At 72.7% G+C, this 43,955-nt stretch carries 33 protein-coding genes and 2 pseudogenes; 23 read left to right on the plus strand and 12 right to left on the minus strand.

Going from position 1 to position 43,955, the window contains the following annotated elements; translation table 11 throughout:
* Window positions 1-360: 360 nt before the first annotated feature.
* Window positions 361-630 (plus strand): annotated as a pseudogene (locus tag AC3ET4_RS21460) (ATP-binding protein); the annotation flags it as partial.
* 14 nt (window positions 631-644) lie between these two features.
* Here the strand turns inward: AC3ET4_RS21460 and AC3ET4_RS21465 are convergent.
* The 6 genes from AC3ET4_RS21465 to AC3ET4_RS21490 form a co-directional block, all read right to left on the minus strand.
* Window positions 645-1,430, minus strand: a complete 786-nt coding sequence (locus AC3ET4_RS21465) for a GNAT family N-acetyltransferase (protein WP_431951804.1) — start codon at window positions 1,428-1,430, stop codon at window positions 645-647.
* A gap of 306 nt (window positions 1,431-1,736) precedes the next feature.
* Window positions 1,737-2,846 (minus strand): LOG family protein, encoded by a 1,110-nt coding sequence (locus AC3ET4_RS21470; protein WP_431951806.1) that lies wholly within the window; start codon window positions 2,844-2,846, stop codon window positions 1,737-1,739.
* 120 nt (window positions 2,847-2,966) lie between these two features.
* Entirely contained in the window at window positions 2,967-4,112 is a 1,146-nt protein-coding gene (locus AC3ET4_RS21475; protein ID WP_431951808.1) for a hypothetical protein, read from the minus strand.
* Entirely contained in the window at window positions 4,094-4,819 is a 726-nt protein-coding gene (locus AC3ET4_RS21480; protein WP_431951810.1) for an ABC transporter ATP-binding protein, read from the minus strand. Before AC3ET4_RS21480 ends, AC3ET4_RS21475 begins: the two co-directional genes overlap by 19 nt.
* A 284-nt stretch (window positions 4,820-5,103) precedes the next feature.
* Window positions 5,104-6,465: an aspartate aminotransferase family protein gene (locus AC3ET4_RS21485; RefSeq protein ID WP_431951812.1), complete on the minus strand. Its 1,362-nt coding sequence runs from the start codon at window positions 6,463-6,465 to the stop codon at window positions 5,104-5,106.
* A gap of 2 nt (window positions 6,466-6,467) precedes the next feature.
* Window positions 6,468-6,956, minus strand: coding sequence for an Lrp/AsnC family transcriptional regulator (locus AC3ET4_RS21490; RefSeq protein ID WP_431951814.1), 489 nt, complete (start codon window positions 6,954-6,956; stop codon window positions 6,468-6,470).
* Window positions 6,957-7,135: 179 nt separating this feature from the next.
* Here AC3ET4_RS21490 and AC3ET4_RS21495 point away from each other — a divergent pair, with 179 nt between their 5' ends.
* Both AC3ET4_RS21495 and AC3ET4_RS21500 read left to right on the plus strand, forming a co-directional pair.
* The gene (locus AC3ET4_RS21495; RefSeq protein WP_431951816.1) at window positions 7,136-8,572 is read left to right on the plus strand and encodes a gamma-aminobutyraldehyde dehydrogenase; all 1,437 of its coding nucleotides are present in this window, start codon (window positions 7,136-7,138) and stop codon (window positions 8,570-8,572) included.
* 104 nt (window positions 8,573-8,676) lie between these two features.
* Window positions 8,677-9,177 (plus strand): hypothetical protein, encoded by a 501-nt coding sequence (locus tag AC3ET4_RS21500; RefSeq protein WP_431951818.1) that lies wholly within the window; start codon window positions 8,677-8,679, stop codon window positions 9,175-9,177.
* Between the two features lie 38 nt (window positions 9,178-9,215).
* Here the strand turns inward: AC3ET4_RS21500 and AC3ET4_RS21505 are convergent, their stop codons facing one another.
* Both AC3ET4_RS21505 and AC3ET4_RS21510 read right to left on the minus strand, forming a co-directional pair.
* Window positions 9,216-9,878 carry a glycerophosphodiester phosphodiesterase gene (locus AC3ET4_RS21505; protein ID WP_431951820.1) on the minus strand — a complete coding sequence of 221 codons (663 nt, stop codon included), beginning with the start codon at window positions 9,876-9,878 and terminating at the stop codon, window positions 9,216-9,218.
* Entirely contained in the window at window positions 9,866-10,900 is a 1,035-nt protein-coding gene (locus AC3ET4_RS21510) for an adenosine deaminase (RefSeq protein ID WP_431951822.1), read from the minus strand. The genes AC3ET4_RS21505 and AC3ET4_RS21510 overlap by 13 nt, the downstream gene beginning before the upstream one ends.
* Before the next feature lie 639 nt (window positions 10,901-11,539).
* On the opposite strand from AC3ET4_RS21510, the gene AC3ET4_RS21515 reads away from it, so the two are divergent.
* Window positions 11,540-12,517 carry a DUF4190 domain-containing protein gene (locus AC3ET4_RS21515; protein WP_431951824.1) on the plus strand — a complete coding sequence of 326 codons (978 nt, stop codon included), beginning with the start codon at window positions 11,540-11,542 and terminating at the stop codon, window positions 12,515-12,517.
* 15 nt (window positions 12,518-12,532) lie between these two features.
* On the opposite strand, the gene AC3ET4_RS21520 is transcribed toward AC3ET4_RS21515, so the two are convergent.
* Window positions 12,533-14,260 carry a PucR family transcriptional regulator gene (locus AC3ET4_RS21520; RefSeq protein WP_431951826.1) on the minus strand — a complete coding sequence of 576 codons (1,728 nt, stop codon included), beginning with the start codon at window positions 14,258-14,260 and terminating at the stop codon, window positions 12,533-12,535.
* A 288-nt stretch (window positions 14,261-14,548) separates the two neighbouring features.
* On the opposite strand from AC3ET4_RS21520, the gene AC3ET4_RS21525 reads away from it, so the two are divergent.
* From AC3ET4_RS21525 to AC3ET4_RS21565, 9 genes are all read left to right on the plus strand, one after another.
* Window positions 14,549-16,066, plus strand: coding sequence for a gamma-aminobutyraldehyde dehydrogenase (locus tag AC3ET4_RS21525; protein WP_431951828.1), 1,518 nt, complete (start codon window positions 14,549-14,551; stop codon window positions 16,064-16,066).
* Window positions 16,067-16,154: 88 nt separating this feature from the next.
* Window positions 16,155-17,384, plus strand: coding sequence for a polyamine ABC transporter substrate-binding protein (locus AC3ET4_RS21530; RefSeq protein ID WP_431951830.1), 1,230 nt, complete (start codon window positions 16,155-16,157; stop codon window positions 17,382-17,384).
* Between the two features lie 29 nt (window positions 17,385-17,413).
* Entirely contained in the window at window positions 17,414-18,598 is a 1,185-nt protein-coding gene (locus AC3ET4_RS21535; protein ID WP_431951832.1) for an ABC transporter ATP-binding protein, read from the plus strand.
* A complete protein-coding gene (locus tag AC3ET4_RS21540; protein WP_431951834.1) occupies window positions 18,598-19,533 on the plus strand; it encodes an ABC transporter permease in 936 nt (311 codons plus the stop codon). Before AC3ET4_RS21535 ends, AC3ET4_RS21540 begins: the two co-directional genes overlap by 1 nt.
* Window positions 19,533-20,333, plus strand: a complete 801-nt coding sequence (locus AC3ET4_RS21545; protein WP_431951836.1) for an ABC transporter permease — start codon at window positions 19,533-19,535, stop codon at window positions 20,331-20,333. The genes AC3ET4_RS21540 and AC3ET4_RS21545 overlap by 1 nt, the downstream gene beginning before the upstream one ends.
* 34 nt (window positions 20,334-20,367) lie before the next feature.
* On the plus strand, window positions 20,368-21,762 hold the full coding sequence (locus tag AC3ET4_RS21550; protein WP_431951838.1) for an NAD(P)/FAD-dependent oxidoreductase: 1,395 nt from the start codon (window positions 20,368-20,370) through the stop codon (window positions 21,760-21,762).
* 136 nt (window positions 21,763-21,898) lie between these two features.
* Window positions 21,899-22,366, plus strand: a complete 468-nt coding sequence (locus AC3ET4_RS21555) for a hypothetical protein (protein ID WP_431951840.1) — start codon at window positions 21,899-21,901, stop codon at window positions 22,364-22,366.
* Between the two features lie 104 nt (window positions 22,367-22,470).
* Window positions 22,471-23,262 (plus strand): nucleotidyl transferase AbiEii/AbiGii toxin family protein, encoded by a 792-nt coding sequence (locus AC3ET4_RS21560; protein WP_431951842.1) that lies wholly within the window; start codon window positions 22,471-22,473, stop codon window positions 23,260-23,262.
* A 91-nt stretch (window positions 23,263-23,353) separates the two neighbouring features.
* On the plus strand, window positions 23,354-24,859 hold the full coding sequence (locus AC3ET4_RS21565; protein ID WP_431951844.1) for a CoA-acylating methylmalonate-semialdehyde dehydrogenase: 1,506 nt from the start codon (window positions 23,354-23,356) through the stop codon (window positions 24,857-24,859).
* Here the strand turns inward: AC3ET4_RS21565 and AC3ET4_RS21570 are convergent.
* Both AC3ET4_RS21570 and gabT read right to left on the minus strand, forming a co-directional pair.
* Window positions 24,831-25,454 carry a phosphatase PAP2 family protein gene (locus tag AC3ET4_RS21570; protein ID WP_431951846.1) on the minus strand — a complete coding sequence of 208 codons (624 nt, stop codon included), beginning with the start codon at window positions 25,452-25,454 and terminating at the stop codon, window positions 24,831-24,833. The genes AC3ET4_RS21565 and AC3ET4_RS21570 overlap by 29 nt on opposite strands.
* A 351-nt stretch (window positions 25,455-25,805) precedes the next feature.
* Window positions 25,806-27,137, minus strand: coding sequence for a 4-aminobutyrate--2-oxoglutarate transaminase (gene gabT, locus AC3ET4_RS21575; protein WP_431951848.1), 1,332 nt, complete (start codon window positions 27,135-27,137; stop codon window positions 25,806-25,808).
* 425 nt (window positions 27,138-27,562) lie between these two features.
* Between gabT and AC3ET4_RS21580 the strand changes: the two genes are divergently transcribed.
* On the plus strand, window positions 27,563-29,764 hold the full coding sequence (locus AC3ET4_RS21580; RefSeq protein ID WP_431951850.1) for an ATP-binding protein: 2,202 nt from the start codon (window positions 27,563-27,565) through the stop codon (window positions 29,762-29,764).
* 73 nt (window positions 29,765-29,837) lie between these two features.
* Here AC3ET4_RS21580 and AC3ET4_RS21585 read toward each other — a convergent pair whose 3' ends face one another.
* On the minus strand, window positions 29,838-30,398 hold the full coding sequence (locus AC3ET4_RS21585) for an aldo/keto reductase (protein ID WP_431951852.1): 561 nt from the start codon (window positions 30,396-30,398) through the stop codon (window positions 29,838-29,840).
* Between the two features lie 161 nt (window positions 30,399-30,559).
* Here AC3ET4_RS21585 and AC3ET4_RS21590 point away from each other — a divergent pair, with 161 nt between their 5' ends.
* The 9 genes and pseudogenes from AC3ET4_RS21590 (at window position 30,560) to AC3ET4_RS21630 (ending at window position 43,784) form a co-directional block, all read left to right on the plus strand.
* Window positions 30,560-30,931, plus strand: coding sequence for a hypothetical protein (locus AC3ET4_RS21590; RefSeq protein WP_431951854.1), 372 nt, complete (start codon window positions 30,560-30,562; stop codon window positions 30,929-30,931).
* Window positions 30,932-31,306: 375 nt separating this feature from the next.
* Window positions 31,307-31,898: pseudogene (locus AC3ET4_RS21595) on the plus strand (HARBI1 family protein); the annotation flags it as partial.
* Between the two features lie 410 nt (window positions 31,899-32,308).
* A complete protein-coding gene (locus tag AC3ET4_RS21600; protein ID WP_431951856.1) occupies window positions 32,309-32,965 on the plus strand; it encodes a hypothetical protein in 657 nt (218 codons plus the stop codon).
* Between the two features lie 650 nt (window positions 32,966-33,615).
* Complete coding sequence (locus AC3ET4_RS21605) at window positions 33,616-35,145, plus strand: PucR family transcriptional regulator (protein ID WP_431951868.1); 1,530 nt, start codon at window positions 33,616-33,618, stop codon at window positions 35,143-35,145.
* 113 nt (window positions 35,146-35,258) lie between these two features.
* On the plus strand, window positions 35,259-36,704 hold the full coding sequence (locus tag AC3ET4_RS21610; protein WP_431951858.1) for an aldehyde dehydrogenase family protein: 1,446 nt from the start codon (window positions 35,259-35,261) through the stop codon (window positions 36,702-36,704).
* A 144-nt stretch (window positions 36,705-36,848) separates the two neighbouring features.
* The gene (locus tag AC3ET4_RS21615) at window positions 36,849-39,041 is read left to right on the plus strand and encodes a M48 family metalloprotease (protein WP_431951860.1); all 2,193 of its coding nucleotides are present in this window, start codon (window positions 36,849-36,851) and stop codon (window positions 39,039-39,041) included.
* A gap of 122 nt (window positions 39,042-39,163) precedes the next feature.
* Entirely contained in the window at window positions 39,164-41,101 is a 1,938-nt protein-coding gene (locus AC3ET4_RS21620; RefSeq protein WP_431951862.1) for an acyl-CoA dehydrogenase family protein, read from the plus strand.
* Between the two features lie 92 nt (window positions 41,102-41,193).
* The gene (dxr, locus tag AC3ET4_RS21625; protein ID WP_431951864.1) at window positions 41,194-42,462 is read left to right on the plus strand and encodes a 1-deoxy-D-xylulose-5-phosphate reductoisomerase; all 1,269 of its coding nucleotides are present in this window, start codon (window positions 41,194-41,196) and stop codon (window positions 42,460-42,462) included.
* The gene (locus AC3ET4_RS21630; protein ID WP_431951866.1) at window positions 42,459-43,784 is read left to right on the plus strand and encodes a M50 family metallopeptidase; all 1,326 of its coding nucleotides are present in this window, start codon (window positions 42,459-42,461) and stop codon (window positions 43,782-43,784) included. The genes dxr and AC3ET4_RS21630 overlap by 4 nt, the downstream gene beginning before the upstream one ends.
* Window positions 43,785-43,955: the final 171 nt, after the last annotated feature.

Consider the following 43,955-nt stretch of genomic DNA (forward strand, 5'->3'; position numbering starts at 1 on the left):
CCCGGGGGGGGTGTGGGGGGGGCGGGCGCGCCCCCCACCACGTGGCTTTGTCGAGCAGTAGCGATGTCGCTTCTCGACGAGTTCGGGAGGCGCCCCGTTCCACGGACGGGTGGTGTCGGGTTTTTGCCAGGGCAGCATCGGGATGCTCCTGGCGAAAGGTGCTGGTCATGCCGCAGATGTCGACGGTCGAGCGGTACGTGGTCATCCGGCGTGACCACCGCGACGGCATGTCGATGCGAGAGCTCGAGCGCGAACACGGCGTGACGTGACGGACCGGGGAAGGCACTGGACTCGGCCCGCCCGGAGCCACGCGAGAAGCTGCCGCCCCGGGCCCCCGCTCCGGATCGGTACGAGCCGGTGATCGACGAGATCCTCCGGACGGACCTGGATGCACCACGCAAGCAGCGGCACACCGTCACCCGGATCTTCCACCGGCTGGTCGAGGAACCGTTGCCGACGTCTCCTACGGCCTCGAACGAGTCGTTCGGAGGCTGGACCAAGACGTGTTCACCGATCCCAGGCTCTGCGCGGCGATCGTCGACCGGCTCCCGTTCCAACGGCACCGTCTTCGAGACCGGAACCGACTCCCGCCGCCTCGCCGGGACCCGAGCCCGAGCTGAGGCGCCGTCGAAGGCCGGCTGCGCTCAGGGCGACCAGACATACGGTGTCGTCGTGGTGACCGCGTGCAGGCCGAGGCGGGTGAGGATCGGGGCGCTGTCGGCTGAGGCGTCGACGTAGACGTAGGGGACACCGCGGGCAGCGGCGAGTTGGGCCCGGTGGGCGACCATGGCCCGGTAGATGCCCTGTCCGCGCCATTCCTTGAGCGTCGAGCCGCCCCAGAGGCCACTGAAGTCGACGCCGTCCTTGAACACCAGCCAGGCCGCACAGACGACTTCGGCGTGTGCCTCGGCGACGAGGACGATGGTGTTCTCCGGGGCGTTCTCGATCCGGGCGGCCAGGTCGTCGGCGAGCCAACTCCAATCCTCGCCCCAGACGATGCTCTCCATGGCGGCGATGCGCTGGAGGTCTGACCTGGAGGTGACACGGCGGAGGGTGACGCCGTCGGGCAGGACGGGATCGGCGGCAAGGTCCGCGGACTGCCCGATGAGCACGGTCTCGCTGTCCTCGGCGACGAAGCCGGCCGCCGTGAGCCGGTCAGTGAGGTCGGCGGGGAGATCATGGGCGCGAGTCTTCCATTCGACCGCCTCACCACGGGCAGCGAAGAAGTCACGCTGTCGCGCTATGAGCGCGTCGAGTTCTGCCCCACGCACACCAAGGTCGCGTGGGCCCGTGACAAAGCCGCGGTGCCAGCCGACGACGCGGGTCAAGGGGCCGTCCTTCTCGATGCGGGCGCTGCCGCCTGGAGGGGTGACACCGCGGAGTTGGGCGTCATACGCGGTGCGGAGCTCGTCGATCAGCTTGTTTTTCACTCGAACACCGTACGGACCGGGTCAAGTGCTTAAACGCGGGTCGACATCGCGTGACCAGCAAGGGCTGCGCTCTCTCACCCGGCCACCGGAGAGATCAGAACCAGGTACTGGCCCTCTGCCCCTACCTGCCTCGACGGCCAGCCGCCCTTCGAGCGGCCGACCGTCGACACCTCCGCCGCGCGGACGGCGACGAGACCCCCGGCACCCCGAACCGGACCGGCTTTGGAGTCTGGACCCCCAGCCGGGCTCGGCGGCGCGGACCGTGACCGTCCTGCGGAGCCACCACCGCACCCCGGGGCGGGGTGGTCAACGCCGCGTCAGTTGCGCCAGGGCCTGCGGGACGTCCTCGACGGAGTCGACGAGCGCGATGCGCGGCTCCATGGAGCGGCCTTCGGCGAGCGCCCGCAGAAGTGGCCAGACGGGCAGGCGCCGCGTCCAGTGCTCGCGGCCGACCAGCACCATGGGACGCGGAGCGCCGTTGGACTCGTAGTAGTTCGGCGTGGCGGTGTCGAAGACCTCCTGGACGGTGCCCGCCGCGCCCGGCAGGAAGACCACCCCGGCGGTGCAGCGGGCCAGCAGGCCGTCCTCGCGGATGGCGTTGGCGAAGTACTTGGCTATGTGTGCGGCGAAGGCGTTCGGCGGCTCGTGTCCGTAGAACCACGTCGGCACGCCGATGGAGGCGCCGCCGTCGGGCCAGCGGTCGCGCACGTCGAAGGCGACGCGCGCCCAGTCCGTGACGGAAGGGCGGAAGGAGGGGACCTTGGCCACCGTCTCCAGGGCATCGAGGAGCATCGCGTCGTCGAAGGGCGCGGCGTAGGCGCCGAGGTTGGCCGCCTCCATGGCGCCGGGCCCGCCGCCCGTGGCCACGGTCAGGCCCGCGCGGGCCAGCGACCGGCCGAGCCGGGCCGCGTCCGCGTACGCGTCGCTGCCGCGCTCCATGGCGTGACCGCCCATGACCCCCACGACGCGGGCGCCCGCGACGAGTTCGTCGAAGGCGTCGGAGACCGCGTCGTCGTGGATCCCGCGCAGCATCGAGGCGTAGATGTCCCCGCTGCCCCGGGTACGCAGGAACCACTGGTAGGCGCGGGCGTCCGGGGTCGCCTCGTACCCCTCGGAGAGGCCCTCGAACAGCGCGTCCGGTCCGTAGAGCGAGCCGCGGTAGGGGTCGAAGGGGAGGTCCGGCACCGGGGGGAAGAACATGGCGCCGCCCGCGCGGACGTGGGCGGCCGCCTCCGGCTCCATGGCGCAGCCCAGAAAGACGGCCTCGGAGGTGTCCGTGGACATCAGGGCGGGCGTACGGGCCGTCAGGTCGACCGACTGCACGCGCTGACCGCGCAGCGATCCCGACGCGGCGACGCGGTCGAACTCCTCGAGGGTCTCTATCTCGTGATCACTCGTCGGCTGCACGCCCGCCACCCTAGCCCTCGGGACGGCGGAGCCCGCCGCGGGGGTCTCGGCGGGGTTCCGGTCCCCGCACGGCGGGCTCCTGGTACGGCCGTCGGAGCGGGCGCGCCGCCCCTCGGGACGGCGGGGACGTCACGGCAGCGGGACGGTGCCCAGATGGGCGATGAGCAAGGTCAGCGGCAGCACGGCGCCGAGGACCGAAAGGGCCCGTACGGCGGCCGCGTTGCGCAGCAGCGCGGCGGGCGCTCCGAGCCGGGTGAGAGCGGCGGTGGCCGGACGGCGGGCGCGCCTGGCGTCCACGGTCGCGGTCAGGGCGGTCGCGACCGCCGACAGGACGACCAGGAGGCCACCCAGCACCGTGAGCGGTCCGACGGGGTGCGTCGCGGCGCCGACCCGGTCGCTGCCGGCGAGGGCGGTGGCGGCCACCGCGCAGAGCGCGCCCAGCGGACGGCCCACGAGCGCCGCCTCCTCCTGGAGGGCCCGGCCCGCCAGGAGCCGCAGGGAGCCGGGCCGGTGCGCCGCCAGCAGCCGCCCGCACAGGTGGATCAGGCCGGGCATGGCCAGCACCATGCCGGCGGCCGTCAGCAGCCAGCCGCCGGCGACGGCCGCCGCGATGTGGCCGAGGCCGCCGGGCAGCGGGAGCCTGCCGCCGGGGGCGGCGGCCTTCCCGGCCGAGGCGACCTGCACGGTCAGGCCGATCGCCACAAGGGCGACGCCCCACGGCAGGCCCACGGGCGTGCGGCCCTCCCGCGTGGAGGGCACCTCATGACGGGCGCGTTTCGGCCGCAGCGCGGCGGCGGTCGAGAGCGCCGCGACCGGCGGGAGCGTGGCCAGCAGCGTCAGCGCGCCCGCGAGCGGGAGTTCCCGGTCCGCGCCCAAGGCCGCGGCGGCGCCGGTGACATGCGGGCCGGGCAGCTCGCCGCGCAGGAAGAGGAAGGCCAGGAGCGCGAGCAGGGCGCCCAGACCGCAGTTGAGCGCCGAGCCGGCCGCGGCCAGCAGCGGCAGTCCGCGCCGGCTGAGCCCGGCGGCGGACAGTCCCGGCCGCAGCACGCTCGGCTCCGTACGGGCCACCAGCACCGACAGATGGACGGTGGCGGCGAACGGCACGGCGCACCACAGCAGCCGGAGGAGGCCGTCCGGGGCCTGCTCCGGGTGCGCGAGGGCGTGCCCGAGCACGGCGAGCAGCAGAAACCCCGTGCCCGCGGCCGCGGCGACGACGAGCAGCCGGCGCAGCAGTACGTCCGGCCGGGAACCGAGGGCTACACGGAGGCTGAGCACGAGTCGGCTTCCTCCCGCTCCTGGTGCGGCATGCCGGCGGCGAGCCGGCCGTCGACGAGGGTGACCACCCGGTCGGCGAGGGAGACGACCTCGGGGTCGTCGGACGCCAGCAGCAAGGCGATGCCGTGCGAACGTGCGGCGCTGGTCAGCATGCGCAGCACCTGGGCGCTGTCCGCGCGGTGCAGCGGAGCGGTCGGTTCGTCGGCGAGGACCACGGAAGGCCGGTTGACCAGGGCGCGGGCGATCGCCACGCGCTGGCGCTCGGCCTGGAGCAGCCGGTCCGGGCGCCTGCGGGCCACACCGCCGAGGTCCAGCCGGTCCAGCCACTCCTGAGCGGCGGTGCGGGCCGTGCGGTAGGGGACGCCGCACAGAAGCAGCGGCAGCGCGGTGTTCTCCCGGACGGTCAGTTCGGGCAGCAGCTGGGGGCTGCTGCCGACCCAGCCGAAGCGCTCGCGGCGCAGCCGCTCGCGGGCGGCCGTGCCGAGGCTGTGCACGGGGGAGCCGTTGAACCACACCTCGCCCTGCTCGGGGAGGAGTTCGCCGGACAGGCAGCGCAGCAAGGTGGTCTTTCCGGCGCCGTGCGCGCCGAGGACGCCGAGGATCTCGCCCTCCCGCACGCCGAGGGACACGCCGAGCAGGGCGGGTGAGCGGTCGTGCGTGTGGTGCAGGCCGCGGGCCCACAGCACGTCGTTGTCGGGTGGGTTCACATGGGCCTCCGACGAACGCGGGGAGTCCGGGTCACTGCGCACCGTATGCGCCCCACCGCCCTGTCCCGCCGTCACCGGCCGCCTTTCGCCGGGCGTGGCCACCCGTGCGGACTACGCCTCGGCGCGGTCTCCCCCGTTTCCCCGGCTTCCCGCCCCGGTCCCGTGGCCGCTGTCGCCGAGTGCGCCGAAGGGGCGCGCGGGCGGTGCCGGCCGCCGGGGGCGCTCCCAGCGTCCGGGGCGCGCCGGTGGCGCCCCGGACGCGACCGGTCCTCGGCAAGGAGCGGTCAGAGCTTGGTCCACGCCTCGGTGAGGACGGTGCGCAGGACGCCCTCGATCTCGTCGAACGTCGACTGGTCGGCGATCAGCGGCGGCGCGAGCTGGACGACCGGGTCCCCGCGGTCGTCCGCGCGGCAGTAGAGGCCGTTCTCGAAGAGCGCCTTGCTGAGGAAGCCGTACAGGACGCGCTCGGTCTCCTCGTCGGTGAAGGTCTCCTTGGTGGCCTTGTCCTTCACCAGTTCGATGCCGTAGAAGTAGCCGTTGCCGCGGACGTCGCCGACGATCGGCAAATCCTTCAGCTTCTCCAGGGTGGCGCGGAAGGCGCCCTCGTTGTCGAGGACGTGCTGGTTGAGCTGCTCGCGCTCGAAGATGTCGAGGTTCGCCAGGGCGACCGCCGCCGACACCGGGTGGCCGCCGAAGGTGTAGCCGTGCAGGAAGGTGTTGTCGCCCCGGTAGAAGGGCTCGGCGACGCGGTCGGAGATGATGCACGCGCCGATGGGGGAGTAGCCCGAGGTCATGCCCTTGGCACAGGTGATCATGTCCGGGACGTAGCCGAACTTGTCGCAGCCGAACATCGTGCCGAGCCGTCCGAAGGCGCAGATGACCTCGTCGGAGACGAGCAGCACGTCGTACCGGTCGCAGATCTCGCGGACCCGCTGGAAGTAGCCGGGCGGCGGCGGGAAGCAGCCGCCGGCGTTCTGCACCGGCTCCAGGAAGACGGCCGCGACGGTTTCCGGGCCCTCGAAGAGGATCTCCTGCTCGATCTGGTCGGCGGCCCAGCGGCCGAAGGCCTCGGGGTCGTCGCCGAAGAGCGGCGCGCGGTAGATGTTGGTGTTGGGCACCTTGCGGGCGCCGGGGACCAGCGGCTCGAAGGGTGCCTTGAGGCCCGGCAGACCGGTGATGGACAGGGCGCCCTGCGGAGTGCCGTGGTAGGCGACGGCACGCGAGACGACCTTGTACTTGGTCGGCCGGCCGGTGAGCTTGAAGTACTGCTTGGCGAGCTTCCAGGCGGTCTCGACGGCCTCACCGCCGCCGGTGGTGAAGAAGACCTTGTCGAGGTCGCCGGGGGCGTGGCCGGCGAGGCGCTCGGCGAGCTCGACCGCCTTGGGGTGGGCGTAGCTCCACACCGGGAAGAAGGCGAGCTCCTGGGCCTGCTTGTAGGCGGTCTCCGCGAGTTCCACGCGGCCGTGGCCGGCGTTGACCACGAACAGCCCCGCCAGACCGTCGATGTAGCGCTTGCCCTTGTCGTCGTAGATGTACGTGCCCTCGCCGCGCACGATGGTCGGCACAGGGGCGTTCTCGTACGACGACATGCGGGTGAAGTGCATCCACAGGTGGTCGTACGCGGTCTTGGAAAGGTCCGCGCTCATGGCTATCTGGTTCCCCAGGTGTAGGTCTGCTTCCGCAGCTTGAGGTAGACGAAGCTCTCGGTGGACCGCACGCCGGGCAGCGTGCGGATCCGCTTGTTGATCGTCTCCAGGAGATGGTCGTCGTCCTCGCAGACGATCTCGATCAGCAGGTCGAAGGAGCCCGCGGTCACGACGACGTACTCGACCTCCCCCATCGCCGCGAGCGCGTCGGCGACGTGCTCGACGTCGCCCTCGACGTTGATGCCGACCATCGCCTGCCGCCGGAAGCCCACGGTGAGCGGGTCGGTGACGGCGACGATCTGCATGACGCCCTGGTCGAGCAGTTTCTGGACGCGCTGGCGCACGGCCGCCTCCGACAGGCCCACGGCCTTGCCGATGGCGGCGTAGGGACGCCTGCCGTCCTCCTGGAGCTGCTCGATGATCGCTTTGGAGACGGAATCGATCACGAGGCCGGCGTTGCCGCCCCTGTGATCCGGAGTACGAGTGGCCACGCCCCCCACTCTGCACGAGAGGTCAGCCGTCATGCAACCCCTGATCGATGAAATCCGTGGTTTACAGGTTCTGTTCGCGCGGAATCTGTTGTTTCGGAGTTTCGGCTATGTCGAATACGGCAGTGCTGCCGGTAGGCTGGAGTCCGTCTCACACATCGGACAGGACAGGGAGAGGTGCAGTGGGCGAGCTCCGTATCTTGCGCAACCACATCAACGGAGAATTCCGCGATGCCGCCGACGGGCGCACCACCGACGTGGTGAACCCCGCCACCGGTGAGGTCTACGCGACCGCGCCGCTCTCCGCCGCCGCCGATGTCGACGCGGCCATGGCCGCCGCCGCGGCCGCCTTCCCGGCCTGGCGCGACACGACGCCCTCGGAGCGCCAGAGGGCCCTGCTGAAGATCGCGGACGCCTTCGAGGCGCGCGCGGACGAGCTGGTCGCCGTCGAGAGCGAGAACACCGGCAAGCCGATCGGGCTGACGGCCAGCGAGGAGATCCCTCCGATGGTCGACCAGATCCGCTTCTTCGCGGGCGCCGCCCGCATGCTCGAGGGCCGCTCGGCCGGCGAGTACATGGAGGGCATGACCTCGATCGTCCGCCGGGAGCCGGTCGGCGTCTGCGCCCAGGTCGCCCCGTGGAACTACCCGATGATGATGGCCGTGTGGAAGTTCGCGCCGGCGATCGCCGCGGGCAACACGGTGGTGCTCAAGCCCTCGGACACCACCCCGGCCTCCACCGTGCTGATCGCCGAGATCATCGCAGGGATCCTGCCCGAGGGTGTCTTCAACGTCGTGTGCGGCGACCGTGAGACGGGCCGGCTGATGGTCGAGCACCCGACCCCGGCGATGGCCTCCATCACCGGCTCGGTCCGCGCCGGCATCCAGGTGGCCGGCAGCGCCGCCAAGGACGTCAAGCGGGTCCACCTCGAACTCGGCGGCAAGGCCCCGGTCGTGGTCTTCCAGGACACCGACATCGCGAAGGCGGTCGAGGACATCGCCGTCGCGGGCTACTTCAACGCCGGCCAGGACTGCACCGCCGCCACCCGCGTCCTGGTCCACGAGTCGATCCACGACGAGTTCGTGGCGCAGCTGGCCAAGACCGCCGCCGACACCAAGACCGGCGCCCCGGACGACGAGGACGTGCTCTACGGCCCGCTGAACAACGCCAACCAGCTCGCCCAGGTCGCCGGCTACATCGAGCGCCTGCCGGCGCACGCGAAGGTCGTGGCCGGCGGCCACCGGGTCGGCGAGAAGGGCTACTTCTACGCCCCCACCGTCGTCTCCGGACTCAGGCAGGACGACGAGATCATCCAGAACGAGGTCTTCGGCCCGGTCATCACCGTCCAGTCCTTCTCCGACGAGGACCAGGCCGTCGAGTGGGCCAACGGCGTGGAGTACGCGCTGGCCTCCTCGGTGTGGACCAAGGACCACGCCCGTGCGATGCGCATGTCCAAGCGCCTCGACTTCGGCTGCGTGTGGATCAACACCCACATCCCGCTGGTCGCCGAGATGCCGCACGGCGGTTTCAAGAAGTCCGGCTACGGCAAGGACCTGTCCGCCTACGGCTTCGAGGACTACACGCGCGTCAAGCACGTCATGACGTCCCTGGACGGCTGACGCACGAGGGGGCGAGCCCCCGCCGCAGCCCTGCAACAGCCCCGCCACGGCCCCGGCGCGACCCCCGCGTCCGGGGCCGCGGCGTGCGCGCGTACGCTGCCGGTATGGAGGATCGAAGATCTCTCGAACAGCGCATACGGGCCTGGCTCGTTGTCTTCGTGGTGGGCCTGGTGCTGAGCGGCGTGACCGCGTTCCCGCTGGCGCAGGAGGTGCGCTGGGTGGACGGTTGGGGCCTTCCCGGGGCGGTCGGTGACTGGATGTCACGTGTGAGGGAGGCGCTGGACACCACCGACGCGACCTACCCCTTCCTTTTCTACGGCACGGACTGGCTGGCCTTCGCCCACCTGGTGATCGCCGTGGCCTTCTACGGCGTCTGGCGCGACCCGGTGCGCAACGTCTGGGTCGTCGAGTGGGCCATGATCGCCTGCGTCGGGATCGTCCCGCTGGCCGCGATCTGCATCCCGCTGCGCGGCCTGCCGCTGTGGTGGATGCCGGTCGACATGGCCTTCGGCGTCTTCGGCATGGTGCCGCTGCTGGCCCTGCGGCGGTTGATCAAGCGGTTGGAGAGCGCCACCGCGGCGCCCGCCCAGCCGGCCGGCGTCTGACGGACCGCGGCGTGCGCGGACCGCGGTCCGCGCACGCTTCAAGGGCCGTCGAGCTCCGCGCGCAGCACGCCGATGCGGTTGCTGGTCACGGCGTCCACGCCGAGGCGTAGCAGCCGCCGCATCGTCCGGCGCAGGTCCACCGTCCACGCGCCGACCCACAGGCCCTCGCCGTGCGCCCACGCCACCACGGGCGCGTCCACCAGCCCGAAGCGCAGGTTGATCCAGCGCGGCCGCAGCCGCGTCAGCAGCAGTGGCGGCACGGGCGCGGAGGTCTTCCAGGTCAGCGCGATCTCGGCGGCCGGGTCACCGTCGCGCAGCGCCAGCACGGCGGCCGTCTCGCCGCAGTAGTACGTACGGTCCGCGGCGCCCGCGTCCCGGACCGCGGCCAGCACCGGGCCCGCGGACTCCGGCAGGGCGAGGTCGATCAGCGCCCGGCAGCCGCGGACCGCGGTCAGCGCCTCGTACAGCGTCGGGACGCCCGGCGGCAGCCGGTCCGCCGTGAGGTCGGCCACCGCCGACCCCACGCCCCACAGCCGCTTGAGGCTGGGGTCGTGGAGCAGCACCGGCACCTGGTCGCGGGTCAGCCGTACGTCCATCTCCACCGTGTCCGCCCCCGCGCGCAGCGCGCTGCGCAGCGAGGGCAGGGTGTTCTCGCGGTGGCGGTAGGGGTCGCCGCGGTGGGCGATCGCTAGTGCTGCCATCCGGCCAGGTAGGAGTCGATCTCGGCGGTGAGCTTCGCCTTGCCGGGGGCGTCGAGGAAGGAGGCCTCGACGGCGTTCCTGGCGAGCTGGGCCAGGCCGCCCTCGTCGAGCCGCAGCAGCCGTGCCACCACCGCGTACTCGGTGTTGAGGTCGGTGCCGAACATGGGCGGGTCGTCGCTGCCCACGGTGACGAGCACGCCCGCGGCCGCCATCTCCTTGACGGGGTGCTCGTCGAGCGTGGCGACGGCGCGGGTGGCGATGTTGGAGGTCGGGCAGACCTCCAGCGGGATGCGGTGCTCGGCCAGGTGCTCCAGCAGACGAGGGTCCTGGGTGGCGCTGGTGCCGTGGCCGATGCGCTCGGCGCCCAGTTCGCGCAGCGCGTCCCAGATCGTCTGCGGACCGGTGGTCTCGCCCGCGTGCGGCACGCTGTGCAGGCCGACCGCGCGGGCACGGTCGAAGTACGGCTTGAACTGGGGGCGCGGCACCCCGATCTCGGGCCCGCCCAGCCCGAAGCTGACCAGCCCCTCCGGCTGCAGCTCGGTGGCGATGCGCGCGGTCTCCTCGGCGGAGGCCAGCCCCGCCTCGCCCGGGATGTCGAAGCACCAGCGCAGCACGACGCCGAGCTCCGACTCGGCCGCCTTGCGGGCGTCCTCGATCGCCTCGACGAAGGCCCCATCCGGGATGCCCCGGCGGACCGAGCTGTACGGGGTCACGGTCAGCTCCGCGTAACGGATGTTCTGCCGCGCCATGTCGCGGGCGACCTCGTACGTCAGCAGGCGCACGTCCTCCGCGTCGCGGACCAGGTCGACGACGGACAGGTAGACCTCGATGAAGTGGGCGAAGTCCCGGAAGCTGAAGTACTCGGCGAGAGCGGCGGGGTCGGCGGGCACCCGGGAATCCGGGTGCCGCGCGGCGAGCTCCGCCACGATGCGCGGAGAGGCCGAGCCGACGTGGTGCACGTGCAGTTCGGCCTTGGGGAGCCCCGCGATGAAGGCGTCGAGGGATGACGCGGTGTCGGGCATGCGGTGAACCTCCTGCGGGGTCGTCGGCAACCGCCATCGTAAACGTGAAAATGCCCCTGTTCGGTGTTGTCGCAGGCCATAGCATTGCCCGACGTAGTCATCAGGAAGGCAGCGATGTCCCACGAAGCCGAGAACCCGACGCCGCTCGACGCCGCGAGCGAAACCCCCGCAGCGGCGCTCCCGTCGCCGCCCTCGGCGGCCCCGGCGGCCCCGGCGGACGCCGACTCCGGCACCGCCCCGGCCGGGGACAGGGAGGCGCCCGGAAGCGCGGCGCCCGTGGATGGCGCGGGCACGGAAGGCGGGTCGCCCGCCGTGCCTGCGGCGCCCGCTGCTCCTGCGGCGCCCGCTGCTCCTGCGGCGCCCGCCGTGCCTGCGGCGCCTGGCGTGCCTGCGGCGCCCGCCGTGCCTGCGGCGCCCGCTGCTCCTGCGGCGCCTGGCGTGCCTGCGGCGCCTGGCGTGCCTGCGGCGCCCGCCGTGCCTGCCGCGCCTGCCGCGCCCGCCGTGCCGCCCTTCGGGGTGCCAGGGCCGCGCGATCCGTGGGCGCCGCCGGTGCCCACGGCTCCCGGATACGGGCAACCCGGCGCGCCGGCCGGATACCACCCCTGGGCGCCGCCCGTCCCGCAGCCGCCGCAGGAGCACGTGGAGTTGACCAAGCGCCCGGTGCCCGAGGGCGCGCCCGCGCCCGGGCCGGACGCGCAGCCGCGCGATCCGTGGGCGCCGCCCGCGCCGGACGCGGCGGCCGTGCCCCCGCAGCCGCCCCACCCCGGCGGGCCCGGCTTCCCCGCCTTCCCCGCCTTCCCCGCCTACCCCGGGCACTCCGGGCCGCCCGGTTACCCCGCGTACCCGGCCCACCCCGGCTACCCCACCCACCCCGGCTACGGGATGGACCCGTACGGCGGGTGGGCGCCGCCGCCCCCCGCCCGCAACGGCGTCGGCGTGACGGCGATGGTCCTGGCCATCGTGGGCGCCGTCCTGGCGGTGTCCTGCTTCGGGGCCTTCCTCGGCCTCCCGCTCGGCATCGCGGCCGTCGTCTGCGGCATCGTCGGACTGCGGTTCACCCGGCGCGGCGAGGCGACCAACCGGGCACAGGCGATGACCGGCCTGATCCTCGGGGCGGTCTCCATCGTCCTGTCGGCCGCGATGATCGCCCTGGCCGTCAACGGAATCAACAATGGCTGGTTCGACGGGCCGGGCGGCGATCTCATCACGTCCCGGAACGGCGACTGGGCGGAGCCGCTGGGCGAGGGCGGCACCGCCGTCTACGAGGACGGGGTCCGCGTCACGCTGACCGACGCCCGCCCTGCCGAGGGCCTGCCCACCGGCCTGGCCGGGGAGGGCACCGCCGTCACCTTCACCGTCGAGGTGGTGAACACCGGCGACGACACCGCGGACCTCAGCGAGAGCGAGATCTCCGCCTATCCGGCCGACGAGGAGGAGGAGAGCCTGCCGAACCTGTCGGCAGGCCGCGGCCTGTCCGGCGAGCTGGAGGCCGGCGAGCGCACGACCGCGGAGGTCACCGTGGTCGTACCGATGGACGACGAGGACGGCCTCTTCCAGGTCGAGGTCGCACCCGGCTACGCGTACGACTACACCTACTGGCACCTGGACGTGCCGTAGGGCCGGCGCCGCGGTTCAGCGCCGCACCGCGTCCAGCGCCAGCAGGGCCACGTGCAGCGAGAGACAGGACTCGACCTGGTCCAGGTCGACGCCGAGGACGCGTTCGACGCGGTGCAGCCGGTCGTAGAATGAGGGCCGCGACAGATGCGCGGCCTCGGCCGCGGCCGACTTGTTGCGGCCGGCGTCCAGGTAGGCGGTGAGGATCCGGACCAGATCCTTCCCGTGCTCGGCGTCGTGGGCGAGCAGCGGGCCGAGCTCGCGCTCGACGTACGTCTGCAGCCGCGCGTCGTCGCGCAGGAGGTGGAGCAGCCCGCGCAGCCGGACGTCCGGCAGTCGGTAGTACGCCCGCCCGCCGCCCCTCACGCCTCCCGCTCCGCGCCCGCCGCCCGCCACCACCCCCGGGGTGAGGGGCTGTGCCCCGCCCCCTTCGCCGCGCCCGCCGTGCATCGCGGCGTCCGCGACCTGTGCCGCCTCCAGCAGGGTGCGGCGGGCGTCGCGCAGGGAGCCGACCGAGGAACCGGCCGCCATGAGGAAGGCGGGTCCGCCGTCCCGGGCGGGGTCGGTCAGCCGGGTCAGCGCGGCGGCGAAGTCCTCCAGCGCGGTGTGCTCGTGGTCGGAGGCGCCGAGCGAGACCAGCACGCCGACCGCGCCGTCGTCGAGGGGCGCGGTGAGCGCCGTCAGCCCCCGCTCGCGTACGGCCTGGGCCGCCGTCTCGGTGAAGTCCCGCAGCCTGGCCTGCGCCTCCAGCGCGGCTGAGGCGGGTCCGCCGCGCAGCCGCAGCATGACGCCGACCAGCCGCCGGCCCTCCAGCGGCACCCCGAGCGCCCGGGCGCGCAGCGCCACGTCGGAGACGGTCAGGGCATGGGTGAGGATGCCGGAGAGCAGGGTGCGGTGGGTCTGCCGCTCCAGGGACTCCCGGTCGCGCTGCAGCAGCCGGTTGAGCGCGAGGGCGGCGGCCCCCCGCTCCAGCAGCACCCCGTGGCGGTGCGGGCGTTCGATCGGGTCCGGCGCCGTGGCGGGCGCCGGTTCGCCGACGATCACCAGTCTGCCCCAGTCCCGGCCGCGCGCCCCCACCGCGGTGACCAGCCAGCCGGTGCGCCGGTCGTGGCCGGTGCGGCCGGCCGGGTGCACGCCGCGGCTGCGCCGTTCCCAGCCGTCGAGCAGGGCTTCGGGGTCCTGGCCCGCGGAGTCGAAGGCGAGCACCTGGTGCGAGAGGTTCTCCAGGACGACGGGCGCGCCCGCCATCCGGGCCACCTCCCGGACGACCTCGTCGGGCTCGGCGCCCTCGACGGACAGCTCGTTGAAGGTCTGGTGCACCGCCTCCGAGGCCCGCAGCTCGGTCAACTGGGCGTCGACGACGAGGGCGTGGACGGCCTCGGTCACCGCGACGAAGCGCACCTCGGCGCGCAGGACCACGAGCGGCAGCCCGCGCCGCCCTGCGGCCCGCACGAGGGGGAGGGGCAGGGCGTCCGCGTAGCGCCGGCCCAGCTCGACGACGAGGCCCGCCGCGCCGACGTCGGCGAGGCCGTCGATGTAGCGTGCCAGCGCCTCCTTGTCGTCGGGCAGCATCACGCCGGTGGTGAGCACCAGCTCGCCCCCGCGCAGCATGCCGGCGATGTCGGCCAGTTCGCTGACGTGCACCCAGCGCACCGGGCGCCGGAGCCCGCCGGAGCCCGCGACGACCTGCGGCGCTCCCCTTCGGAGCACGTCCAGTTCCAGGACCTCGGCGACGGTGGGGAACACGGGTGACCTCCGGCGGCGGAGCGGGGCGGATGCCGTGCCACGGTAACCCCACTGCGTGAAGGCCCCCGTGACGCGGCATGCGACGTGACCGCCGCCCGGCGGACACTGCCGGACGCGGCGCCCGGCAGCGTCCCCCGGCCGGTCTGCCGCGCCCCGAAGATGACACAGAATTCGTCGCGTAACCAAAAGGCAACAACGGAATCACTTGTTGGGGTGAGCCTCCTCTGTCAGGATCATCCACCAATCCAGGCTTTAGCCACGCCGCCGAGGGAGTGCGAGGAGAAGACGATGGACCTCAGCGCGAACGGCGTGTTCGACGTGCGGGAGCGTTTCGCCGCGGGGGCCCAGTACATCGACGGCACCCTGTGCGTCGGCACCTCCGGCCGGCCGCACCCCGTGGTCGCCCCGGCGACGGGCGAGACCGTGTACTCCTACGACCTGGCCGGCCCCGGCGACGTGGACGCCGCGGTCGCCGCCGCCGCTTGGGCGCTGCCCGGCTGGGCCGGCGCCACTCCCGGTGAACGATCCGACGCCATGCACCGCTTCGCCGGCGTCCTCGCCGGGCGGGCCGCCGAGTTCGCGTACGCCGAGTCGCTCCAGTGCGGCAAGCCGCTCCGGCTGACCACGGAGTTCGACGTCCCGGGCACCGTCGACAACACCGCGTTCTTCGCGGGCGCCGCCCGCCATCTGGAGGGCAGGGCGGCGGGGGAGTACTCCGGCGACCACACCTCCTATGTGCGGCGCGAGCCCGTGGGCGTGGTGAGTTCCATCACGCCGTGGAACTACCCGTTGCAGATGGCCGCCTGGAAGGTCCTTCCGGCGATCGCCGCGGGCAACACCATTGTGCTCAAGCCGGCCGAACTGACGCCGCTGACCTCGCTGATGTTCGCCGAGGCGGCGACCGAGGCGGGCATCCCGGCGGGCGTGGTCAACGTGGTCGCCGGCGCCGGCAAGGAGGCGGGCGAGCACCTGGTGGGCCATCCGGACGTCGCCATGACCTCCTTCACCGGCTCCACCGCGGTCGGCAGGCGCGTCGCGGAGATCGCCACCGGCACCGTCAAGCGGCTGCACCTGGAGCTGGGCGGCAAGGCGCCCTTCGTCGTCTTCGACGACGCCGACCTGGAGGCGGCCGTCCACGGCGCGGTCGCCGGCGCCCTGATCAACACCGGTCAGGACTGCACCGCCGCCACCCGCGCCTATGTGCAGCGCCCCCTCTACGACGCCTTCGTCGCCGGTGTCGCCGACCTCTTCTCGGGCATCCGCGTCGGCGACCCCTTCGACGCAGACACCGACCTCGGCCCCCTCGTCTCGCACGCCCAGCGCGACCGCGTCGCCGGCTTCGTGGGGCGGGCCCGCTCCTACGCCACGGTCGTCACCGGCGGCGACGCCCCCGCCTCGCCCGGCGCCTTCTACCGGCCCACCCTGGTCACCGGCGCGGCGCAGGACAGCGAGATCGTCCAGTCGGAGGTCTTCGGGCCCGTCCTGGTGGTGCTGCCGTTCGACAGCGATGACGAGGGACTGGCCCTGGCCAACGACACGCCGTATGGTCTGGCCGCGTCGGCGTGGACGCGTGACGTCTTCCGCGCGGGCCGGGCCACCCGCGAGATCAAGGCGGGATGCGTCTGGGTCAACGACCACATCCCGATCATCAGCGAGATGCCGCACGGGGGGTACCGGGCCTCCGGGTACGGCAAGGACATGTCGGCGTACTCCCTGGAGGAGTACACGCAGGTCAAGCACGTGATGTACGACAATACGGCGGTCGCCAGGAAGAGCTGGCACCGCACGGTCTTCGGCGGCCGCTGACCCCCGGCCGCCCGCCCCTCCGGGACCGTCCCCACCGGCCCGGTAGCCCCTTCCGTGCCCCGTACCACCGTCCCTGGAGGCCGCCGCAATGGAGATGTTCGAGGGCCTGTCCGAGCCCGTACGCACAGCGTGGGAACGCAGCCTGACCAACGGGAGGGCATCCCTCAGCCGGCGCCGGGTGCTCGGCGCCGGTCTCGCCGTCGCGGGCGCCGGGGCGCTGTCCGCCTGCGGCATCCCCGCCGCGACCAGGAACCAGGGCGGGCTCAAAAGCGACGACCTGTCCGACCGGGACAAGTCGCTCGTCTTCTCGAACTGGCAGCTCTACATCGACATGAGCGACGACGAGAAGCACATGCCGACCCTGGAGGCCTTCGAGAGGAAGACCGGGATCAAGGTCAAGTACAGCGACGACATCACCGACAACGTCGAGTTCTTCGCCAAGATCAAGCCGCAGCTCGCCGCCGGCCAGTCCACCGGCCGCGACCTGGTCGTCCTCACCGACTGGATGGCCGCCCGCATGATCCGCCTGGGGTGGGCCCAGCCGCTGGACCCCACCTACCTGCCGCACGCGTTCACCAACCTGGAGCAGCGATTCCGCAACCCCGACTGGGACCCCGGGCGCGCCCACTCCTACCCCTGGCAGGGCATCGCCACCGTCATCGCCTACAACGAGAAGGCCACCAAGGGGAAGAAGGTCGGCAGTGTCTCCCAACTGCTGGACGACCCCGACCTCAAGGGCCGCGTGGCGATGCTCAGCGAGATGCGCGACACCATAGGCATGACTTTGCTGGACATGGGCAGACGGCCCGAGTCCTTCACCGCGGACGACTTCGACGCGGCCGTGGCCCGCATCCAGAAGGCCGTGGACGGCAAGCAGATCCGCCAGTTCACCGGCAACGAGTACACCGACGGTCTCGCCTCGGGGAACATCGCCGCCTGCGTGGCCTGGGCCGGGGACCTCGTCCAGCTCCAGGCCGACAACCCCGAGATCAAGTTTGTGATCCCGCCCGCCGGATACCTCTACTCCACCGACAACATGCTGGTCCCCGCGGGCTCCAGGCACCTCAAGAACGCCGAGCTGCTGATCGACTGGTACTACCGGCCGGAGATCGCCGCGGAGCTCGCGGCATGGGTCAACTACATCACCCCCTGCGCCGGCGTGTACGAGGAGCTCCTCAAGATCGACGAGGACGTGGCCGACAACCCGCTGATCATTCCCAACGCGGAGATGAATGCGAAGGCACATCCTTTCCGGTCGCTCTCCGCCAAGGAGGAGACCGCCTTCGAGGACACCTTCGCCAAGCTCATCGGCGCCTGACCGGCCACCGCAGTTAGGGATCTGACGACATGACCCAGCAGACCGCACACCTCGCCGGCGAACCGGCGCACGCCAAGCACCCCTCGCCCGCCGGTGGCGCCGTGACCCTCGCCGGCATCGGCAAGGCCTACGGCGACTTCACCGCCGTCCACCCGCTCGACCTCACCATTCCCGAGGGCTCCTTCTTCGCGCTCCTCGGCGCCTCCGGCTGCGGAAAGACCACCACACTGCGCATGATCGCCGGCCTGGAGGACCCCAGCAGCGGCACCGTCCGCATCGGCGACCAGGACGTCACGGGCCTGCCGCCGTACAAGCGCCCGGTCAACACGGTCTTCCAGAACTACGCGCTCTTCCCGCACCTCGACATCTACGAGAACGTCGCCTTCGGCCTGCGCCGCCGCGGCGTCAAGTCCGTCAAGAGGCAGGTCGAGGAGATGCTCGACCTCGTCGAGCTGGGCCACCTCGCCCGCCGCAAACCGCACCAGCTCTCCGGTGGCCAGCAGCAGCGCGTCGCCGTCGCCCGCGCCCTGATCAACCACCCCAAGGTGCTGCTTCTCGACGAGCCGCTGGGCGCCCTGGACCTGAAACTGCGGCGCCAGATGCAGCTGGAGCTCAAGCGCATCCAGACCGAGGTGGGCATCACCTTCGTGCATGTCACGCACGACCAGGAGGAGGCCATGACCATGGCCGACACCATCGCCGTGATGAACGCGGGCCGCATCGAGCAGCTCGGCGCGCCCACCGACCTGTACGAGAACCCCCGCACCACCTTCGTCGCCAACTTCCTCGGCCAGTCCAACCTCATCGAGGCCGAGGTCGCCGGTACCAGCGGCGACGACCTGCTGCTCAGCGTCGGCGACGGGCGCCTCGCGATGCCCAGCGCACGCTGCGTCCCCTCCGTGCGGGAGGGCGACACGCTCCTGGCCGGGGTGCGCCCGGAGAAGATCACCATTCTGCACGCCGACGACGCGGCCGAGGTCCCCGAGGGCCGCAACAAGATCACCGGACGGATCGTCGACGCGAGCTTCATCGGCGTCTCCACCCAGTACGTCGTCGACAGCCCCTGGTGCCCGGAACTGGCCGTCTTCGCGCCGAACGTGGAACGCGACGCCCGCCTCGTGCCCGGCGCCGAGGTGGTGCTGCACTGGAACCCCTCCCACACCTTCGCTCTCGACGCCGCCCAGGACATCGAGGCCGGGGAGGTCAGCGCCTGATGGCCGCCCTTTCCACCGCCCCCTCCGGGGCTGCGGCGCAGACACCGCCGGCGCCAGCCGCCGCCGCCGCCCGACGGCGCAAGCTCGTTCCGTACTGGCTGCTGCTGCCCGGCATCCTGTGGCTGCTGGTCTTCTTCGCGGCGCCGATGGTCTACCAGGCCTCGACCTCCGTGCAGACCGGCTCCCTTGAGACGGGCTACCGCGTCACCTGGCACTTCGCCACCTACTGGGACGCGTTCAGGGAGTACGACGTCTTCTACCTGCGCTCGCTGATCTACGCCGGCATCGCCACGGTGCTCTGCCTGGCGATCGGCTATCCGCTGGCGTACACCATCGCCTTCAAGGCGGGCCGCTGGCGCAACGTGCTCCTGGTGATGGTCATCGCTCCGTTCTTCACCAGCTTCCTGATCCGCACCCTGGCCTGGAAGACGATCCTCGCCGACGACGGCTATGTCGTCACCGTGCTGGACAGGCTGCACATCCTGAACGTCACCGCGTCCCTCGGCATCACCGCCGGCGACCGTGTGCTCGCCACCCCCCTGGCGGTGGTGTGCGGCCTGACGTACAACTTCCTGCCCTTCATGATCCTGCCGCTCTACACGTCGCTGGAGCGCATCGACGCTCGGCTGCACGAGGCGGCGGGAGACCTGTACGCCCGGCCCCTCACCACCTTCCGCACGGTGACCTTCCCGATCTCGCTGCCCGGCGTGGTGGCCGGCACGCTGCTCACCTTCATCCCGGCCTCCGGCGACTACATCAACGCCGAGCTGCTGGGCAGCCCCAGCGAGCAGATGATCGGCAACGTCATCCAGTCCAAGTTCCTGACGGTGCTCGACTATCCGACCGCCGCCGCGTTGTCCTTCATGCTCATGGCCGTGATCCTGGTGATCGTGTCCGTCTACATCCGCAGGGCGGGGACGGAGGAACTGGTCTGATGCCCGTGCTGAACTGGGTGCGCCGGCACCTCGTCGTCCTCGCCGGGGCGGCCGCCCTCGCCTACCTGACGATCCCCAACGTGATCGTCCTGGTCTTCTCCTTCAACCAGCCCAGGGGCCGCTTCAACTACTCCTGGAACCACTTCTCGCTCGACGCGTGGAAGAATCCCTGCGGCGTCGGCGACATGTGCGACTCGGTGTCGCTGTCGCTGCAGATCGCCGTCCTGGCCACCCTCGGCGCCACGATCCTCGGCACCATGGTCGCCTTCGCGCTCGGCCGACACCGTTTCCGCGGCCGAGGCCCGGTGACCGGCCTGATCTGGCTGCCGATGGCGATGCCGGAGATCGTCATGGGCGCCTCGCTCGGCACCCTGTTCCTCAACATGCGCGTCCCGTTCGGTTTCTGGACCATCCTCATCGCGCACATCACGTTCTGCCTCAGCTTCGTGGTGACGGCGGTCAAGGCGCGTGTGATGAGCATGGACCCGCGACTGGAGCAGGCCGCCCAGGACCTGTACGCGACCCCCTGGTCGACCTTCTGGCGCATCACCTTCCCGATCGCCGCGCCCGGCATCGCGGCCGGAGCGCTGCTGAGCTTCGCGATCTCCATCGACGACTTCATCATCACGCAGTTCAACGCCGGCCCGGCCACCGTGACCTTCCCGATGTTCGTCTGGGGCGCCGCCCAGAAGGGACTGCCCGTCCAGGTGAACGTCATCGGCACCCTGATGTTCGTCGCGGCGGTGCTCTGCGTCGTCGTCGGACAGATGCTCGGCCGCCGCAGGAAAGCCCGAAGTTGATCCACTGACCGCATCCGCGAAGGTGTGAGACCCCATGGATCCAGCCCGTTCGCTCGCCGACACCCAGCCGACACCCTTCTGGCTGGAGGACCCGGGCCGGCCGAGGGCGGGTGCCGCCCTCGTCGGCGACGAGTACTGCGACCTGCTCGTGGTCGGCGGCGGCTACACCGGCCTGTGGACCGCGCTGCTGGCCAAGGAGCGCGACCCGCACCGCGACGTCGTCCTGATCGAGGCAAGGGAGGTGGGCTGGGCGGCGTCCGGCCGCAACGGCGGCTTCTGCGCCGCAAGCCTCACCCACGGCCTGGCCAACGGACTCGCCCGCTGGCCCGAGGAGTTCGAGCGACTGGAGGGGCTGGGCAACCGCAACCTCGACGGCATCGAGGAGACCGTCGCCCGCTACTCCATCGACTGCGACTTCGAACGCTCCGGCGAGATCGACGTCGCCACCGAGCCCTACCAGCTCGACGACCTCGGGGCGTCCGCGCGGGAGGCCGCCCGGCACGGGGTCGAACTGGAGCTGCTCGACCGCGACCAGGTGCGCGCCGAGGTCGACTCGCCGACCTTCGTCGGCGGCCTGTGGGACCGCAGGGGCGTCGCCATGCTGCACCCCGCCAAGCTGGCGTGGGGCCTGCGGCGCGCCTGCGAGGAACTGGGCGTGCGCGTCTATGAGCGCACCCGCGCCACCCAGCTCGCCCGCAACGGCTCCGGCATGGCCGTGCGCACCCCGTACGGACGCGTCTTCGCCCGCCACGTCGCGCTCGGCACCAATGTCTTCCCCTCGCTGCTGCGCCGGGTCCGCCGATACATCGTCCCGGTGTACGACTACGCGCTGGTCACCGAGCCGCTGACGCCGCAGCAGCTCGGCTCCGTCGGGTGGAAGAGGCGCCAGGGGTTCGGTGACAGCGCCAACCAGTTCCACTACTTCCGGCTCACCGCGGACAACCGCGTCCTATGGGGCGGCTACGACGCCGTCTACCCTTACGGCGGCCGCCTGGACACCGCCCGCGACGAGCGCCCGCAGACCTATCTGAAGCTCGCCGCGCACTTCTTCCGCTGCTTCCCGCAGCTGGAGGGCCTGCGCTTCACCCACGCCTGGGGCGGCGCGATCGACACCTGCTCGCGCTTCACCGCCTTCTACGGCACCGCCCACGACGGAAAGGTCGCCTATGCCGCCGGCTACACCGGCCTCGGTGTCGGCGCCACCCGCTTCGGAGCCGACGTCATGCTCGACCTGCTCTCCCAGGAGCCCACCGAGCGCACCGCCCTGCGGATGGTGCGCACCAAGCCGCTGCCCTTCCCGCCCGAGCCCCTGGCGTGGGCCGGCATCGGCCTCACCAAGTGGTCCCTGGACCGCGCCGACCGCAACGCCGGCCGGCGCAACCTGTGGCTGAAGGCGATGGACCGGATGGGCTTCGGCTTCGACACCTGACCGGCCGGCCCGCCCTCGGCGTGCCGCGCGCTCCGGTTCACCCCATCGGGCGGGGTGAACCCGCGTAATGATCCGCCCCGGCCCGCTCTCTCCGCGTGACCGTACGACAGCGCACACACGCAACGGAGGAACCGGCATGGTGGGCACGAACGCGCGAGGCGCGGCCGAGTGGCTGGTTTCCGTGGCACCCGACCCTGACGCCGCCCGGCGGGAATGGGAGCACCACCCCCACGGGGTGACGCTCCTGCCCGCCGGACGGCTGTGGGACGTCCTCATCCTCACCGGCGCACTGGGCCGACCGACGCTCGGCGTCCTCACCCGCCTCGTCGAGCGCCCTGGCCCCGTCCTCACCGACCTCGGCGGCCGCGTGGGCTACTTCGTGCCTCCTGGCACCGCGGCCCGCTGGGTCGGCACCGGGGTGCGCACCGCGGGGTCCGGCACCTGGATCGTGGTCCCCCACCCCGGTCGCGTCGCGGGAGGTGCGGGCTGGCTCGTGCCGCCCGACGGCACCGGCGGGCTCACGGACCCCGCCGTCCTGGAACTGGCCATGCACGAGGCGGCGGCCCACCTGGCGGGACAGCGCGGCCGTGACCGGGGCGTATGAACCGCGCGCGTGGTCAGGGCGGGTGAGCCGCGCGGGCGATCGGGGCACGTGCTCCGTGACCGGGGACCCGTCGGCCGTCCGCCCCGGTGCGCGACACTGGTGGGGTGACCACGACGCCGAGCGGTCGGCCCGAAGCGGCCGCCGACACCCGGGCGGGTGACGGCGCGCGCCCGGTCGCGCGCGCGGCGCCGCGGGAGGCCGGCACGGCCCTCCCACCCGGCCTCGCGCATCTCGTCGAGACCGCCCTGCCGGTCTGCGCCCGCCACGGCCTCGCCGTGGCGGGCGGCCTCGCGCTGATCGCGCACGGCTTCGACCGCCGGCCACCGAGACACCTGAGCCTGGTGACCTTCAGCTCCACCCCGGCCGCCGACATCGGCGCCGCGCTCGCCGCCGCGTACACCGGGGCAGGCGACGAGGTGAGCCCCCTGCCCGGAACGCCGCTCGCCGCCCAACTGGAGGTCACCTCGCCGGGCGGCGGGCGCCGCACCGTCGACGTGGCGAAGCAGCCGCTCTCCCGTCCCCCGGTCCCCGCCGGACTCGGCCTGTCAGGACCCGTCCCGGTGGTGGCGCTGGAGGACTGCGCCGCGCTGAAGGCGGCCGCCGTCGCCGACCGCGCCTCGGTACGCGACCTGGTGGACCTCCACGCCCTGGCCGCGTGCTTCACACCGGGGGAACTGCTGACGATGGCCGTCCACCTCGACGAGGACCTCCAGCCGCGCCTGCTCGCCGACCGCCTCGACAAACTCGTCGGGGCCGACGACACGGCGTACGCGGCGCAGGGGCTGGACGCCGCGGGCGCCGCCGCCGTGAAGCGCTGGGCCTTCGAGTGGGCCCAGGACATCCGGCTGGACCTCATGGAGGCCATGGAGCATCCCGACGAGCTGTACGACCTGTAAAGCCTTTGCCCGCGACGCCGACACCTTGGTGCTTGAGGGTGCCCCTGCCGCTGACGACACTGGCAGGAGACGAGGGAGAGGAAGGTCCACCGTGACCGACAAGCGCATCACGCACTGGATCGCCGGAGCGCCCTGGACCGGCACCGCGGAGCGGCACGGGGACGTCTACGACCCCGCCACCGGCGCCGTGACCGGGCGGGTGGACTTCGCGTCGGTCGCCGAGGTCGACCAGGCCGTCGGCGCGGCGGCCGCCGCCTTCAAGGAGTGGCGCCACGCCTCGGTGGCCAGACGCACCTCCGTGCTGTTCGCCTTCCGCGAGCTGCTCAACGCCCGGCGCGACGAGCTGGCCGCGCTCATCGTCTCCGAGCACGGCAAGGTGCACGCGGACGCGCTCGGCGAGATCGCCCGCGGCCTGGAGGTCGTCGAGTACGCCTGCGGCATCCCGCAGCTGCTCAAGGGCGGCTTCACCGAGCAGGCCTCGACCGGCATCGACGTCTACTCGATCCGGCAGCCGCTCGGCCCGGTCGCGATCATCTCGCCCTTCAACTTCCCCGCGATGGTGCCGATGTGGTTCTTCCCCATCGCCATCGCCGCGGGCAACACCGTCATCGTCAAGCCCTCCGAGAAGGACCCGTCAGCCGCCGAATTCCTCGCAAAGCTGTGGAAGCGGGCCGGGCTACCGGACGGCGTCTTCAACGTCGTGCACGGTGACAAGGTCGCCGTCGACCGCCTCCTGGAGCACCCCGACGTCAAGTCCGTCTCCTTCGTCGGTTCCACCCCGATCGCCCGCTACGTCTACGAGACCGGCACGCGCTACGGCAAGCGCGTGCAGGCCCTGGGCGGCGCCAAGAACCACATGCTGGTCCTGCCGGACGCGGACCTCGACCTCGCCGCCGACGCGGCCGTGGGCGCCGGCTTCGGCGCGGCCGGCGAGCGCTGCATGGCGGTGTCCGTGCTGGTGGCGGTCGACCCGATCGGCGACACACTGGTGGAGAAGATCAAGGAGCGGATGGCCGCGCTCACGGTGGGACCCGGCTGCAACGCGGCGTCCGAGATGGGCCCGCTGGTCACCGGCGCGCACCGCGACAAGGTGACGTCCTACCTCGACGCCGGTCTCGCCGACGGCGCGACCCTCGCCGTCGACGGCCGCACCCACGCCGTCACGGGCGAGGACACCGCGAACGGCTTCTGGCTCGGCCCCACTCTCTTCGACCACGTCAAGCCCGGCATGTCCGTCTACAACGACGAGATCTTCGGCCCCGTCCTGTCCGTGGTCCGGGTGGGCTCCTACGACGAGGGCCTGGAGCTGGTCAACTCCAACCCGTACGGAAACGGCACGGCCATCTTCACCAACGACGGCGGCGCCGCCCGGCGCTTCCAGCACGAGGTCGAGGTCGGCATGGTCGGCATCAACGTGCCGATCCCGGTGCCGGTGGCGTACTACTCCTTCGGGGGCTGGAAGGCCTCGCTGTTCGGCGACACGCACGCCTACGGCCCTGACGGCGTCCACTTCTTCACCCGCGGCAAGGCCGTCACCCAGCGGTGGCTCGACCCGAGCCACGGCGGCATCAACCTCGGTTTCCCGACCAACAGCTGACCGCCAGTGCCGCGCCCGCCAGCAGGGCGCCGCACAGCAGCCAGCTCCCCACCACATCGAGCGGCCAGTGGTATCCGCAGCGGACCAGGGCGACGCCCACCGCACCGTTGAGCAGCACGGCGGCCGCGACCAGCAGCCGCCGTGCCGCCGCGCGCACCAGCCACGGAAGCAGCAGGAGCACGGCGCCGCCGTAGGCGGCGGCGGCCGTGGCCGTGTGGCCGGAGGGATAGAGCCCGGGATAGCCGGGGGACAGCGCCAGCGAGCCGGGCCCGGACCGGCCGATCAGCGGCTTCACCAGGGCGACCAGCAGCGCCGCGAGGAGCATCGCGAGCGTGTACGCCAGCGCCGGCGCCCAGGGCCGGGGCAGCCCGCGCCGGCGTGCCCGCAAGGTGGCGCAGACCAGGGCGAGCAGCAGAACGGGCACGGCGACCCGCCAGTCGCCCAGATCGGCGAGGAACTCCGCCACGCCGGATCGGCCGGCGGGACGGGAGGAGGGTCCCGCAAGGGCGGCGCGCACCGGCCCGTCCAGGGCCAGCAGGCGCCCTCGTCGTGCCTCCTGCCAGGTCAGCAGTCCGAAGAGCGCCGTGCACACCACGGCCACCAGAGAAGCCGGCCGCCCCGGAACAGGGGGGAGAGTTCCGGGGCGGCCAGAACGATCGCCGTACCGCCCGCCCCGGGGGGTGTGGGGCGAGCGGCCGACCGATCGGCGAGGATTGCCGGAGCCTTCGGCTTCGGCGCTGTGCGCGAGGGCACTGCTGTGCCGGTGATGGGGAGTCACCGGCATAGTGTCGCCCGCGGACTTTCGCAGACGGGGTGTTCGTTCCATCTGCCGAAACCGTACGTCACCGGCGAGCCGCCCGGCAGGGGTTGCACCCTCCCGCCATCAGGCCCGCACACCTTCTTCACGCTGCCTGCCGTGCACGCTGAGTCACGGCGAAGCGCCTGGTCACAGCCGGGCGAACGCGCCCTCGATGATGTCGAGCCCCTCGTTCAGCAGGTCCTCCCCGATCACCAGCGGCGGCAGGAAGCGCAGCACGTTGCCGTAGGTGCCGCAGGTCAGCACCACCAGGCCCTCGGCGTGGCAGGCCTTGGCGACCGCGGCGGTCACAGCCGGGTTCGGGTTCTTGCCGCCGGGCTCCACGAGCTCGATCGCGATCATGGCGCCGCGGCCGCGGACGTCGCCGATGACGTCGAACTTCTCCTGCATGCCGCGCAGCCGGCCGAGCATGATCTCGCCGATGCGGCGGGCCTTGGCGGCCAGGTCCTGCTCCTTCATCGTCTCGATGGCGCCGAGCGCGCCGGCGCACGCCACCGGGTTGCCGCCGTAGGTGCCGCCCAGCCCGCCGGAGTGCGCGGCGTCCATGATCTCGGCGCGACCGGTCACCGCGGCCAGGGGCAGACCGCCGGCGATGCCCTTGGCGGTGGTGATCAGGTCCGGGACGACGCCCTCGTCCTCGCAGGCGAACCACTGGCCCGTGCGGCAGAAGCCGGTCTGGATCTCGTCCGCGACGAAGACGATGCCGTTCGCCCGGGCGAAGTCGACCAGCTCGGGCAGGAAGCCCTTGGCCGGCTCGATGAAGCCGCCCTCACCCTGGATCGGCTCGATCACGATCGCGGCCACGTTCTCGGCCCCGACCTGCTTGGTGATCATGTCGATCGCCTGGGCGGCCGCCTCCTCCGCGCAGTTCTCCGGGCCGGTCAGCCAGCGGTAGGGGTAGGCCAGCGGCATGCGGTAGACCTCGGGCGCGAACGGGCCGAACGAGTGCTTGTACGGCATGTTCTTCGCCGTCAGCGCCATCGTGAGGTTGGTGCGGCCGTGGTAGCCGTGGTCGAAGACGACCACGGCCTGGCGCCCGGTGTACGCGCGGGCGATCTTCACCGCGTTCTCGACGGCCTCCGCACCGGAGTTGAACAGCGCGGTGCGCTTGTCGTGGTCGCCCGGGGTCAGCTCGTTGAGCGCCTCGGCGACCTCCACGTAGCCCTCGTACGGCGTCACCATGAAGCAGGTGTGGGTGAAGTCCGCCAGCTGCGCCGACGCGCGGCGCACGACCGCCTCGGCGCTGTTGCCGACCGAGGTCACCGCGATGCCGGAACCGAAGTCGATCAGCGAGTTGCCGTCCACGTCCTGGAGCACGCCGCCGCCGGCGCGGGTGACGAAGACGGGCAGGGTGACGCCGACGCCGTTCGCGACCGCCGCCGTCTTGCGCGCCAGCAGCTCCTGCGACTTGGGGCCGGGGATCGGGGTGACGAGTCGGCGCTCCTGGGCCAGATCGGTCATGGCGGGCGTACTCCTTCGAACCGTGGTCTTTCCTCGCAGGCTAAGCCCGTTCGGCGGAGCCCCGCACACTCCGATAGGGCGCACTGCGGAACGCCTCTTCGACGTGGCGGACATGAGCGTGCCAAGATCCTTCAGACTGCGGTGGCCGCTCGACTACATTGAGTGCGGACCTGCGAGGGGTGGCACACGCGATGGAACGCGACGGTACGCACGAGAAGCCCGCGGCGCCTCCGCCCGGGGGCCCCGGCCCGCAGCCGGGCACACCGCCGGTGCCCGGCGCCCGGCCGATGCCCGGTGCCCTGCCCGCGCCCCCAGGACCGCCTGCCGTGCCCGGACCGCCCGCCGTGCCGGCGCCGCCCGTGCCCGGTTCGCCCCCTGTGCCGGCGCCGCCCGTGCCCGGTTCGCCCCCTGTGCCGGCGCCGCCCGTGCCCGGGGCCCGCCCCGGCCCGGCCGAGCCCGGCCGCGGCGAGCGCCACGCCCGTGCCCGGCGCGACACCGCCCCGGCCGCGCCCCCGCTGCCCCCCGGGGCGCCCCCGCTGCCGGGGACCCACCCGGCAGCCGGCTCGTGGCACGCCCCCGCGCAGTCCGGGTCCACCCCCACCGCGGACGGCTCCGGCCTCGTCGCGTGGCTGCGGATCCCGCGCCCGGCCACCGCCCCCGGCGTGTGGCGCCTCGGGCACCGCCCCCGCCCCGCCGCCGACCCGGACGCCGTGCCGGGCCGCCAGCTCGTCGCCGGCGCCCTGATCTCCTTCCTCGGCGGCTGGCTGCTGTGGTCCCTGCTGTGGAACGGCTACCTCGGCAGCTACTGGCTGTGGCCGCTGCTCGCCCTCACCCCGGACTCGTGGCGGCAGGCGGGCGGCAACCAGACCGCCTACCTGTGGGCCTCGTACCTTTACTACGCCCTCATCGCAGGCGCCCTTCTGGTCTTCTTCGCCCGCATCGGCCGCTGGGCCGAACTGTGGCGCCGCTACGTCACCGCCCCGCTCGGCCGGTCCCGCGAGGCGGAGGGCGCGGCCGCCGGCCGTGAGCCCGCCGACCCCGCCCTGGACCCGGTCGCCTTCCCCGCGCTCCGGCAGGGTGGCGCCGCCGACGCCGCCGACCGGCTCGCCGAGGACGCCCGCTCCGGGCTGATGAACGACGTCGACTTCGCCCGCGTCACCCGCGCCTGGCAGTCCGTACACCTCGCCCCCGGCCGGTTGACCGCCTTCACCGACACCGTGCTGCGGTACGGGGCCGCCGCCTGCGCCCATCCGTCCGGCGCCCGCGACCTGCCCGTCCGCACCGCCCGGCACGACCTGCTCGCCGGCCAGGTCCGGATCGGCGCCGCTCCCGACGACGAACGCAATCCCCGCACCCACCGGGGCGCCGATTACGCCCTCGACCCGGCCGTCCTCGGCACCTCCCTGCTGGCCGTCGGACCGCCCGGTTCCGGAAAGACCGTGCGCTTCGTGCGGCCCGTGCTGGAACTCCTGTGCCTGCAGGCCCTCGCCGGGCGGGCGGCCGTCGTCGCCGTCGGCACCGACGGGGCGCGGCTGGCTCCCGACGAGTCCTTCGACGTCGTCGTCAAGATCGGCCACCCCGACTCCGCGTACGACCTCGACCTCTACGGCGGCACCGCCGACCCCGACGAGGCCGCGGGCTTCCTGGCCGAGGCCCTCGTCGGTGACCTCGCCGCGGCGCTGCCCGGCGGGGACAGCCGCCGCGCGGCCACGGCCCTCGGCCAGCTCCTCGGGCCCTTCCACGCCGCCCACGGGCGGTTCCCCTCCGTCCCCGAGCTGCGCGAACTCCTCGACGGCACCCCGGCGGCCCTGGCCGCGCTGCGCTCCGCCCTGCAGGCCCGCGGTGCCGCCGCCCAGGGCCAGCTGCGCGAACTCGACGCACGGGAGCGGCAGTCCGCCCGGGCAGGCGACGCGGGCCCCCTGCTGGCCGACCGCATCGCGCTGCTCGACCGGCCCGCGTTCGCCGGGTTCTTCGACACGACGGGCGGCAGCCACCCCTTCTCGCTGCGCGGCCTGGAGCACCCGCTGCGGATCCGCATCGACCTTCCGGAGCGGGGCCACGCCGAGGTCTCCCGGATGCTGGCGCGGCTCGTCCTCGCCCAGTTCGCCGAGTGCGCAGTGGCCCGGCGGGACCGCTCCCTGTTCGCCTGCCTCGTCCTCGACGACGCCTCCCACACGGTGACCGCGGAGTCGGTGCGCGGCCTGCAGCGGATGCGCTCCGCCAACGCCGGCGCCGTCCTCACGCTGCGCACCCTGGACGACGTCCCCGAAGCGCTCCGGGGCGCCCTGCTGGGCGCCGTGGGCTGCCGGGCGGCCCTGGCGGGCGTCACCGCCTGGGACGGCGCGCGCTTCGCGGAGGTGTGGGGCAAGGAGTGGGTGGACGTCCAGGACGTCACGAACCGCCAGATCATCGCGGACGAGCCGCTCACGCGGGTGCTCCACACGGTGCGGCGCCTGGTGACCGGGAAGGCCGTCACGGCGGAGTCGGTGACGGTGCGGCGGGTCGAGCGCGAGCGGTGGTCCGCGTCCGACCTCGCGCACGCCGTCCCCGCGGGTCACGCGGTCGTGTCGCTGACCTCGGTGGACGGGGAGTCGGCGCCGCCGGTGCTGGTGGATCTACGGGCGTAGGGAGCGGCGGGATCTTCGTTCCCGCGGCCCGGGTCGGCCACCGGAGGTGGTGGCGCGGCCGGCGGTCCGCCCGCTACCGGCGGCGGAGCCGGGCGTCCTCCAACGGGGGCGGCGTGGCAGCGTAGTTGTCCTCCGGATTCAGGTCGGTCCCCGGCGGGACGATCGCGTCGATGCGATCCAGGACGTCGTCGGTCAAGGTGGTCCCGGCGCCATCGAGCAGCCCGTCGAGCTGCTCGGCGGTGCGCGGGCCGATCAGCACCGAGGTGACGGTCGGGTGCGCGAGGGCGAAGGCGATCGCCAGCTGCGGCAACCGCAGCCCCGCTTCGTCGGCGAGGGCGGTGAGCTGCTCGAGCGCGGCGGCCTTGAGCCGGCCCGCCGGCGTGGCCGGGTCGTAGAGCGCCGGCCGGGACGACGCGCGGTGGCCGCGGGAAACGTCGGCCCGGCCGGACAGCCGGCCGCCGTTGAGCGGGCTGAAGGTCAGCACTCCCATGCCGTGGCGCTGCGCCGTCGGGAAGACGGCGCCCTCGGGGCGCCGTCTGAAGAGGGAGTACATCGACTGATCGGTCAGGAACCGGTACGACCCCTGGCGCTCTGCCGCCCACTGGGCCTCGACGATGGTCTCCGCCGGAGACATGGAGGAGCCGAAGGCCCGGATCTTCCCCGCGCGCACCATCGTCGCCGCGCTGCCGGTCGCCGCGACCTGCGTGCCGCGCGAGCGCGGCGGCGTACGGGCAGCGGCGGTGTGAACGGGCGCCGCCGATGGAACCCGCTCCGCCGCTGCGGCGTCCAACCGGCATGACTACCAGGTACTCCGCACGCGCCACCGCCCTCGCGGCCACCGCCGCCGCGGCAGTCCTCACGGGCTGCGCCGACCGGGACCCCGCCCGCGTGGCGCTCCCGACCGCTCCGGCCCCGACCACCATCCCCTACGAGCTCTACACCCACTGCGGCATCGACGAGGCCCTGGTCGGGTCCACGTACTTCGAGGCCGAGACCCCGCTCTCCGACGGCTCCTTCAATCCCCCGCCGGGCTGGGGCAACCCCACGCAGCGCGGCACGATGACGCTGCTGTCACCGACGACAGCGATCTTCACCGACCCCAAGGGCCACGAGGTGCGCTTCCGCGCGCGTGTGGGGGCGGACGGCTTCAAGCGCACGTGCGAATAGCCCCCGCCGCCCGGTTCTCCCGCGAACCGTACGAAGACCACGGAGGAACCGGGGTCGCTCGCGACGAGCAGCGTCAACGGGACGCGGCCGGACAGCGGGTCCGCGTACCAGCCGTCGTGGCGTCCGACGTCGGTCGCCGGGCGTTCCCCGGGCGACCATTGTCAACCCGAGGAGGGATCAGGGCGGCAGGGGTGCGTGCGGGTTTCGGGTCAGCAGTACGCGTTCCACGCGGACCGGTAGCCGTCGCGGTAACCGCGGCGGTATTCGGAGGGCGCGTATCGAAAGTGCTGGTCACAGCCACTCGTTGATGGCGGCGACGAGGACGGTTGCCTCGTAGCGGACCGCGAGTTTGTCGTATCTCGTCGCCACGGCGCGGTGCACGAAGGACTGACGGTGCTCGCCGAGCGCCGGATCTGTCCACCGCGCTGGAGCGGGCGGCGGCGGCCGGATACACCCACCTCAACCTGGACGGCGCGCTCATCCACACCGACCGCGTGGCCGCCGCCGGCCCCAACGGCGCGACCTGGGGTGGTCGGGCAAGCATAAGCACCACGGAGGGAACGTGCAGGTCATAGCCGCCCCGGACGGCTGGCGCCTCTGGGTCTCCCCGGCCCGCCCGGGCCGCGAGCACGACACCACCTGCACACGGGCACACGGACTGGTCGACGCCCTGAACCGGCTCGCCGCCACGCTGGACATCCCTACCCTGACCGACCTCGGCTACGAGAACGCCGGGCCCGGCTTCCGCCACCCGGTCAAGAAACCCAAGGGCGGTGAACTCGCCGAGCCCGACCAGGCGTTCAACTCCGTGATCCGATGCGTCCACGCCGTCGCCGAACGAGCCAACGCCCTGCTGAAGGTCACTTTCAAGGCCCTGCGCAGGGTCAGCCTCGACCCCTCGGCCATCACCCGCATCGCCCGAGCCGCCCCCGTCCTGCTCCAGCTCGAGCACGGCCGCACCACCTGAACAAAGATCACAAAACGTCACGAAACGTTACTGAGAAGACTTCAGTACCGGCCGCAGCGCCTTGCGCCACCTGCGCCACGTCTTCTCGTCACCGGATAACGCACGCCACGCCCTCCCACCCGCCGGGGTGTCGCCGTTCCGTGAACCGTGGTTCTGGATCACATTCCGTGCTTGGGCCACGAAGGGTTACCGCAACCACGATCATGAACGGCCGTCCCCATTCGTGCAGAACCCCCCCCCGGGGACTGACCGCGACCGCCTCGAAACGGCTGACGAAGGCGGTGGCGCGACCCGGCAGTCCAAATTTCGGACGAATTCGTAGCCGTTCGGTGACATGGGCTTGGGAAGATCTTGGCATGGTAAGAAGGACGAGACCGCAGGTGCGCCGTCGGATAGTCGGTGCGGGAATAGTGCTGGCTGTGCTGGTGGGTCTTGCCGCAGCGGGGTGGCACGCCTACGCCTGGCTGACGGTTCCGATGGCCGGTCCGTCGCGGACCGATGAGGTGGACGCAGCGAGCCGCAAGGCGAAGGCTGAAGCCGAACACCGCCTGGAGAAGGTCGTCGACGTCCTGCCGGGTGCACCGCGACAGCTCGGTGCCGCCGCCGCGGACCACTGCCTTCGTAATTCCCCCTTCGAAGGCGAACCGCCTGGTCCGCTGAGCTGCCAGTGGCGGCTAGAGCGGTATATCGTTTTTGACGGCGACCTGCGGACGGTTGGCGAGACATGGGGAAGGGCCCTCGGCAACGACCGGTGGATCGGCGCACGGGTGCCGTTTCCTTCCGGTTACAGTTCCAGCTCCGAACGGTACGAGTACCGCGACCCCCAGACTCATGACCGCCTGATCGTCACGATGGTCCAGGACGTTGCCGAGCTTCGTCTCCTGGATGACGCAACCCGTTTCGAGTTCGAGGGCGTCGAGGAATACGAACGAGAGCGGCGGAATTTCACCGGACAAAAAGCCGCAGAACACGCAGTAGAAGAAGGCCGGCGAGTCGCCAGTGTCTCGCTGGTCCACGCCTACTACAGCCAGAGCGGCCGCGCTCCCTTTGAACCGTCGTACTGGTGACGACCTGCCCCCCGGCAAGGGTGAGGTGCCGCCGCACAGCTACTGAACTTGGTTGAGTGATGTCGGTGCCATTCGCCTGACAGCTGGGTGGCGGCACCGGTAGCTGACCGGGTTGAGCTACGCCCCTTCGGTGATCCCACCTTGGACGACGGTGCGCGTTGGCCGGCGGGTGGGCGACGCCAAGGCGGCGCTCACGGCGCAGGGGGACTTCGTCGCCGAGGAATTCGGTTCGCGGGGCGTCCCCTTCGACGTCGTCTCGCCGACCCGATGCGCACCGGATCCGCAAGGCCCCAGAGGCTGCCGGAGCGGAACTCGCGGCCGCTCGGGAGTGGCCGCGCCCGACTTCGAGGCGCGGGTGCCCGAGATGCTCGGGGTATCGCTCTCGGGCGGATCGGCGACCCCCCGTGAAGTGGCTTCCCTCATCACGTTCCTCCTCACTCGATGCGGCGGGCTGCATCACCGGGGCCGACCTGATCGACGGAGGAGCGGTCAAGGCTGTCTGACACGCAGTAAGGCGCGTCGACGCGGCCCCGTGCGAGTGAGGGCGGGGCAAGGGTGGGGGGCGGGCGCTGTCGGGAATCGCGGGGCACCGCAGGTATACGGTGAGGCAGAATCGGAAGTGAACACACTCCGCGATGGAGAAAAAGCCCGTGCCGCCCACGCTCGCCTCGCTGCTGCGGAACCCCGCCCTGAAGCTGGCCGTCCTCGCCGGAGGGGACCGCCTGGCGGAGGCCGCCGTCCGCTGGGTGCACACCAGTGAGCTGGACGACCCCACGCCGTATCTGGAAGGCGGCGAGCTGCTGCTCACCACGGGCCTGAAACTGGACGTCGGCTCGGCCGAGGCGCTCGGCCAGTATGTGGCGCGCCTGGCCGGAGCCGGTGTGGTGGCCCTCGGCTTCGGCGTGGGGGTGAGCCACGACACGGTGCCGCAGGCGCTCGTGGACGCGGCGGCCGCGCACCGGCTCCCGTTGCTGGAGGTGCCGCACAGGACACCGTTCATCGCGATCAGCAAGGCCGTCTCCGCGGAGATCGCGGCCGACCGGTACAAAACCGTGACCGCTGGGTTCGAGGCGCAGCGGGAGCTGACCCGGGCGGCGCTCGCGCCGGACGGGACGACGGCGCTGCTGTCGCGGCTGGCGGCGCATCTGAAGGGCTGGGCGGCGCTGTACGACGCGTCGGGCGCCGTGGTGGCCGCGGCGCCGGAGTGGGCGGGGCGGCGTGCGGCACGGCTCGCCGGGGAGGTGGAGCGGCTGCGCGGCAGGTCCGCCCCGGCCAGCGCGGCGATGGCCGGCACCGAGGACCGCGTGGAGGTGCACTCGCTGGGCACCGGCCGGCGCCCCCGCGGTTTCCTCGCGGTGGGCACCGAGGAGCGGCCCGACACCTCGGCCCGGTACCTCGTGAACGCCGCCGTCGCGCTGCTGACCCTCTCCCTGGAGCAGTCCCGCGCGCTCCAGGACACCGAGCAGCGCCTGGGAGCCGCGTTGCTGCGGATGCTGCTGGTCGGGGAGCCCGAGCACGCGCGCACCGTGGCGGGGCGGCTGTACGGCGGGCTGCTCGACGCCCCGGTGCGTGTGCTGGTCGCGGAACGCGCGGCGGGGGTAGCGGGGGACGCGGTGGGACTGCTGGCCGAGCGGGTCGAGACGGCCGCCCTGCGGGCCGCGGAGCCGGTGCTCGTCGTGCGGGACGCGGGCCGGCTGACGGCGCTCGCGGCCGCGGAGGGCGAGGTGGCACGGGCCTGCCTGGCGGTGGTCGACGGCAGCGACGACCTGGTGGCCGGGGTGTCCGCCGCGGCGGATGCCGCGGGTGTCCCGGGCGCGCACGAGCAGGCCCAGCGGGCGCTGGCGGTCGCCCGGCGGCGGGGCCGCAGCGTGGTCGAGCACGACGAGGTCGGTTCCGGCTCGATGCTGGGGCTGCTGGGTGACGACGCCGTACGGGCCTTCGCCGACGGCCTGTTGCGGCCGCTGCGCGAGCACGACGCCACCGCCCGCGGTGATCTGGTCGCGTCGCTGCGGGCGTGGCTGTCCCGGCACGGGCAGTGGGACGCCGCCGCGGCGGACCTGGGGGTCCACCGGCATACGCTGCGCTACCGGATGCGGCGCGTGGAGGAGATCCTGGAGCGCTCGCTGGACGACCCGGACGTCCGTATGGAGCTGTGGCTGGCCCTCAAGACCCGCGGCTGAGCGAGTCCCCTGAGGACGGTCCCTCGGGGCCTGACAAAAAGGCGAGTCGCCGCCGCCGGCTAGGACGCACTGGACAAGACCGGCCGGGTGCCGTCCGCCCTACCGTGGTCGGCATGAGCACACCCACCGCCTTCTGGCTCGCCGGCCGCCCGGTCATCGGCGAGGACACCTTCGATGTCGTGAATCCTCATGACGGCAGCGTCGTGGCCGGCGTCAGCGTGCCGACCCCCGCCCAGGTGGAGGAGGCGGTCGCCGCCGCGAAGGCCGTCGAGGCGCGGTTCGCCGCTACCCCCGCCCATGTGCGCGCCGCGGCCCTCGACCACGTGTCGAAGCGGCTGGCCGAGCGCGGCGAGGAGATCGCCCGGCTGATCACCGCCGAGAACGGCAAGCCGATGAAGTGGGCGCGCGGCGAGGTCGGCCGCGCGGTGTCGGTCTTCCGCTGGGCGGCGGAGGAGGCGCGCCGCTTCAACAGCGGCGAGGCCCGGCGCCTGGACACCGACGCGGGCGGCACCGGCCGCCTGGCCCTGACCCGCCGCTTCCCGCGCGGCAGCGTGCTCGGCATCGCACCGTTCAACTTCCCGCTCAATCTGGTGGCCCACAAGGTGGCGCCGGCGATCGCGGTCGGAGTGCCGATCATCCTCAAGCCCGCCCCGGCGACCCCGCTGTCCGCGCTGCTCCTCGGGGAGATCCTGGCCGAGACGGATCTGCCGGCCGGTTCGTGGAGCGTGCTGACCGTCCCGAACGAGCGCATGCCAGCCCTGGTGCGGGACGAGCGGCTGCCGGTCATCTCCTTCACCGGCTCCGACCGGGTCGGCCACCAGATCATGGACTCGGTGCCGCGCAAACACGTCACCTTGGAGCTGGGCGGCAACGCCGCCGCCGTCGTCCTGGCGGACTGGTCCTCGGAGGAGGATCTGGAGTGGGCGGCGAGCCGTATCGCGACCTTCGCCAACTACCAGGGCGGCCAGTCCTGCATCTCGGTCCAGCGGGTCGTCGCCGACGCCTCCGTGTACGACCGGCTGGTGGAGAAGGTCGTCGCCAAGGTGAGGGCCCAGGTCACCGGCGACCCCTCGGACGAGGCGACCGACGTCGGCCCGCTCGTCGACGAGAACGCCGCCGCGCGCGTCGAGTCCTGGGTCGAGGACGCGCTGAGCAAGGGCGCCAAGCTGCTGACCGGCGGCCGGCGTGAGGGCGCCGCCTACGAGCCGACCGTGCTCGCCGACCTTCCGGCGGACGCGATCATCGCCACCGAGGAGGTCTTCGGCCCGGTCCTGTCCCTGCACAAGGTGGACGGCGCCGACGAGGCCTTCGCGGTCGTCAACGACTCCCGATTCGGCCTGCAGTGCGGCGTGTTCACCCACGACCTGCAGACCGCCTTCCGAGCCCACCGCGAGCTGGAGGTCGGCGGCGTCGTCATCGGCGACGCCCCCTCCTACCGCGCGGACCAGATGCCGTACGGCGGGGTCAAGGACTCCGGCGTGGGCCGCGAGGGCGTCGCGTACGCGATGGAGGACTACACCTACGAGCGGGTGCTGGTCCTGACCGGGCTGGCCCTGTAGCGCCCCGAGAAAAACCACCCCTCCCTGGCGGCCGGGGCGCATGTGCGGTGCGCCCCGGGCCTGTCCTGCGCCCTGTCGGCATGAGCACGTAAGGTGTCCCGATCGCAGGAGCGCCCAGGGGGCGCAGGGGAGGGGAAACGCAAGGTGGCAACGTACACGGTGGTCTGCGCGGCGGAGGCCCCGGCGACCGCGGAAGCCGTCGCCGGGGGACCGGTCGGAGGCTGGGTCGTCGGGGGCGAGGGCGGCACCGAGGTGCTGTTCGACGCGCCGGTCACCGAGGGTGAGGGCATAGGCATCGCCGACGTGGTGCCCGCCGGGCGTGAACTGGCACGGCGCCTGGACGCACCGGCCGTGGTGCTGGTGGCGACACCTCAGGTCGCGTACGCGGTGTTCGTGCGCCCGGACAGCGACGGCGGCCAGCGCATGGGATGGGCGGCCGGCTGGGAGCCGCCGACCGACCCGCAGGAGTACGCCGAGCACCGCGCCCAGTGGGACGCCCAGGCCGCCACCTGCGCGCAGTGGTTCGGGCGCCCCGAGGCGGCCGCCGCCCTGGCGGAGGTCCGCAACGACCCGCGCCCCGGCGAGGCCGAACCGGAGTCGGAGGAGCTGCTGCGCCGGGTGTGCGCGGCACTCGGGGTCCCGGCCACGACGGTCGGCGCCTCCTCGCTCACCTCCCCGGACGGCGTCGCCGACGCGGGCGTACCGGACGGAGCGGTACGCGTCGAGGCCGCGCCGCCGGAAGGCGACGAGCCGGCCGAGGCCGGCAGCTCCACGGCGCGCGCCGTGCGCGCCCTGATGCTGCTCGCGGGCTTCTACCTGCTGGGAGTGGTGCTCCTCGCGGTGCTGGCGGGAATCGACGTCTTCGTCGCCACGTGGGGCTCCGGCGCGTTCACCAGCAAGGTGGTCATCGTCAGCGCCGTCCTCGCCGTCCCCATCGTCCGCGGCATGTTCATGCTGCGGCGTCCCGAAGACTCCGGCCCCTCGGGTGTCCCCGTCACCGAGCAGCAGCAGCCCGAGCTGTGGGCGGCCGTGCGCGACCTCGCCGCCCGCTACGGCACGCGCGCGCCGGACGAGATCGTCCTGGTCGGCGACGTCAACGCCGCCGTGTCCGAGGAGTCCCGCCTCCTCGGCCTGGTCGGCGGCCGCCGCCGCATGTACATCGGCGTGCCCCTGCTCACCGGTCTGAGCGAGCGCCAGCTGCACGCCGTCCTCACCCATGAGCTCGGCCACTACGGCAACAGCGACACCCGGCTGGCCGCGATCACCCTGCGGGGCCAGCAGCGCGTCCTGCGGACCATCGCGCACTTCGAGGAGCGTGCCGCCCGCGCCCGGGGCAAGGAACAGGCACGGCAGGAGGAGCGGGCCGCGAAGGCGCTGGCCAAGGGCCGCGACGCCAAGGAAGTCGACACCACGGGCGCCGGCATCACCTACCGGGCCATGGCGGCGATCTACACCGCCTACGCCACGTTCTACCTCCGCGCCTCGCACAGCGTCGGCCGCGCCCAGGAGCTCGCCGCCGACCAGGCCGCGGTGCGGCTCGCCGGGCGGGAGGCCACCGCCTCCGCACTGCGCGAGATCCCGGTGCTGGACACCGCCTTCGACCACTACATGCGGCAGTACGCCTCCTTCGGCGCACCGGCCCGGCTGCTGCCGCCCGCCGGTGAGGTCTACGGCGGCCTCAGCCGCTTCCTGGCCGACCCCGCCCGCCGTGCCGAGCTGGCCCGGCTGCGCGCCCGGCTGCCGCGCGAGCAGCGCTCCCCGTACGACTCGCATCCCCCGATCGCCGAGCGCGTGCGCCTCGTCGAAGCGGCGCCCGCGGACGGGCCGGCCACGGCGCCCGCCGGGCCGGACCGCCCCGCCCTGGAGCTGCTGCGCGACCGGGACCAGGTGCTGATCGCCCTGGAAGCGGCGGGCCTCAGCCCCGAGAGCCAGTCGTTCACCCGAGTGGAGTGGAGCGCCCTGGCGGATCCGGCGGTGCGTGCGGTGCTCGCCGGCAACGCCGAGCCGGTGCGCGCCGCGCTGTCGGCCGCGGGCCTCGAGCCGACCGTGACGGCCCTGCTCGACGCCGCCGACCAGGGCCGCCTCGCGGCCGTGGCGCAGCAGCTGCCCGAGGGCGCGCTGCACAGGGGGGCCGCCGCGCTCGCCGGCCTCGCGCTCGCCGAATCCGGCGCGGCCCACTGGGAGCTGACGTGGGGTCAGGGCGTGCGGCTGGTGCTGGCCGACGGCACCGACGAGGCGGAGTTCGGCGCCGCGGTCGACGCCCTCGCCGCCCCCGCCACCGAGGACGGCGCCGCGCCGGACACCGTGCCGCTGCGCAAGCTGCTCGCCGCGGTCTGAGCCGCCGTCGGGAAGGTCACCGGCCCCGCGCACCCCGTGCGCGAGGGCTGGTGACGACGCCGGAACCGGGGTACCAACGAACCAGCAGCTCCGGTCGGTAACCGACGCGAGGTGACGTCCCCATGTCCGCAGCATCCCCCCGCCCCACCGTGTCCGAACGTGAAGCGCGCGAGGTCGCAGAGGCCGCCCGCGAACAGGAATGGCGCAAGCCCAGCTTCGCCAAGGAACTGTTCCTGGGTCGCTTCCGGCTCGACCTGATCCATCCCCACCCCACCCCGTCGACCGAGCAGGTCCAGCGCGGCGAGGAGTTCCTGGCCAAGCTGCGCGACTTCGTCGAGACGAAGGTGGACGGGGCTCTGATCGAGCGTGAGGCGAGGATCCCCGACGAGGTCATCACCGGGCTGAAGGAGCTCGGCGCCCTCGGCATGAAGATCGATCCCAAGTACGGCGGTCTCGGCCTCACCCAGGTGTACTACAACAAGGCCCTGGCCCTGGTCGGCTCCGCGAGCCCCGCCGTCGGTGTGCTGCTGTCCGCGCACCAGTCGATCGGCGTGCCCCAGCCGCTGAAGATGTTCGGCACCCCGGAGCAGAAGGAGCGGTTCCTGCCGCGCTGCGCCCGTACCGACATCTCCGCCTTCCTTCTCACGGAGCCCGACGTCGGGTCCGACCCGGCGCGCCTGGCGACCACGGCCGTCCCCGACGGGGACTCCTACGTCCTCGACGGCGTGAAGCTGTGGACCACCAACGGCGTCGTCGCCGACCTTCTGGTCGTCATGGCGCGGGTGCCCAGGAGCGAGGGCCACAAGGGCGGCATCACCGCGTTCGTCGTCGAGGCCGGCTCCGAGGGCATCACCGTCGAGAACCGCAACTCCTTCATGGGGCTGCGCGGCATCGAGAACGGCGTCACCCGGTTCCACCAGGTGCGCGTCCCCGCCGAGAACCGGATCGGCCCCGAGGGCGCCGGGCTGAAGATCGCCCTGACCACCCTCAACACCGGCCGCCTGTCGCTGCCCGCCTCCTGTGTGGCGGCCGGCAAGTGGTCCCTGAAGATCGCCCGCGAGTGGTCGGCGGCCCGTGAGCAGTGGGGCAGGCCGGTCGGCCGCCACGAGGCCGTCGGCGCGAAGATCTCCTTCATCGCGGCGACCACCTTCGCCCTCGAGGCCGTCATGGAGCTCTCCAGCCAGATGGCCGACGAGAACCGCAACGACATCCGTATCGAGGGCGCGCTGGCCAAGCTCTTCGCGTCCGAGATGGGCTGGACCATGGCCGACGAACTGGTGCAGATCCGCGGCGGCCGCGGCTTCGAGACCGCGCAGTCCCTCGCCGCCCGCGGCGAACGGGGCGTCCCGGCCGAGCAGCTGCTGCGCGACCTGCGGATCAACCGGATCTTCGAGGGTTCCACAGAGATCATGCACCTGCTGATCGCCCGTGAGGCCGTCGACGCCCACCTGTCGGTCGCCGGGGACCTCATCGACCCCGACAAGGCGCTCGGCGACAAGGCCAGGGCCGGTGTGAAGGCCGGCGGCTTCTACGCCCGCTGGCTGCCGAAGCTGGTCGCCGGCCCCGGCCAGATCCCGGGCGCGTACTCCTCCTTCCACCCGGCGGGCCATCCCGACCTCGCCGCCCACCTGCGCTACGTCGAGCGCGGCGCCCGCAAGCTCGCCCGCTCCACCTTCTACGCCATGTCGCGCTGGCAGGGCCGGATGGAGACCAAGCAGGGCTTCCTGGGGCGCGTCGTCGACATCGGCGCGGAACTGTTCGCCATGAGCGCGGCCTGCGTCCGCGCCGAGATGCTCCGTACGCGCGGCGAGCACGGACGCGAGGCCTACCAGCTCGCCGACGCCTTCTGCCGCCAGTCGCGGATCCGCGTCGAGGAGCTCTTCGGCCGCCTGTGGACGAACACCGACTCCATCGACCGCAAGGTCGTCGACGGCGTCCTGGGCGGGGCCTACACCTGGCTCGAATCGGGCATCGTCGACCCCTCGAGCGACGGGCCCTGGATCGCCGACACCACGCCTGGCGCCTCCCGCAAGGAGAACGTCCACCGGCCGATGCGCTGACCGACCGGACCAGGGGCGCGGCCCCCGACGCGCGGCACCGCCTTCCCGGAGGCGGTGCCCCCGCCGTGCCGGCGACCCGACACAATGGGGGGATGACGGACACTCTCGCCGACCCCCACCTGCGGCTGCCCGGACCGGACGCGGCCGGCGGGGCCAACGACGGCCCCCGCGACATCGTCGTCCTGGGATCGACCGGATCGATCGGCACCCAGGCCATCGACGTCGTCCTGCGCAACCCCGACCGCTTCCGGGTGGTGGCCCTGTCCGCCGCCGGCGGCCGGGTCGGGCTCCTCGCGGACCAGGCGCGGCGGCTCGGCGTCGCCGCGGTCGCCGTCGCGGACGAGAACGCGGAAGGCCCGCTGCGGGAGGCCCTGGCCGAGCGGTACGGCGCCGAGTCCCTGCCGGAGGTCCTGGTGGGCCCGGACGCCGCGACCGAGCTGGCCCGCCGTCCGTGCCACTCCGTGCTCAACGGCATCACCGGCTCGATCGGGCTGCGCCCGACGCTGGCCGCCCTGGAGGCGGGGCGGATCCTGATCCTCGCCAACAAGGAGTCGCTGATCGTCGGCGGCCCCCTGGTGAAGGCCGTGGCCAAGCCGGGTCAGATCGTGCCCGTCGACTCCGAGCACTCGGCGCTCTTCCAGGCCCTGCTGGGCGGCTCCCGCCCCGAGGTCCGCAAGCTCGTCGTGACCGCCTCCGGCGGCCCCTTCCGCGGCCGGGACAAGCGGGAACTGGCCGCGGTCACCCCCGAGCAGGCGCTGGCCCACCCCACCTGGGACATGGGCCCGGTGGTCACCATCAACTCGGCCACCCTGGTGAACAAGGGCCTGGAGGTCATCGAGGCCCACCTGCTCTTCGACATCCCCTTCGACCGCATCGAGGTCGTCGTCCACCCGCAGTCGTACATCCACTCCATGGTGGAGTTCACCGACGGCTCCACATTGGCGCAGGTCAGCCCGCCCGACATGCGGATGCCGATCTCCCTGGGCCTCGGCTGGCCCGAGCGGGTGCCGGACGCCGCGCCCGGGTGCGACTGGACCAAGGCCGCGACGTGGACCTTCTTCCCGCTCGACGACGAGGCCTTCCCGGCGGTGGCGCTCGCCCGCCGCGTGGGTAGTCTCGGCGGTACCGCCCCCGCGGTGTTCAACGCGGCCAACGAGGAGTGCGTGGCCGCGTTCCTCGCCGGAACGCTGCCCTTCACGGGCATCGTGGACACCGTCGCCCGGGTGGTCGAGGAGCACGGCACCCCCGCCGAGGGAACCTCCCTCACCGTGGAGGACGTCCTCGAGGCGGAGGAGTGGGCGCGCGGCCGCGCCCGGGAACTGGCTGCGGAACAGGCGACGACGGAGGCGGCACACGTATGACGGGACTCATGTGGGCACTGGGGATCGCCATCTTCGTGGTCGGCCTCCTGTTCTCCATCGCCTGGCACGAGCTCGGCCACCTCTCCACGGCCAAGCTGTTCAAGATCCGGGTGCCGCAGTACATGGTCGGCTTCGGGCCGACCATCTGGTCCCGCCGGAAGGGTGAGACCGAGTACGGCGTCAAGGCGATCCCGCTGGGCGGCTACATCCGCATGATCGGGATGTTCCCGCCCGGGGACGACGGCCGCGTCGCCGCCCGGTCCACCTCGCCCTTCCGCGGGATGATCGAGGACGCCCGCTCCGCGGCCTACGAGGAGCTGCAGCCCGGCGACGAGACCCGCATGTTCTACACGCGCAAGCCCTGGAAGCGCGTGATCGTCATGTTCGCCGGGCCCTTCATGAACCTGGTCCTCGCCTTCGGGCTCTTCCTGGCGCTCTTCATGGGCTTCGGCATCCCGACGCAGACGACGACGGTCGGATCGGTCTCCGACTGCGTCATCCCCGCCTCCGACACCCAGGCGCTCAAGGCCAAGGACCCCTGCGCCCACGGCGACTACCCGGCCGCCCCCGCCAAGGCGGCCGGCCTGCACAAGGCCGACCGGATCGTGGCCTTCAACGGGGTCAAGGTCGACGACAGCCAGTGGACGGTGCTGCAGCAGGAGATCCGCAAGACCATCGGCCCCGCCACCATCACCGTCGTCCGCGACGGCAGGACCCTCGACCTGCACGCGAACCTGATCGCCAACAAGGTCGTCAGGACCGACGGGAACGGCGGCATCGTCAAGGGCCAGTACGTCCAGGCCGGATTCCTCGGTTTCACACCCGCCGACGGCGTGGTGACGTTCGGCTTCGGCCAGTCGATCGACCACATGGCCACCACCGCCGAGGACGGCGTCCGCTCCCTCGCGGCGGTCCCGGGAAAGGTTCCCGGCCTGTGGAACGCGGTCTTCAGCGGCGGCGAGCGCCAGCCCGACTCCCCGGTCGGCATGATCGGCGCGGCCCGCCTGGGCGGCGACATCTTCTCGCTGCCGCTGCCGGCCACGCAGAAGATCGCCACGATGGTCAACCTGCTCGCCGGGGTCAATCTGGCCCTGTTCCTCTTCAACATGCTGCCGCTGCTCCCGCTCGACGGCGGGCACATCGCGGGCGCCCTGTGGGAGTCCGTGCGCCGTAACGTCGCCAAGGTCTTCCGCCGGGCCGACCCCGGCCCCTTCGACGTGGCGAAGCTGATGCCGGTCGCCTATGTCGTGGCCGGGATCTTCATCTGCTTCACGGCCCTGGTGATGGCCGCGGATCTCATCAATCCGGTGCGTTTGACCTAGACACGATGCAGGAGGCGTGGGCGCGGTGACGTAGTCTCGTTGACCGGAGCCCGCCCACGCCGCCGGGACCTCGATCCGCGTACTTTGGGGATGCCACGCACATGACCGCGATTTCGCTCGGGATGCCGTCCGTTCCGATCAAGCTCGCCGACCGCCGCAAGAGCCGCCAGA

This window comes from Actinacidiphila sp. bgisy167 (assembly GCF_057707665.1).

Bases quoted from the DNA above. Each gene is read 5' to 3' on its own strand.
- AC3ET4_RS21630 (WP_431951866.1), top strand. From the start codon at position 42,459: ATGACGGGACTCATGTGGGCACTGGGGATCGCCATCTTCGTGGTCGGC.
- AC3ET4_RS21535 (WP_431951832.1), top strand. From the start codon at position 17,414: ATGACCCAGCAGACCGCACACCTCGCCGGCGAACCGGCGCACGCCAAG.
- AC3ET4_RS21545 (WP_431951836.1), top strand. From the start codon at position 19,533: ATGCCCGTGCTGAACTGGGTGCGCCGGCACCTCGTCGTCCTCGCCGGG.
- AC3ET4_RS21525 (WP_431951828.1), top strand. From the start codon at position 14,549: ATGGACCTCAGCGCGAACGGCGTGTTCGACGTGCGGGAGCGTTTCGCC.
- AC3ET4_RS21550 (WP_431951838.1), top strand. From the start codon at position 20,368: ATGGATCCAGCCCGTTCGCTCGCCGACACCCAGCCGACACCCTTCTGG.
- AC3ET4_RS21620 (WP_431951862.1), top strand. From the start codon at position 39,164: ATGTCCGCAGCATCCCCCCGCCCCACCGTGTCCGAACGTGAAGCGCGC.
- AC3ET4_RS21510 (WP_431951822.1), bottom strand. From the start codon at position 10,900: ATGCCCGACACCGCGTCATCCCTCGACGCCTTCATCGCGGGGCTCCCC.
- AC3ET4_RS21485 (WP_431951812.1), bottom strand. From the start codon at position 6,465: ATGAGCGCGGACCTTTCCAAGACCGCGTACGACCACCTGTGGATGCAC.
- AC3ET4_RS21555 (WP_431951840.1), top strand. From the start codon at position 21,899: ATGGTGGGCACGAACGCGCGAGGCGCGGCCGAGTGGCTGGTTTCCGTG.
- AC3ET4_RS21505 (WP_431951820.1), bottom strand. From the start codon at position 9,878: ATGGCAGCACTAGCGATCGCCCACCGCGGCGACCCCTACCGCCACCGC.
- AC3ET4_RS21540 (WP_431951834.1), top strand. From the start codon at position 18,598: ATGGCCGCCCTTTCCACCGCCCCCTCCGGGGCTGCGGCGCAGACACCG.
- dxr (WP_431951864.1), top strand. From the start codon at position 41,194: ATGACGGACACTCTCGCCGACCCCCACCTGCGGCTGCCCGGACCGGAC.
- AC3ET4_RS21590 (WP_431951854.1), top strand. From the start codon at position 30,560: ATGACTACCAGGTACTCCGCACGCGCCACCGCCCTCGCGGCCACCGCC.
- AC3ET4_RS21610 (WP_431951858.1), top strand. From the start codon at position 35,259: ATGAGCACACCCACCGCCTTCTGGCTCGCCGGCCGCCCGGTCATCGGC.
- AC3ET4_RS21585 (WP_431951852.1), bottom strand. From the start codon at position 30,398: ATGTCTCCGGCGGAGACCATCGTCGAGGCCCAGTGGGCGGCAGAGCGC.
- gabT (WP_431951848.1), bottom strand. From the start codon at position 27,137: ATGACCGATCTGGCCCAGGAGCGCCGACTCGTCACCCCGATCCCCGGC.
- AC3ET4_RS21530 (WP_431951830.1), top strand. From the start codon at position 16,155: ATGGAGATGTTCGAGGGCCTGTCCGAGCCCGTACGCACAGCGTGGGAA.
- AC3ET4_RS21500 (WP_431951818.1), top strand. From the start codon at position 8,677: ATGGAGGATCGAAGATCTCTCGAACAGCGCATACGGGCCTGGCTCGTT.